The 56,988-nt window shown below is 71.4% G+C and carries 47 protein-coding genes, 1 tRNA gene and 1 pseudogene; 19 read left to right on the top strand and 30 right to left on the bottom strand.

Annotated features, from left to right (window positions below; all coding sequences use genetic code 11):
• Nucleotides 1–160: 160 nt before the first annotated feature.
• Complete coding sequence (locus ACFYYR_RS16345; RefSeq protein ID WP_388852822.1) at nucleotides 161–550, top strand: hypothetical protein; 390 nt, start codon at nucleotides 161–163, stop codon at nucleotides 548–550.
• A 224-nt stretch (nucleotides 551–774) separates the two neighbouring features.
• Here the strand turns inward: ACFYYR_RS16345 and ACFYYR_RS16340 are convergent.
• Nucleotides 775–847, bottom strand: a tRNA-Thr gene (locus ACFYYR_RS16340).
• A 219-nt stretch (nucleotides 848–1,066) separates the two neighbouring features.
• Between ACFYYR_RS16340 and ACFYYR_RS16335 the strand changes: the two genes are divergently transcribed.
• The 3 genes from ACFYYR_RS16335 to ACFYYR_RS16325 all read left to right on the top strand — a co-directional run bounded on the left by ACFYYR_RS16335 (nucleotide 1,067) and on the right by ACFYYR_RS16325 (nucleotide 3,674).
• Complete coding sequence (locus ACFYYR_RS16335; RefSeq protein ID WP_388853533.1) at nucleotides 1,067–2,203, top strand: ABC transporter ATP-binding protein; 1,137 nt, start codon at nucleotides 1,067–1,069, stop codon at nucleotides 2,201–2,203.
• A 218-nt stretch (nucleotides 2,204–2,421) separates the two neighbouring features.
• On the top strand, nucleotides 2,422–2,844 hold the full coding sequence (locus ACFYYR_RS16330; protein WP_388852819.1) for a hypothetical protein: 423 nt from the start codon (nucleotides 2,422–2,424) through the stop codon (nucleotides 2,842–2,844).
• Between the two features lie 65 nt (nucleotides 2,845–2,909).
• Nucleotides 2,910–3,674: an NDP-sugar synthase gene (locus ACFYYR_RS16325; RefSeq protein ID WP_388852816.1), complete on the top strand. Its 765-nt coding sequence runs from the start codon at nucleotides 2,910–2,912 to the stop codon at nucleotides 3,672–3,674.
• 189 nt (nucleotides 3,675–3,863) lie between these two features.
• Here ACFYYR_RS16325 and ACFYYR_RS16320 read toward each other — a convergent pair whose 3' ends face one another.
• From ACFYYR_RS16320 to ACFYYR_RS16290, 7 genes are all read right to left on the bottom strand, one after another.
• Nucleotides 3,864–5,465 carry a DoxX family membrane protein gene (locus ACFYYR_RS16320; RefSeq protein ID WP_388852813.1) on the bottom strand — a complete coding sequence of 534 codons (1,602 nt, stop codon included), beginning with the start codon at nucleotides 5,463–5,465 and terminating at the stop codon, nucleotides 3,864–3,866.
• 82 nt (nucleotides 5,466–5,547) lie between these two features.
• Nucleotides 5,548–6,504 (bottom strand): 23S rRNA (guanosine(2251)-2'-O)-methyltransferase RlmB, encoded by a 957-nt coding sequence (rlmB, locus tag ACFYYR_RS16315; protein ID WP_388852810.1) that lies wholly within the window; start codon nucleotides 6,502–6,504, stop codon nucleotides 5,548–5,550.
• A 115-nt stretch (nucleotides 6,505–6,619) separates the two neighbouring features.
• On the bottom strand, nucleotides 6,620–8,014 hold the full coding sequence (gene cysS / locus ACFYYR_RS16310) for a cysteine--tRNA ligase (RefSeq protein ID WP_388852808.1): 1,395 nt from the start codon (nucleotides 8,012–8,014) through the stop codon (nucleotides 6,620–6,622).
• Between the two features lie 132 nt (nucleotides 8,015–8,146).
• On the bottom strand, nucleotides 8,147–8,551 hold the full coding sequence (locus ACFYYR_RS16305) for a PPOX class F420-dependent oxidoreductase (RefSeq protein WP_388852805.1): 405 nt from the start codon (nucleotides 8,549–8,551) through the stop codon (nucleotides 8,147–8,149).
• 293 nt (nucleotides 8,552–8,844) lie between these two features.
• A complete protein-coding gene (gene ispF / locus ACFYYR_RS16300) occupies nucleotides 8,845–9,372 on the bottom strand; it encodes a 2-C-methyl-D-erythritol 2,4-cyclodiphosphate synthase (RefSeq protein ID WP_388852802.1) in 528 nt (175 codons plus the stop codon).
• Nucleotides 9,359–10,123: a 2-C-methyl-D-erythritol 4-phosphate cytidylyltransferase gene (gene ispD / locus ACFYYR_RS16295; protein ID WP_388853530.1), complete on the bottom strand. Its 765-nt coding sequence runs from the start codon at nucleotides 10,121–10,123 to the stop codon at nucleotides 9,359–9,361. The genes ispF and ispD overlap by 14 nt, the downstream gene beginning before the upstream one ends.
• Before the next feature lie 526 nt (nucleotides 10,124–10,649).
• Nucleotides 10,650–11,132: a CarD family transcriptional regulator gene (locus tag ACFYYR_RS16290; RefSeq protein WP_003953493.1), complete on the bottom strand. Its 483-nt coding sequence runs from the start codon at nucleotides 11,130–11,132 to the stop codon at nucleotides 10,650–10,652.
• 702 nt (nucleotides 11,133–11,834) lie between these two features.
• On the opposite strand from ACFYYR_RS16290, the gene ACFYYR_RS16285 reads away from it, so the two are divergent.
• Nucleotides 11,835–12,521, top strand: coding sequence for a DUF461 domain-containing protein (locus tag ACFYYR_RS16285; protein WP_388852798.1), 687 nt, complete (start codon nucleotides 11,835–11,837; stop codon nucleotides 12,519–12,521).
• A 226-nt stretch (nucleotides 12,522–12,747) separates the two neighbouring features.
• Here ACFYYR_RS16285 and ACFYYR_RS16280 read toward each other — a convergent pair whose 3' ends face one another.
• Nucleotides 12,748–13,428 carry a response regulator transcription factor gene (locus tag ACFYYR_RS16280; RefSeq protein ID WP_351512291.1) on the bottom strand — a complete coding sequence of 227 codons (681 nt, stop codon included), beginning with the start codon at nucleotides 13,426–13,428 and terminating at the stop codon, nucleotides 12,748–12,750.
• Nucleotides 13,425–14,726, bottom strand: a complete 1,302-nt coding sequence (locus tag ACFYYR_RS16275) for a sensor histidine kinase (protein ID WP_388852795.1) — start codon at nucleotides 14,724–14,726, stop codon at nucleotides 13,425–13,427. Before ACFYYR_RS16275 ends, ACFYYR_RS16280 begins: the two co-directional genes overlap by 4 nt.
• Nucleotides 14,727–15,004: 278 nt before the next feature.
• Here ACFYYR_RS16275 and phoU point away from each other — a divergent pair, with 278 nt between their 5' ends.
• The 3 genes from phoU (at nucleotide 15,005) to ACFYYR_RS16260 (ending at nucleotide 17,825) form a co-directional block, all read left to right on the top strand.
• Entirely contained in the window at nucleotides 15,005–15,682 is a 678-nt protein-coding gene (phoU, locus tag ACFYYR_RS16270) for a phosphate signaling complex protein PhoU (protein WP_351512287.1), read from the top strand.
• Nucleotides 15,683–16,682: 1,000 nt separating this feature from the next.
• Nucleotides 16,683–17,078 carry a hypothetical protein gene (locus ACFYYR_RS16265; protein WP_388852792.1) on the top strand — a complete coding sequence of 132 codons (396 nt, stop codon included), beginning with the start codon at nucleotides 16,683–16,685 and terminating at the stop codon, nucleotides 17,076–17,078.
• Nucleotides 17,079–17,195: 117 nt separating this feature from the next.
• On the top strand, nucleotides 17,196–17,825 hold the full coding sequence (locus ACFYYR_RS16260) for a VanZ family protein (RefSeq protein WP_388852789.1): 630 nt from the start codon (nucleotides 17,196–17,198) through the stop codon (nucleotides 17,823–17,825).
• 104 nt (nucleotides 17,826–17,929) lie between these two features.
• On the opposite strand, the gene ACFYYR_RS16255 is transcribed toward ACFYYR_RS16260, so the two are convergent.
• Nucleotides 17,930–18,301, bottom strand: coding sequence for a GIY-YIG nuclease family protein (locus ACFYYR_RS16255; protein WP_388852786.1), 372 nt, complete (start codon nucleotides 18,299–18,301; stop codon nucleotides 17,930–17,932).
• 964 nt (nucleotides 18,302–19,265) lie between these two features.
• On the opposite strand from ACFYYR_RS16255, the gene ACFYYR_RS16250 reads away from it, so the two are divergent.
• Together ACFYYR_RS16250 and ACFYYR_RS16245 are read left to right on the top strand one after the other, a co-directional pair.
• Nucleotides 19,266–20,744 (top strand): RNA-directed DNA polymerase, encoded by a 1,479-nt coding sequence (locus tag ACFYYR_RS16250; protein WP_388852783.1) that lies wholly within the window; start codon nucleotides 19,266–19,268, stop codon nucleotides 20,742–20,744.
• Nucleotides 20,745–20,756: 12 nt separating this feature from the next.
• Nucleotides 20,757–21,545, top strand: a complete 789-nt coding sequence (locus ACFYYR_RS16245) for a hypothetical protein (protein ID WP_388852780.1) — start codon at nucleotides 20,757–20,759, stop codon at nucleotides 21,543–21,545.
• Between the two features lie 345 nt (nucleotides 21,546–21,890).
• Here the strand turns inward: ACFYYR_RS16245 and ACFYYR_RS16240 are convergent.
• From ACFYYR_RS16240 to ACFYYR_RS16230, 3 genes and pseudogenes are all read right to left on the bottom strand, one after another.
• A pseudogene (locus tag ACFYYR_RS16240) lies at nucleotides 21,891–22,276 on the bottom strand (hypothetical protein).
• Nucleotides 22,270–22,698, bottom strand: coding sequence for an ATP-binding protein (locus ACFYYR_RS16235; protein ID WP_388852777.1), 429 nt, complete (start codon nucleotides 22,696–22,698; stop codon nucleotides 22,270–22,272). Before ACFYYR_RS16235 ends, ACFYYR_RS16240 begins: the two are co-directional and overlap by 7 nt.
• A 46-nt stretch (nucleotides 22,699–22,744) precedes the next feature.
• Nucleotides 22,745–23,152 (bottom strand): NUDIX hydrolase, encoded by a 408-nt coding sequence (locus tag ACFYYR_RS16230; protein ID WP_388853527.1) that lies wholly within the window; start codon nucleotides 23,150–23,152, stop codon nucleotides 22,745–22,747.
• A gap of 107 nt (nucleotides 23,153–23,259) precedes the next feature.
• Between ACFYYR_RS16230 and ACFYYR_RS16225 the strand changes: the two genes are divergently transcribed.
• Entirely contained in the window at nucleotides 23,260–24,045 is a 786-nt protein-coding gene (locus tag ACFYYR_RS16225; RefSeq protein WP_388852774.1) for a GntR family transcriptional regulator, read from the top strand.
• 128 nt (nucleotides 24,046–24,173) lie between these two features.
• Entirely contained in the window at nucleotides 24,174–26,327 is a 2,154-nt protein-coding gene (locus ACFYYR_RS16220) for a hypothetical protein (RefSeq protein ID WP_388852771.1), read from the top strand.
• A gap of 479 nt (nucleotides 26,328–26,806) precedes the next feature.
• Here the strand turns inward: ACFYYR_RS16220 and ACFYYR_RS16215 are convergent, their stop codons facing one another.
• Nucleotides 26,807–27,568 carry a phosphoglyceromutase gene (locus ACFYYR_RS16215; protein WP_388852768.1) on the bottom strand — a complete coding sequence of 254 codons (762 nt, stop codon included), beginning with the start codon at nucleotides 27,566–27,568 and terminating at the stop codon, nucleotides 26,807–26,809.
• Between the two features lie 177 nt (nucleotides 27,569–27,745).
• On the opposite strand from ACFYYR_RS16215, the gene ACFYYR_RS16210 reads away from it, so the two are divergent.
• Entirely contained in the window at nucleotides 27,746–29,053 is a 1,308-nt protein-coding gene (locus ACFYYR_RS16210) for an MDR family MFS transporter (protein WP_388852765.1), read from the top strand.
• 1 nt (nucleotide 29,054) lies between these two features.
• On the opposite strand, the gene ACFYYR_RS16205 is transcribed toward ACFYYR_RS16210, so the two are convergent.
• Entirely contained in the window at nucleotides 29,055–29,573 is a 519-nt protein-coding gene (locus tag ACFYYR_RS16205) for a YbjN domain-containing protein (protein WP_388852762.1), read from the bottom strand.
• Entirely contained in the window at nucleotides 29,566–30,945 is a 1,380-nt protein-coding gene (gene mshA / locus ACFYYR_RS16200; protein WP_388852759.1) for a D-inositol-3-phosphate glycosyltransferase, read from the bottom strand. The genes ACFYYR_RS16205 and mshA overlap by 8 nt, the downstream gene beginning before the upstream one ends.
• A gap of 311 nt (nucleotides 30,946–31,256) precedes the next feature.
• On the opposite strand from mshA, the gene ACFYYR_RS16195 reads away from it, so the two are divergent.
• Nucleotides 31,257–32,060, top strand: a complete 804-nt coding sequence (locus ACFYYR_RS16195) for a class I SAM-dependent methyltransferase (RefSeq protein WP_388852756.1) — start codon at nucleotides 31,257–31,259, stop codon at nucleotides 32,058–32,060.
• On the opposite strand, the gene ACFYYR_RS16190 is transcribed toward ACFYYR_RS16195, so the two are convergent.
• The 8 genes from ACFYYR_RS16190 to mshD all read right to left on the bottom strand — a co-directional run bounded on the left by ACFYYR_RS16190 (nucleotide 32,023) and on the right by mshD (nucleotide 42,830).
• On the bottom strand, nucleotides 32,023–33,219 hold the full coding sequence (locus tag ACFYYR_RS16190; protein ID WP_388852753.1) for a hypothetical protein: 1,197 nt from the start codon (nucleotides 33,217–33,219) through the stop codon (nucleotides 32,023–32,025). The genes ACFYYR_RS16195 and ACFYYR_RS16190 overlap by 38 nt on opposite strands.
• The gene (locus ACFYYR_RS16185) at nucleotides 33,216–33,713 is read right to left on the bottom strand and encodes a hypothetical protein (RefSeq protein ID WP_388852750.1); all 498 of its coding nucleotides are present in this window, start codon (nucleotides 33,711–33,713) and stop codon (nucleotides 33,216–33,218) included. The genes ACFYYR_RS16190 and ACFYYR_RS16185 overlap by 4 nt, the downstream gene beginning before the upstream one ends.
• A gap of 76 nt (nucleotides 33,714–33,789) precedes the next feature.
• Nucleotides 33,790–35,058 carry a hypothetical protein gene (locus ACFYYR_RS16180; protein WP_388852747.1) on the bottom strand — a complete coding sequence of 423 codons (1,269 nt, stop codon included), beginning with the start codon at nucleotides 35,056–35,058 and terminating at the stop codon, nucleotides 33,790–33,792.
• Complete coding sequence (locus tag ACFYYR_RS16175; RefSeq protein WP_388852745.1) at nucleotides 35,055–35,969, bottom strand: hypothetical protein; 915 nt, start codon at nucleotides 35,967–35,969, stop codon at nucleotides 35,055–35,057. The genes ACFYYR_RS16180 and ACFYYR_RS16175 overlap by 4 nt, the downstream gene beginning before the upstream one ends.
• A gap of 371 nt (nucleotides 35,970–36,340) precedes the next feature.
• Nucleotides 36,341–36,739 carry an NUDIX hydrolase gene (locus ACFYYR_RS16170; protein ID WP_388853524.1) on the bottom strand — a complete coding sequence of 133 codons (399 nt, stop codon included), beginning with the start codon at nucleotides 36,737–36,739 and terminating at the stop codon, nucleotides 36,341–36,343.
• Nucleotides 36,740–36,945: 206 nt separating this feature from the next.
• Nucleotides 36,946–38,517 carry a CHAD domain-containing protein gene (locus ACFYYR_RS16165; RefSeq protein ID WP_388852742.1) on the bottom strand — a complete coding sequence of 524 codons (1,572 nt, stop codon included), beginning with the start codon at nucleotides 38,515–38,517 and terminating at the stop codon, nucleotides 36,946–36,948.
• Between the two features lie 361 nt (nucleotides 38,518–38,878).
• The gene (locus ACFYYR_RS16160) at nucleotides 38,879–41,233 is read right to left on the bottom strand and encodes an RNA degradosome polyphosphate kinase (RefSeq protein WP_388852739.1); all 2,355 of its coding nucleotides are present in this window, start codon (nucleotides 41,231–41,233) and stop codon (nucleotides 38,879–38,881) included.
• A gap of 658 nt (nucleotides 41,234–41,891) precedes the next feature.
• Nucleotides 41,892–42,830: a mycothiol synthase gene (gene mshD, locus ACFYYR_RS16155; RefSeq protein ID WP_388852736.1), complete on the bottom strand. Its 939-nt coding sequence runs from the start codon at nucleotides 42,828–42,830 to the stop codon at nucleotides 41,892–41,894.
• Nucleotides 42,831–43,212: 382 nt separating this feature from the next.
• On the opposite strand from mshD, the gene ACFYYR_RS16150 reads away from it, so the two are divergent.
• A complete protein-coding gene (locus ACFYYR_RS16150; protein WP_388852733.1) occupies nucleotides 43,213–45,024 on the top strand; it encodes a bifunctional metallophosphatase/5'-nucleotidase in 1,812 nt (603 codons plus the stop codon).
• A gap of 479 nt (nucleotides 45,025–45,503) precedes the next feature.
• Nucleotides 45,504–46,859, top strand: a complete 1,356-nt coding sequence (locus ACFYYR_RS16145; protein ID WP_388852730.1) for a DUF2993 domain-containing protein — start codon at nucleotides 45,504–45,506, stop codon at nucleotides 46,857–46,859.
• A gap of 135 nt (nucleotides 46,860–46,994) precedes the next feature.
• Here the strand turns inward: ACFYYR_RS16145 and ACFYYR_RS16140 are convergent, their stop codons facing one another.
• From ACFYYR_RS16140 to ACFYYR_RS16120, 5 genes are all read right to left on the bottom strand, one after another.
• Nucleotides 46,995–48,521 (bottom strand): sensor histidine kinase, encoded by a 1,527-nt coding sequence (locus ACFYYR_RS16140; RefSeq protein ID WP_388853521.1) that lies wholly within the window; start codon nucleotides 48,519–48,521, stop codon nucleotides 46,995–46,997.
• Nucleotides 48,521–49,249, bottom strand: a complete 729-nt coding sequence (locus tag ACFYYR_RS16135; protein ID WP_388852727.1) for a response regulator transcription factor — start codon at nucleotides 49,247–49,249, stop codon at nucleotides 48,521–48,523. The genes ACFYYR_RS16140 and ACFYYR_RS16135 overlap by 1 nt, the downstream gene beginning before the upstream one ends.
• Nucleotides 49,250–49,451: 202 nt before the next feature.
• Nucleotides 49,452–50,543: a S1C family serine protease gene (locus tag ACFYYR_RS16130; protein WP_388852724.1), complete on the bottom strand. Its 1,092-nt coding sequence runs from the start codon at nucleotides 50,541–50,543 to the stop codon at nucleotides 49,452–49,454.
• A gap of 289 nt (nucleotides 50,544–50,832) precedes the next feature.
• Nucleotides 50,833–51,855 (bottom strand): LacI family DNA-binding transcriptional regulator, encoded by a 1,023-nt coding sequence (locus ACFYYR_RS16125; RefSeq protein ID WP_388852721.1) that lies wholly within the window; start codon nucleotides 51,853–51,855, stop codon nucleotides 50,833–50,835.
• A 24-nt stretch (nucleotides 51,856–51,879) separates the two neighbouring features.
• Nucleotides 51,880–52,692: a winged-helix domain-containing protein gene (locus ACFYYR_RS16120; RefSeq protein ID WP_388852718.1), complete on the bottom strand. Its 813-nt coding sequence runs from the start codon at nucleotides 52,690–52,692 to the stop codon at nucleotides 51,880–51,882.
• 284 nt (nucleotides 52,693–52,976) lie between these two features.
• On the opposite strand from ACFYYR_RS16120, the gene ACFYYR_RS16115 reads away from it, so the two are divergent.
• From ACFYYR_RS16115 to ACFYYR_RS16105, 3 genes are all read left to right on the top strand, one after another.
• The gene (locus ACFYYR_RS16115) at nucleotides 52,977–54,125 is read left to right on the top strand and encodes an alpha/beta fold hydrolase (RefSeq protein WP_388852715.1); all 1,149 of its coding nucleotides are present in this window, start codon (nucleotides 52,977–52,979) and stop codon (nucleotides 54,123–54,125) included.
• A gap of 413 nt (nucleotides 54,126–54,538) precedes the next feature.
• A complete protein-coding gene (locus ACFYYR_RS16110; RefSeq protein ID WP_388852712.1) occupies nucleotides 54,539–54,868 on the top strand; it encodes a MoaD/ThiS family protein in 330 nt (109 codons plus the stop codon).
• Between the two features lie 10 nt (nucleotides 54,869–54,878).
• A complete protein-coding gene (locus ACFYYR_RS16105; RefSeq protein ID WP_388852709.1) occupies nucleotides 54,879–56,774 on the top strand; it encodes a hypothetical protein in 1,896 nt (631 codons plus the stop codon).
• Nucleotides 56,775–56,988 lie beyond the last annotated feature (214 nt).

The raw sequence follows: 56,988 nt of genomic DNA, 5'->3' as shown, positions 1-56,988 counted from the left end.
CCGGGGCTTCGCCGGGGTTCCGCTTCGGAGGGAACCGCCGGAACGAGCGGGCAGTGCACGCTGTGCCAACTGGGGTGTGCACGCAGCGCTAACGACTTCGAGCCAACCGGCCGCGAACATGTCGCTTGCACAAGGCACATGCACATGCACAAGGAGAAACATGAGGAAGTCAAAGGCGCTGCGCAGGACCGCCGTGCTCGGTCTCACCGCCGCCGCCCTCGGTCTCGGCGCGTTGAACGCACCTTTCGCTGCCGCCGAAACGTACTGGACGGCGGACGGTGAGGGCTCGTGGGTCGAGTACAGGTCCTCTGGTGACCAGTTCTGGGTCCACGACTCGCAGGCGGACGGCTACTCCGCCGCAGTCCAGTACCAGTTCGAAGATCAGAAGATCGTTACCCTGGTCAACGATCGGGGTGTGAACACCTCCAAGCACTTCGTGCGGGACTTCCCCGAAATCGGGAACATCCAGTTCCGCGCCTGCAGGCACAAGACCAGCACCGGCAAGGTCTCCGGCTGCGGCAAATGGGTCCACGCCGACACCAGCAGCTGATCCTCCCCGCACCCTTCGGGATCCCGCACCTCACACACGGATCCGTCCCGTTCCGCTCCCGTTGACCTGCCTGGCTGCGCTGCGCGCCGGGGCGGCGTCAGCACCATGGATCGGCTGCTCGAACGCCGCATTGATCGTGGCCGACCGCCCACGTCGATGTCAGCTGCAGATGCAGAACGCCCCGAACCGATCATGGTCCGGGGCGTTTCCCTGCTCGGGCTCTGAGCCGACTGTCGGGTTCGAACCGACGACCTTCGCTTTACAAGAGCGGTGCTCTACCAGCTGAGCTAAGTCGGCGCCGCGCACTGGTGACCCGCGCGCGGAGGCGGCTCCACTCTACACAGGGCGCTCAGCTTCCGGCATCAGGCGATCCCGGGCTGTGCAACTCGATCCAGGCCTGTCCAACTACTGACAAACCTCGACCCTCGGGGTAGCGTCCTGGCAACCCACTCTCAGTGGACTACTCCTTTACTCGGATCGTCCGGCACGTTCCTGCCGGTGAAGGGACACATCACCATGGCTACGGTCACCTACGACCAGGCAACCCGGATCTACCCGGGCACCGACAAGCCCGCCGTCGACAAGCTCGACATCCAGATCGAGGACGGCGAATTCCTCGTCCTCGTCGGCCCCTCCGGCTGCGGCAAGTCCACCTCCCTGCGGATGCTCGCGGGCCTGGAGGACGTCAACGACGGAGCAATCCGCATCGGCGACCGCGACGTCACCCACCTCCCTCCGAAGGACCGGGACATCGCCATGGTGTTCCAGAACTACGCGCTGTATCCGCACATGACCGTCGCCGAAAACATGGGCTTCGCCCTCAAGATCGCCGGCGTCAACAAGGCCGAGATCCGGCAGAAGGTCGAGGACGCGGCCCGGATCCTGGACCTCACCGAGTACCTCGGCCGCAAGCCCAAGGCCCTCTCCGGCGGCCAGCGCCAGCGCGTCGCGATGGGCCGCGCGATCGTCCGCGAGCCGCAGGTCTTCCTGATGGACGAGCCGCTGTCCAACCTGGACGCCAAGCTCCGCGTCCAGACCCGCACCCAGATCGCCGGCCTGCAGCGCCGCCTCGGCATCACCACCGTCTACGTCACCCACGACCAGGTCGAGGCCATGACCATGGGCGACCGGGTCGCGGTCCTCAAGGACGGCCTGCTCCAGCAGATCGACTCGCCGCGCAGGATGTACGACCGCCCGGCCAACCTCTTCGTCGCGGGCTTCATCGGCTCCCCCGCCATGAACCTCGTCGAGGTGCCGATCACCGACGGCGGCGTGAAGTTCGGCAACAGCGTCGTCCCGGTCTCCCGCGAGGCGCTGTCCGCCGCCTCCGACAAGGGCGACCGCACCGTCACCGTCGGCGTCCGCCCCGAGCACTTCGACGTGGTCGAGCAGAACGGCGACACCGCCCGCGCCCTCTCCAAGGAGGCCGCGGACGCCCCGGTCGGCCTGGCCATCACCGTCAACGTCGTCGAGGAGCTCGGCGCCGACGGCTACGTCTACGGCACCGCCGACGTCGGCGGCGAGCGGAAGGACCTGGTCGTCCGGGTCGGCGGCCGGCAGGTGCCGGAGAAGGGCGCCGTGGTCCACGTCGTGCCGCACCCCGGCGAGACGCACGTCTTCTCCACGTCCTCCGGCGAGCGCCTCGGCGACTGACCGGCCCGGCGCCGTACACCCACCCCGGGTGTACGGCGCCGTCGCCGTGGGCAGCGTCAGGGCATCCGCCCGGCCAGTGCCCACCACCTCCGAGATCACCACACTTCTGACGTTTCGATCCTGTACGTCAACACGCTGAGCGGACCGGCTCGGCAGTTCGTCACTCAAGAGGGTGACTAAATGCCGTCGAATCATCACTCCTCGCTACGATCGCGTGCGTGAATCACGCAGCCCGCCGCATCGGCAGAACCCTCGCCTTCGTCCTCCCCGTCGTCCTGGTGCTCTCCGGGACGCTCGCGGTCACCAGCGTCCCGTGGTCGGGATCCGGTACGGACTCCCGGATGCTCACGGCGTCCGCGGAGAAGGCCTCCACGCACGCCACGTCCCGCGCCCCGCAGGACGTGCTCCGCGACCGGCTCCTCGCGGAACTCCAGGAGAAGGACCCGGGCATCGCCCTCACCCACCTCCAGGAGGAGACCAACGCCCGCCCGTCGCTCGCCAAGCACTGCGCCTCCATCGCCCGCGCCCTGGGCCGGGCCGCGGTCGCCAAGTACGGCGGCGCCGCCCACCGCGCGCAGGAGTTCTCCCGCCCCGTCTGTGACACCTCCTTCGCCTACGGCGTCTCCCAGGAGGCCCCCTGACCTTTTGCCGCGAATGTCCGGACAGCACCTAGGGTGCACCTATGACCGGTGACCACCGTGGGAATGTGAACGAGGACGTGAGCGCGGCTGCGCGCAGCGACGCGGACACCGACGTGTATCCCACACAAGCCGTGATCCTGGCCGGCGGCCAGGGGTCACGGCTTCGTCCGTACACCGACGACCGGCCCAAGCCGATGGTCGAGATCCCCGGAACCGGGACCCCGATCATCGGCCATCAACTGGCCTGGCTGGCCGAGGAGGGCGTCACCGACGCCGTGGTCTCCTGCGGACACCTCGCCGCCGTCCTCCAGGACTGGCTGCGGTCCGCCGCCGACCGGCTCCCGCTGCGCGTCACCACGGTGGTCGAGAAGGAGCCGCTGGGCCGGGGCGGCGGCCTCAAGTACGCCGCCGCCTCCCTCCCCCACCCCGAACGCCCCTGGTACGCCACCAACGGGGATGTCTGGACGCGCTTCTCGCTGCGCGAGATGGCCGCCTTCCACCACGAGCGCGGCGCGGACGCCACGGTGGCGCTGGCCCGGCCGCGGATGCCCTGGGGAGCGGTGGAGACCGACGAGTTCGGCCACGTGCTGGACTTCATCGAGGCCCCGCTGTCGCCGTATCACATCAACGCGGGGGTGTACGTGCTCTCCGCCGCGTTCACCGGCCTGCTGCCGCTGCGCGGCGACCACGAGCGCACCACCTTCCCGCGGCTGGCCCGCGAACGGCGCCTGGCGGGCTTCCCGCTCCCCCACGGCGCCTACTGGCGCGCGATCGACACGGTCAAGGACCTCTCCGAGGCAGCCGACGAACTCGCCTCCCACACCGGCTGATTCGCCCGGGCCGCCCCACCTCTGCCGAGTGCTGTCGGGCGTACGGCCCGCCTTCGCCCGCCCGCCCCACGACACCGACACCCGCCGGGCCCCACACAGAGCGCCGCCCCACGACATGAGCCGTGGGGCGGCGTTCTGGCCCGCGGGACCGGGGGGAGGCGTAGGCGGGGGCCCGTACGGGGTCCCGGGTCAGCCCAGGATGCCTCCCAGCGCACCGCCGGAGGACGAGTCGCCGCCCGAGCCACCGGAGCCCGAGCCGCCGCCCGTCGCCCCGCCCGGGGTGGCGCCGCCGCCCGTGGACGACGGGCCCGCCGTCTGGCTCGGCGGAGCCGCCGGCGCGGCCGGCTGCTGCGGCGTCTGCACACCGCTGGTGTCCCGGCCGGAGGGGGACTGGCCCAGCTGCTGCCCGGTGCCGACGGTCGCGGTCTCCCGCGCCGTGTCCGGGCCCGTGGACGCCCCCGCGGAGGCGCTCGGGGTGGCGCTGCGGCTGGCCTCGGGCGAACCCGAACCGGCCGACGTCGGGCCCTGGGAGGCCCGCTCGGACTCCGGCTCCTTCGGCATCGGCGAACCGGGGAGGTGGTTGCGCGGAGCGTCCGTCGGCCCCGGCACCGTGGTCATGTCCGTGGACCGCACGGCGCTGCCGAGCATCGAGCCGACCAGCAGGGCCAGCCCGCCGACGACCGTCGCCATGACGGCGCCGCGCCGCAGCACCCGCCGCCGCAGGTCCCAGATGCCGACCCGCGGGCCGAGCCGCCGCCAGGCCTCGCCCGCCAGCCGGGCATCCATCGAGTACACCGGCGCGCCCGCGATGATCAGCGGGCTCCAGGCGGCGAGGTAGATGAAGTCCGGGGCCTCGTAGACCGGCACCGAGCGCCAGCTGACCATCATCAGCAGGGTGGCCGACAGCAGCGCCCCGAACGAGGCGGCCAGCCGCTGCCACAGTCCGAAGACCGTCAGCACGCCGACCACGACCTGGAGGAACGCGACGCTCAGCCCCGAGCCCACCGGGTGCGCCAGGGCGAAGTCGCGCAGCGGCGAGGCGAAGCCCCACGGGTGCAGATGGGTGAGCCAGGTGACCATCGAGCCGCGCCGGCCGCCGTCGAAGTACACGGGGTCGCAGAGCTTCCCCATGCCCGCGGAGATGAGGATCAAGCCGAGGAAGATGCGCAGCGGGAGCAGCACGACGCCGAGGTTCATCCGGCGGCCGGGGTAGTACGCGTGCCGGACCGGGTCCGTCCCCTGGCGTCGGGCGGCGCGCCCCGCGTCGTCGAGCACGGCGAACTCGTCGGTGTCCGGGCCGTCGTCGTAGTCGTCGTACGCACCACGGGCGGGCCGGACTCCGCGCAGCAGTTCCGTCTCGCCGGCCTGGGGGGACCGCGGGCCGATGACGGACGGCGGGGCGTCGTCGAGCCGGACGCGGGGCAGCACCTGGGTCGAGCCCATGTCGGCGCCGCCCCGGTTTCCGGTGCCCGAGGCCCGTACGGCCTGGAGGAGATTGCCTGCCGCGCGGTCGCCCGGTTCGCTGCGCCCGCTCCACACGACGGGTGTCCGGCGCTTCCCTGCCCCGGGCGCTCCGGCGCCCGACCGTGCGGCCGAGCCGACGAGCTGCCGGGCGTGCCCCGGCGTACCGCGGCCTCTGACCGGCGTGGCGAGCTGCACGCGGAAGCTCGCGTGGTTGACGATGACCTGGGACGGGTCGCACGGCACCTTCACCGTGCTCAGCACAGGCTCGTCGTCGAACCCTCGCGAGCGTGCCCCCGTAGGGCGGGGTGTTCTGGTGTCCACACTCATCTAACCGAGTGACGAGCGCATAGGACACTGCCTTGACGCCTCGAACTGTCCGAGGCCCGTCAAGCTCCCCGGGGGAGAGGGGTCACGCCCTGCGACGAGCCGCCTCGTAGAGGACGACGCCCGCGGCGACACCGGCGTTCAGCGACTCCGCGCCGCCCGGCATCGGGATCCGCACCCGGATGTCGCAGGTCTCGCCGACGAGCCGGGACAGGCCCTTGCCCTCGCTGCCGACCACGATCACCACCGGGCCGTCCAGCGCCTCGAGGGCCGTCAGCTCGGTCTCGCCGTCGGCGGCCAGGCCGACCACCGTCATCCCGGCCTTCTGGTAGCTCTCCAGGGCGCGGGTCAGGTTGGTGGCGCGGGCGACCGGGGTCCGGGCCGCGGTGCCCGCCGAGGTCTTCCACGCACCGGCGGTCATCCCGGCGGCGCGGCGCTCCGGCACGACCACGCCGTGGCCGCCGAACGCGGAGACCGAACGGACGACCGCACCCAGGTTCCGCGGGTCGGTCACGCCGTCCAGGGCGACGATCAGCGGGTCCTCGCCGGCGTCGAAGGCGGCCGCGGCCAGGTCCTCCGGGTGGGCGTAGTCGTACGGCGGCACCTGGAGGACGAGGCCCTGGTGGTTCAGGCCGTTCGTCATCCGGTCCAGCTCGGGCTTGGGCGCCTCCATCAGCGCGATGCCGCCGCGGTCGGCGGCGAGCTGCAGCGCCTCGCGCACCCGCTCGTCGTTGTCGATGAACTGCTGGACGTAGAGCGTGTTCGCCGGGACGCCCTCACGCAGCGCCTCGAACACCGGGTTGCGGCCGACGACCAGCTCGTTGGTGCCCTTGGGGCCACCACGGCGCGGCGCCGGACGGCGGGTGGCCGCCTGCTTGGCCTTGGCGTTCGCGGCACGCTGCTTGGCGTGCCCCTTACGGGCCGAGGCCGGCGGGGTCGGGCCCTTGCCCTCCAGGGCACGGCGCCGCTGACCGCCACTGCCGACCTGCATGCCCTTCTTGTTGGACGTGCGGCGGTTCCTGCGCTGGCTGTTGCCGGCCATGGGTCACCTAATTTCTTACTGCTGCTGCAAATCCTGCGTTGCTGCAAACCTGCGTATGTATGGACTCCGGCGCCCCGGGACCCCCGGAGCGCCGGTCAAATCTGCAATTGTGCGATCAGCGCGGGCCGAGCTCCCAGCGCGGGCCGGACGGGGTGTCCTCGATCACCAGGCCGGTCTGCTGGAGCTGGTCACGGATCGCGTCGGCGGTGCCGTAGTCCTTGCGGGCGCGGGCCGCCTGGCGCTGCTCCAGCACCAGCCGCACCAGGGAGTCCACGACGCCGTGGAGGTCGTCGCCGCGGTCGGCGCCGGCCCAGTGCTCGTCGAGCGGGTCGAGACCCAGCACTCCGAGCATCGCACGGACCTCGGCCAGGCGGGCGACGGCCGCTTCCTTGTCGTCGGCGGTGAGTGCGCTGTTCCCCTGCCGCACCGTGGTGTGCACCACGGCCAGCGCCTGCGGGACGCCCAGGTCGTCGTCCATCGCCTCGGCGAAGGCCGGCGGCACCTCGGCCGCGGGCTCCACGGGACCCGCCTTCTCGACGACCCGCTGGACGAAGCCCTCGATCCGCGCGAAGGCCGACTCGGCCTCGCGCAGCGCCTCCTCGCTGTACTCGATCATCGAGCGGTAGTGCGGGGTGCCCAGGTAGTAGCGGAGCACGATGGGGCGCCAGCGCTTGACCATCTCCGAGACGAGCACCGAGTTGCCGAGCGACTTGCTCATCTTCTCGCCGCTCATCGTCACCCAGGCGTTGTGCACCCAGAACGACGCGAACGCGTCACCGAAGGCCTTGGCCTGCGCGATCTCGTTCTCGTGGTGCGGGAAGACGAGGTCCAGCCCGCCGCCGTGGATGTCGAAGGCCTCGCCCAGGTACTTGTGGGCCATGGCCGAGCACTCCAGGTGCCAGCCGGGGCGGCCGCGGCCCCACGGGGTCTCCCAGCTGGGCTCCCCGGGCTTGGCCGCCTTCCACATGGCGAAATCGCGCGGGTCGCGCTTGCCGGTCTCGCCGGCGCCCGACGGCTGCTGGAGGTTCTCCAGCTCCTGGTTGGAGAGCCGCAGGTACTCCGGGAAGGACCGCACGTCGAAGTAGACGTTGCCCTCGGCCGCGTAGGCGTGGCCCCGCTCGATGAGGCCGCGCATCATCTCGATCATCTCGGGGATGTGGCCGGTGGCCCGCGGCTCGTAGGTCGGCGGGAGGCAGCCGAGCACGTCGTAGCCGTAGGTGAAGGCCCGCTCGTTGCGGAAGCCGATCGACCACCACGGCTCGCCGCTCTCCGCGGACTTGGCCAGGATCTTGTCGTCGATGTCCGTGACGTTCCGGACGAAGGTCACGTCGTAGCCGCGGTGGGCGAACCAGCGGCGCATGATGTCGAAGTTGAGGCCCGACCTGATGTGCCCGATGTGCGGGGCGGCCTGCACGGTCGCGCCGCACAGGTAGATCGAGACGCAGCCCGGCCGGAGCGGGGTGAAGTCGCGGATCTGCCGGGCGCTGGTGTCGTACAGGCGAATGGTCACCCCACAAGGGTAGTGCGCCCACGGCAGTGCCCTGCGACCCATGGGGTCACAGGGCACGGAAGCATGACGGCCACGGTACGCCGGACGCCGTACCGCGGGCCGAAAGCTCCAGGTGACGGGAGCCCGCGGGCGTCAGATGCTGCCGACGACCTTGCGCGGGGTGATCCGGACGACAACCCGCTCGGCGTCCTGCCCCGACGCGGGGTTGAACTCGGCGTAGGGCTTGCCGGCGTACTTCATGGACAGCTCGTCGATCAGCTCCTGGCCGCCCTCGGTGGTGAGGGTGGCGCTGCCGCGGATCTCGGCGTACGTGTACGGCGCGTCAGCCGGGTTGACCAGCACGGTGACCCGCGGGTCGCGCCGCAGGTTCTTCTCCTTGCGGCGGCCGACCGTGGTGGAGAACAGCACGTCGTCGCCGTCCCGCTTCACCCAGACGACGGACAGCTGCGGACTGCCGTCGGGCTGGACGGTGCCGACGGTCACGAAGACCGGGCTGTCGATGAGCTTCTTGAGGCCATCGGAGAGTGCGGCTGCCACGGCGGTTCCTTCCGGTGCGGGTGTGCGGATGAAACGGGGTGCCCCGATCCGTACCCAACTCCCCGGCGGGGAGGCGTATTCCTGCGGCCGGGCACCGGTTCGGCGCAGAGCCGGAGAGCGGGCGGGGAAACGGCGGAAGCCGCTCGGAACGGGGCGCACGGCCGGTCGGCGCGCCGGGGGAACGAGGGCGCGCAGTCGGATGGCGCTCCGCGGAACGCGGCGCATGACCGACCGGGGCCGGGGACGTCGCACGGCCCCGGCCCGGCGAGGGGGACGGGCCGTCCCCGGGCGCCTCAGGGGCGCCGGAACACCACGGCCGTGGCCAGCGCGGCGAGCCCCTCGGCGCGGCCGGTCAGCCCCAGGCCGTCCGTGGTGGTGCCGGAGACCGAGACGGGCGCGCCCACCGCGGCGGAGAGCGCCTGCTGCGCCTCGGCCCGGCGCTTCCCGATCTTCGGGCGGACGCCGATCACCTGGACCGCCACATTGCCGATCTCGAAGCCCTCGGCCCGCACGATCCGCGCCGCCTCGGCGAGCAGGGTGACGCCCGAGGCGCCGGACCACTCGGGCCGGTCCGTACCGAAGTGCGCCCCGAGGTCGCCGACTCCGGCGGCGGAGAACAGCGCGTCGCAGGCCGCGTGGGCCGCGACATCGCCGTCGGAGTGCCCGGCGAGCCCGTACTCGGCGCCCTCCCAGAGCAGGCCCGCGCACCACAGCTCACGGCCCTTCTCGAAGGCGTGGACATCGGTGCCGATCCCGACGAGCGGCAGCACGGGCGCCGCGCCGGACGGATCAGGTGCGGCCATCGGATCAGGTGAAGCCATCGGTGGCCCTCCTCCGGGCGAGTACGGCCTCGGCGAGGACGAGGTCCAGCGGCCGGGTGACCTTGAACGCCTCCTCGTGGCCGGGGACGACGACGACCGGAACGCCGAGGCGCTCCACCATCCCGGCATCGTCGGTGGCCCCGTCGCCCTCGCAGTGGATCTTCTCGTGGGCCTCGACGAGCACGGCCCGGTCGAAGCCCTGCGGGGTCTGCACGGCGCGCAGCCGGGCGCGCTCGGGCGTGCCGACGACGGGCTCGGGCTCGCCCGCGGCGGCGGGCTCGACCTGTTTGACGGTGTCCGCGAGCGGCAGCGCCGGGACGACCGCGGGCGCGCCGGACCGCACGGCCGCGGCGACGGCGTCCACCGTGTCGACGGGCACCAGCGGGCGCGCGGCGTCGTGCACCAGGACCACGCCGACGTCGTCGGGGAGCGCGGCGAGGCCGAGGCCCACCGACTCCTGGCGGGTCTCCCCGCCGGGCACGACCACGACGTCGGTGGTCTCCGGCAGGGCGTGGTCGTCGAGGAGGGTGCGGACCTCGGCGGCACCGTCCGGCGGAGCGACCACGACGACCAGCGAAACGGCTCGGGAGCGGGCCATCGCCCGCACGGCGTGCACCAGCATCGGCGTGCCCGCCAGCGCCCGCAGCGCCTTGGGGGCACCGGGTCCGAGACGGACGCCACGACCGGCCGCGGGGATGACCGCGGCGGTACGCGGGAGGTGCGAAGCGGGGGAGTTTGGTTGCGCGTTCAGGTTTGTTTCCTCGGCCGAGTTGGGTATGGCCACAGCGTGCCGGGCGCGATGCCCCGACCGGTCCCTTCCGTGACAACCGGTCGAGCGTGTGCCCGGGCCCGGCACATCCTTCAACGGGCCGGTCTTCCGTGGGCCCGCTCACACCGGATCATCACGTCGGGGGCGTCGGCAACGACGCAGCCACGCAGAAGGACCCGGATTCGCGATGTCCGGTTCCCCGATGCGCGATATCCGGCTCTCCGAAGATTTGGACGCCGAAGATCTGGACGTCCGGTCCCTGCAGAGCTTCCCTGCAGGAGGAGTCCGGCGACCGGCTCCAGCGATGGCCCGACCGATCGCCCCGGGCCCGATCTCTCCGGCGTTCGCCAGGTCCGGTGCGGCACCGGCCGCCCCCCGTACTGCACGGCCCGCAACGCCGACCTGCACCTATGCCGCAGCGCCCGGCGACGGGATCGTCACTCGGGCACCGCGGCTGTTCTGCCGGCACCGGCGCTTGCGCGCGGTCCGCGTCAGGACGATCGGTGCGTCAGGACGCGAGAACCTCGTCGAGCAGCGCCTCGGCCTTGTCCTCGTTGGTGTTCTCCGCGAGCGCGAGCTCGCTCACCAGGATCTGCCGCGCCTTGGCGAGCATGCGCTTCTCACCTGCGGAGAGTCCGCGCTCACGCTCACGGCGCCACAGGTCGCGCACGACCTCCGCAACCTTGATCACGTCGCCGGAGGCGAGCTTCTCGAGATTTGCCTTGTAGCGACGGGACCAGTTGGTCGGCTCTTCGGCATAGGGTGCACGCAGCACCTCGAAGACCCGGTCCAGCCCGTCCTGGCCGACCACATCGCGCACGCCGACGAACTCCGCATTGTCCGCAGGCACACGAACCGTCAGGTCACCCTGGGCAACCTTCAGCACCAAGTAGGTCTTGTCCACGCCTTTGATCTGACGAGTTTCGATGGCCTCGATCAGCGCGGCCCCGTGATGGGGATAGACCACGGTGTCGCCAACCTTGAACGTCATGTGACAGGTACCCCTTCCGTGGCTATCCAGAGTAACACGGGAACGCCCCGTTCTGAATGGCGTTTTCGCAGGTCAGGGCATATCTCGGGGCTTGACAATCACGACCGGAACGTGCTGCGCGGGGTCCCCGGAACCAGGTATTCGCAGGTGGGAGCGGCTGTGGCGGGGAGGCGAAACGCGTACGTTACACGCATCCACGACCCCGGAAGACAGGCCGAACGTCCCGGTTTGCCGGAGTCCAAGCGGCTGACTTCCGCTACTCCGTTCGGAGCCAGGGGATGCGGATCCGGCCGTGATTCGCGAATTGATCACTCCGACCCGTTCGGCGCACTGATCAATTTCTCGCCTTCACGGATTCGGCGCCGATAATCCGCCGAGCCGACTCCCGGAGGATATTCCCCCGTCATCGGCGGCGCGGCCGTGGCGGACGGCCGGGTGACGACCCTGGGCAGCGACCCTGAGTAGCGACCCGTGCGGCGTGGCGACTGTCGTCCGGCCTCTCCCGTCGTGGCTGCTCAGCCGCCCGTGAGGGGCCCGCACCCGGGCGTGGAGCGGCCGCGGCGGGCTCGGGGGCCCGGGCGTGAGCCACGGGGCGCGAAGGGCGCGTGGGGCCCCGGGGGCGGGTCGGGTGCGGGGCCGAAACCACGGCTCGGTAATGTAAGCGCGCTGACACCCCCTTACGTCCAAGGAGATGCCGCCGCCGTGAGCAGCAGCCTTCGACGCGGCGCCCTCGCCGCGACCGCCATCGCGTTCTCGATCGCCTCGCTCGCCGCCTGCGGCGCCGGGAACTCCGCCTCGACGCTCCAGGTCAAGCCGGACAACGCGGCCACCAGCGTCGGTGACGTCCAGCTCCAGAACGTGAACGTCATCACCCAGCCCGACGGTGCGGAGGGTCCGGCCGTCGTGTCGGGCCGGATCTTCAACAACGGCACGAAGCCGCAGACGCTCGAGTCCGTCACCGTCGAGGGCTCGTCCACCCCCGTGAAGCTGCGGCCCGCCAAGGGCAGCGGACCGGTGACGATCCCGGCGGGCGGCTCGCTGATGATCGGCGGCAAGGGCAACGCCTCCGCCGTCATGGCCAAGAGCGGCGAGTCGGTCCGGGACGGCAACGTCCAGCAGGTGTCGTTCGAGTTCAGCCGGACCGGCAAGGTCGAGCTGAAGGCGTTCGTCGTGCCCGCCCACAGCTACTTCAAGGACTTCGGGCCGAGCATCGTGCCGACCCCGTCGTCCTCCGCGAAGCCCTCGGGCACCGCGTCCCCCTCGGGTTCGCCGACCGGCAGCCCGGGCAGCGAGGAGGCCGCCGGCGGGGAGTCCACGGAGGGCGACGAGGCCAACGGCGACACCGCCGGGAGCCCGTCCGCCGAGGAGCACGAGGGCGCCGAGCACTGAGCACTGAGCCGCGCGCCGGACACACCGTCCGGCGTCGGCCGCCCGGCCCGCCGCGTCACGCGTCCGGCGCGTATGCGTCCGGCGCAGCGGCACCCAGGCAGCACGAAGGCCCCGGAGCAGCACTGCTCCGGGGCCTTTCGTCATGGCTGGGGCTTTCCCGTTGAAGGGTTCTCAGCCGGGACCGCGTGGCCGGGTTCTCCGTTTGGGGACTCCCCGCCGGGACGGTTTACGGCTCGAACTTGTAGCCCAGGCCGCGGACCGTGACCAGATAGCGCGGCGCGCCCGGGTCCGGCTCGATCTTGGCCCGCAGCCGCTTCACATGGACGTCCAGGGTCTTGGTGTCACCGACGTAGTCGGCACCCCACACCCGGTCGATCAGCTGCATCCGGGTGAGCACCCGGCCGGCGTTCCGCAGCAGCATCTCCAGCAGGTCGAACTCCTTGAGCGGGAGGTCCACCTTGCCGCCGCCGACGGTGACCACGTGCCGGTCGACGTCCATCCGTACCGGGCCGGCCTCCAGGGCCGCCGGGACGACCTCCTCCGGCTCGCCGCGGCGCCGCAGCACGGCCCGGATCCGGGCCACCAGCTCGCGGGAGGAGAACGGCTTGGTCACGTAGTCGTCGGCTCCTATTTCGAGCCCGACGACCTTGTCGATCTCGCTGTCCTTGGCGGTCACCATGATCACCGGGACGTTGGAGCGGCCGCGCAGCTGGCGGCACACCTCGGTGCCGGGCAGGCCCGGCAGCATCAGGTCGAGCAGCACCAGGTCGGCGCCATTGCGTTCGAACTCGTCCAGCCCTTCGGGCCCGGTTGCCGCGATGGCGACCTCGAAGCCCTCCTTGCGGAGCATGTACGACAATGCGTCGCTGAACGATTCCTCGTCCTCGACGACGAGCACTCGGGTCACGGAAGGACCTCCGGGGCGGGAAGTGGTTCATCGGTGAAGGTCTCGTACGGCCGGTGGTCCTCGTCTTCGAGGTCGTCCGGCTCGATCAGGGTCCGGTCGTGGCGGTCCGTCCGCTCCCGGTCCCTTTCGCGGCCTGCCTCCGGAAGCCGCAGGGTGAACGTGGAGCCCTGTCCCTCAGCGCTCCACACCGTGACCTCCCCGCCGTGCGAGGCGGCCACGTGCTTGACGATGGCGAGGCCGAGGCCGGTCCCGCCGGTGGCGCGCGAGCGCGCCGGGTCGACGCGGTAGAACCGTTCGAAGATCCGGTCCTTGTCGCGGTCGGAGATGCCGATGCCCTGGTCGGTCACAGCGATCTCGATCATTGCCCCCGAGCCGCCGGCCGGGGAGCCGCCGGGCGCGTTGACCCGGCGCCCGGCTATGCCGACGCGGGTGCGGGCCGGGCTGTAGTTGACCGCGTTCTCGACGAGGTTGCCGAGGGCCGCGGCGAGCTGTCCCCGGTTGCCCCACACGTGGAGGCCCGCCGTCCCCCCGGCCGCCATGGTGATCTGCTTGGTGCCGGCCTGGTGGCGGCAGCGGTCGATCGCCTCCGCGACCAGTTCGTCCACCCGCACCGGCTCGGCGTCCTCGAGGGGATCGTCGTTCTGCACCCGGGAGAGGTCGATGAGCTCCTGCACCAGGCTGTTCAGCCGGGTCGCCTCGACCTGCATCCGGCCGGCGAACCGGTCGACCGCCTCCGGGTCGTCCGAGGCGTCCATGACCGCCTCGGAGAGCAGGGAGAGCGCGCCCACCGGGGTCTTGAGTTCGTGGCTGACATTGGCCACGAAATCCCGGCGGACGGCCTCTATGCGGCGGGCCTCGGTGAGGTCCTCGACCAGTAGCAGCACCAGCCGGGAGCCGAGCGGGGCGACTCTGGCGGAGACCGCCAGGCCTTCGCCCCGGCCGGATCCGCGCCGCGGCAGATCCAGCTCGACCTGCCGTATCTCGCCGTCCCGGCGGGTGTCCCGGGCCATCTGGAGCATCGGGTCGACGGCCAGCTTGCCGCCGCGGACCAGGCCCAGGGCATATGCCGCCGAACTGGCCTTGACGACGCTGTCGCCCTCGTCGAGCACGACGGCGGAGGACCGGAGCACGGACAGCACGGTGTCGACCCCCGGGGGCAGCACGGAGTCCGTGTGCAGCGAGCTGCGCGTGGGCTTCGCCTGCTCGCGCTCGCTCCAGCGGAACGCCAGCATGGCTACGACACCGGTTCCGACCCCGGCGATCGCTGCCGCTGCGGCAACCGCCGCGTTCACGTCCATGAGTCCAGATTAAGCGGGTGGCAAGAGCCGCCCACAGCCATCGAAGGGCGCCCCCGGTGAGACGTTGCCGAGAGTTCACCACCAGGATGCGGCCGGTTCACCCCGGACGTACGGGCGTCAGCGGGCCGTCGTCACCCGCCGCCGGGCGGCGGGGCGTACGTTGCCAAGAGTTCACCGTGACGTCGGGGCCGGTTCATCCCGGCGGCTGATGCGGGACGCACTGTCCCCGGAGCGTGGATGCTGGGAGAACCAGCCAGTTCGATGAGATGAGGAAATCGATGCGGGACGCATACCACGAGGAGCTCGACTCGATCGGGGAAGGCCTGGTCGAGATGGGCCGGCTCGTCGGCTCCGCGATCGGCCGCGCCACCACGGCGATTCTCGACGCGGACCTCAAGCTCGCCGAGAGCGTGATCGCCGGGGACGAGAAGGTGGACGATCTCCAGCGCGAACTGGAGGCGCGGGCGATCGCCCTGCTGGCGCGCCAGCAGCCGGTCGCCACCGACCTGCGGATCGTCGTCACCTCGCTGCGGATGAGCGCCGACCTGGAGCGGTCCGGCGACCTCGCCCAGCACGTCGCGAAGCTGGCGCGGCTCCGCTTCCCGGACTCGGCCGTACCGTCCGACCTGCACGCCACGATTCTGGAGATGGGCCAGCTCGCGCAGCGGCTGATGGCCAAGGCCGCCGAGGTGATCATCACCAAGGACGTGGACCTGGCGCTCCAGCTGGAGCAGGACGACGACGCGATGGACCTGCTGCACCGCACGCTCTTCCAGCACCTGATGGACGACCGCTGGAAGCACGGCATCGAGACGGCCGTCGACGTGACGCTGCTCGGCCGCTACTACGAGCGCTTCGCCGACCACGCGGTGTCCGTGGCCAAGCGGGTCGTCTACCTGGTGACCGGCGAGCACGCGGACGAGATCCTGCCGGTGACGCCGGTGGAGGGGGCCTGATTCCTGGCCTCGGACCTGATTGCGGGGCTGATCCCCGGGCTCGGTTGCGGGGCCTGATGGCGAGGCCCGTTTGCGAGGTCTCCGTGCGGGGCCTGATTGCGGGGCCTCGGTGCGGGGCCTGATTGCGGGCCTGATCTTGAGGGCCTGATCTTGAGGGCCTGATCTTGGGGGCCGGGCCGGTCGTGGGGGCTGGTTCCGGTCCTCGTCCCGGGGCTGATCAGGGCCCCGGAGAGAGAGCCCGGGCGAGGGCGGCTGGTCCTCGCCCGGGCTCTCTCCTGCCAACTCCTGCCGACTCCTGCCGCCGTGCCGGCGCCCGTGGCCCGACCAGGGGCGCCCTGCTCGTCGTGCCTGGTGGGGCGGTGTCTGGCGGGGCCAGTGGGGGCCGCTGTGCTTCCGCGCGCCGTTGATGCGCCCGCGGACGGCGGTGTGGAGTGTGCGGCAGGCTCACTGCCTTCGAGGAGGATCCCATGGCCGAATCCATCCGCCCCGTTCCCTCCCGCGAACAGAAGCCGCACGACCGGGCACCACGCCTGGTCGAGGTACCGGTGCCCGTCCTGGGCTCCTGCGGCTGCGGCCCCGGCTGCAGCTGCGGTTGTCAGAGTGGCGGTGCCTGCCAGTGCGGCGGGTCCTGCGGCTGACCCGTACGACCTGAGCTCCACCGATCCGCGGTTCCACCGACTCCTTTTCAGCGCGACTCCACCGGGCCTGCTCCCTTCTCCGGTGGACCACCGAGCACAGAGGGCCCGGCCGGGCAGACCCCGGCCGGGTCTGTGCGTTGTGAGGCCCACGTCGACGCCAGGCGTCCGCGTTCGGACGCCTGGGTCCACGTTCACCGTGCGGTGCGGAGCCGCTCGGACATTCGGGTGATGCCGGGGCGGAATCCGGAGCACTCCCGGAGGGGCCCGGACAGGATGCCGAGTGCACGGGACGCTCGACCGCGTCCGCTGCGTCATGGCCGGTCCCGGGCCTCACCAAGTCCCGGGCCTCACCAAGGGGGACCATGAACCTCAGGCATTCACTCGGCATCTCGGTGGCGGTTGCCGCCTTATTGGGCACCACCCTGGCGACCGCCCCTCCGGCAAGCGCGACCCCTGCCGGTTGCGGAGACCTCAGCAACGGACAGCTCTGCGTCAGGGGACGCACCGGCACCTCGGGCACCTTCCGGTTCTCCACCTTGTACTGGCGGAGCGGAGCGCGGGGTGAGATCACGGTCAAGCTCGGTTCGCAGCGGAAGACCGACCGCATCATTGCGTTCCCACTGTGGTTCGGCTCGAAGAAGACCCGTAACGGCTACGCGAAACTGAGCAAGCGACACCACATCTCCCGGCACGAGTGCGTCCGCGGAGTGATGGAGTACAAGCGCGACATCTATTTCACGAAGTGGCGCTGCCCCTGATCCCTGAAGGGCCGACTGATCCCTGAAGGGCCGCCGGACGATCCGGCATCCGCCGCGGCCCGAGGGAACACTCGGGCCGCGGCGGATCAGGCGGGTGGCGTCGATCTGGAGAGCTCCATGTGGCAAGTCGTTCTGTACATCAACCCCGCGACCGTCGCGCTGTTCGTCGCGGCGGTCGTGGCGCTGTCGGCGACTGCGGCGTGGTGGCACCACCGCTCGGACGGCTGCGCGGCGAACCGGGGAGTCAAGGGAGTCAATGCGATGCTCGCGGCCTGGACCGTCCTGGTCCTGGCCGCGACGATCATGCCGACTCAACCGCTCGGCACCGGGGGCCATGACATCTTCTGGACGCCCGGTGAGGGCCTCTGGACGCCCACCGGCGAAGGCGGCGCCGCACTCTTCGCGGAGGAACGGGACATGATCGTCCGTCTCCAGATCGCCAACGCCGCCATGTTCGTCCCCCTGGCGTCGCTGCTGACCTTCTCCGCACCGGGACGATCGGCGGGCAGAGTCGTCGCGCTGTGCCTGCTGCTGAGCACCGCGATCGAGACGATCCAGTTCGTGATGGCTGCCGGCCGGACCGTGGACGTCGACGACCTGCTGTTCAACACGGTCGGCGCCGTGCTCGGCGTCGCGGCGGCCAGGGGGGCGCTGTACGCGGTGGGAAGGTTGAGCCCGTCGGGGGTGCGGCGCGGGCCGTCTCCGCGTCTGCGCAGCGCCGAGATGAGCGGCACCGAGAAGCAGTAGCGCCGAGAGAGCGACGCCCGAAGAGAGCGGTCGTTGACCACCGTTGCGCGGCCTCGGACGGCCCACGGCCGGCCCGGACAACGGCTCGGAAACTGTTCGACGGCCTACAAGCTGATGGGCAATTCCCGTGCCTGCTGGCGCGCTTGGGCCCGTAGCTCCTTCAGGCGACTGTGAAACGCGTTGTGGCGGTTTTGGTCGAGGTTCATCGGGAGGTCGAGCTGAGAGATGAGCTGCGACTCCAGCTCCCAGGGTTCGCTCTGCTCGATCCAGCACACCCGCGCATTGTCCGCCATCCACTGACTCAGGGTGGCTTCGCCAGCCTTGCCGAAGGTCATCCGCTTGCCGCTGCCCACGCGGCGCAGCTCAAGTCCGAGCAGACATCCGAGGGTGAGCCGCAGCGTCGAGCCGGCCGCGTTGCCCCGGTAGTGGTAGCGCACCCGCTTGCGCAGGTTCTGCGTGCTGGTCCGGTTCGCCATGTTCCGCGGGGCTATCCCGACGTAGAGCAGACGCCCAGCGCCCAGGTCTGGGTGCAGCGGCTGTATGAAGTGCCACCCGTAGACCCCTGCGGCCGCCGGGACAGGGCTCGGACGCGCCAAGACCTCCTGCGCCGACCACAACCGATCGGGACGGACGAGAGCGGTAGCTTCCACGAAGCCTCCAGGCGTGACACGGCTGATCGTCGCAGGCTACTGGTCGACGCTGACAGAACATCCCTGGACTGTGGTGGCGTGGTCTCGAAGCCGGGGTTGGTCGCTGCTGTGATCCCCGTTGTTCTCTCACCTCGCCTTCGGCGCACCTCGGACCGCACCTGACGGTCCAGGTCCCAGCGCAGCAACAAGCCCCCCACCCGCGGGAAAACCGCAGGCAGGGGGCTCAGAGCGGGGGGCTACTTCTTCTTGCCCTGGGTCTTGCCGGGGATCTTGGTGAGCTGTTTTTTGCAGGTCAGGGGCGGTGGGATCGTGTGCCTGGTGGTCGTCGTTGGTCGTCATCGGCCGCTGTTGAGCGGCCTCGGACGGCCCAGAGACGGCCCAGCTCCGGCCCGCTCGACTGACGGCCGGCACCTTCGATGGCCCCGTCTGAACCTGAGCCAACGACAGCCCGCCACGACGGTGAGTCCGCCGACCACCCAGGCGCGCGTGTGCCTCGTTGCGCCCCACTGGCCTCAGCCACGTTCTCTGAGCGTGGAGTAATGCTGAGCTGCGGCGTGAGCGAGTCGAGGCTTGGTAGGCAGTTCGGCGACTTCCCGATGTTCCCCGTGGTTCCCCGCACGATCTGGCAAGCGTCTGGCACGCGGCTTATCACCGACGCCAGCAACTCGCCGCCCCTTGACCTCAGGAAGCCAGGCAGGCGCACTCAACTGAGACTGTCACTCAGCTCCCTCTTCTATTACGCTATGTGTTCGCGCGTCGGTGGCGCCGGCTAGGGGGAGCAACAAGAGACATGAACCGCCGCCCATTCTTTGCTTATCTCGATGAGGCGTGGACTCGCCTGTTTCATGGACGAGGACGGTCAGAGATACCCGACATCATCAATTGGGCAGACATAAATGCCTCCTGGTTTGATGTTCGCAAAAATGTTGTAACCGCACTCCGAAGCGGCCAAGTCGGCCCCGACTATGTCGAGGTTCTAGATCTCCCCAAAAATACCGTCGCCGTTCGGCCGATTGCCCGCCTGACAGCCCATGATCGTCTCGTTTACGATACGCTCGTCTTCTCCATTGCCGAGCTAGTTGAGGCGCAGCTTCGCGAGAGCGTTTACAGCGCAAGATGGGGCGACAACGGCAAGTCTTTCTGGTCGCCTGTCAACTCGTGGGTTTCCATGCAAAAACACGGTGTGCGGTTGGTGACGGAAACTCCGTTTCAGCTGGCCCGGACCGATGTCGTTTCATTTTACGAGCATATCGACATCGATACGCTGGCAATTGATATCCAATCCACGGGCGCATCCCCTCGGGTGACCGAGAGCCTAATTACCTATCTCCGAATGTTCCAGTCTTCGAGCCATGCTTGGGGAATACCGCAGGGGCCAGACTCTTCAGCAATTTTGGCCAATCTTTATCTCCTGCCCGTGGATGAGTTCGTTCACAGGTCGGATTTCGAGTACCTGCGCTACTCGGACGACATGATGATATTCGACACAGAGAGGGAGTCTCTCCGGAGCGCCCTGCTTGAAATAAATGCCATTCTGCGCTCGCGTCGCCTCTCTATGTCTATGACTAAAACCAGCATCCATGACGAGGAGAACGCACGTTCGCAACTTGAGGACCTAGAAAAGGACGCGATCAACTATGGGCTAAAGATCGGTGAAATCGGAGCCGACGAAAGGCTCTATAAACTATTTCTCGAAGCAATCACAGGGAAGCAGTTAGATCGAGATGTTAAGTTCGCCCTCTTCCGCATGGGAAACTTGAAAGATGATCGCGCCCTCCCCTGGGCCCTGCGGCACCTCAAGGAGAGCCACCATTTGGTGGTCGAGATAATCAGATACCTTGAGTGCTTCCCTGAGCGCTTGCATGCAGTCACCAGGGCCTACGTATCCACGATGCGGCAAGCCGCCGATCACAAGTACGACAGCCTAGAACAGCGCATACTCCAGGCCGCTACGCGCCAGAGAATCAACTCACCCGACATCCGAGATGCAGCCTGGACGATACTTCAGAACAAGAATAAGTCGAGCCTCCCTCGCGAATTTGCTGCTCGATACCTCGGAAGGGTAAGTACGATTGCTGACGGGCAGCTCCTGCGCCGTGAGTTCGAGCACGAATCCGATGTAAATGTTCGACGTGCGCTGCTTGTCGCGATGTACGAAGCCCGTTCAGTCTCCCGCCCGCTACTTGAGAGACTGGCGCAATCCAATTCCAGACTTGTGTGGGTGAGTCGTTACCTCCTCGGCGATCCCGTAGTGCCCCTACCTCGCTAGGAGAATTCCTTGTTGCGGCTTACTGTCTACGCACTCCTGGCGATTTCATCAGGAGTAGCCAGCTTTTTTATCACTAACTCAACCGTCGTCAATATGACGGCTGGCCTCAGTGTCGGTCTGTTTGTGCCAGTGGTTGACGAGATAGCACAGAACTGGGGGAGTGTTAGGCACCTTTGGTATTCACTGCGCTATCGCAACCGTTCCATTCGCGTCTCAACCTCGTACCTGTTCAAAATCTACGTTGACGGAAAGTACCTACTGATCCGAGGATCGCGGTACCGCACTCAGTTCCAGCCGGTGGGCGGGGTGCATAAGGTTTCGCCTCGGGGGAACGCAACGCTTTCTGCCATGGGGGTCACGGACGATGACTTGATCCCTCTTGATTCCGTGAGCTATAACGATCTACGCGTACGAGTTCCAGGAAAGAAGATATTTCAGTTTTTCCGATGGTTCGAATCTCGACAAGGTCGCGAGGATTCCCCTTGGCGAGAGTTCCAAGAAGAGTTGCTTGCCACTGGAATTATACCGCTAGACAAATTCCCGAATATTATGCATAATTATCTCGGGCGAGAGGTAGATCGGATTCGCTACAGTCCGTGGGCTGAATCGCTGGAGATTCTAGTGGCGGACGTTTATGAGCTTGTGCCGAATCAAGAGCAAGAGGACGCACTGCGTCAGCTGGCTGCCACTGGCCATCCGGACATCGTGTGGGTCTCCTCGCAGCAGATCAAACGTCGCGGTGCCATCGCGGGACAGCCTCAGGCCATTGAGATCTCGGCGCACAGTCAACGGATCCTGTGACGACATCGGCGGAGCGGGTTGGGGGTGGCGCTGCTTTGGCGCGAGTGATCATGGCCCCGTAAGCTTCCGGCGCGTCGGGCAGTCTGTGGACCTGCCCGGTAAAGCACGACGTTGAGACCATGATGTTCGAGACTCGCGCCAAAGTGGCTCCGTAAAGCCGTGGAGCCGACCGCCCCAGCCACGACGTACCCCTTTTCTGGCGTCAGGCGGCTGATTGCTGTGAGCGCGGCACGGGGCGCCGGCTGGGCTGGAGCGGGGCGGGGACCGGAGCGCAGACCCGACCGGGGCCGGGCCGCGCGTGGCAAGCGGAGCGAACCGCCTTGAACTGATAGAGGAAGGTGCAGCTCAGTCTGTGAAGTGGAGCTTGAAGCCGTGTGTGCAGGCTGGGAGTTCGGCGCCCTGCCGATGCGCGAGTGGCAGGAAGATCACTGGGCGGATGGTCCAGGTGATGCGGGTGGCGGCGTGGGTGATGGTCACCGTGGACGGTTGCTGGCGCAGTAGGGCGCGCCTCGTTTCGTTGCGGCCGTGGTAGAGCCACGCCCATGCCTCGTCCGAGGTGTCGGAGTCGAGAGCCGGGGAGATGGTGCGGAGGGCGACGGCTACCCATCTGTCCGCCTGGGGTGCCGAGTACGCGTCGAAGGAGACGTGAAAGGGCGGCCTCTCCGCCGGTTCCCCGAGGCGTTCCGTCCAGCACTCGCACCAGTAGCCGCGGGGGGCCTGTCGATCAGCACGGGTGGGCTCCCGGTCGGGTGTCCGTGAAGAGTTCCGCGGTGATCGTGTGGCCGCGCCGCGTGCTGCGAACTACGACTCGGTGGGCCAGCGCGCTGACCATGCCGAGCCCCCGGCCGTGTTCCGCTTCCTGGTTCCGGTGCTCGATCTTCGGTGCCTCACCCGTGCCTCCATCGTCCGTGACGGACAGGGCGATCACCCGAGGGGAGACCGCGAGGGCCAGATGGAAGCTGCCGGATGCCCGGCCGCTGACGGTGTGGAGGATTGCGTTCGCGCTCAGCTCGCTGACGATCAGCTCGGCGTCCTCCGCTAACGGCGAGCCTCGCAGGATGTCGCGGGTCCAGCGGCGGGCTCTGCTGACCTCTTCCGGAAATCCTGGGCAACTGAGCCCCCAGACCCTGGGTTGACTCATATACTCGTGCATACAAGTTCCTTCGTTCAGGTAGGCCGCCATGTGCAGCGGGTTCGTTCTAGACGAGTCGTACGCCGTCGTGGGCGCGGATGGCCGGCGGGGACGCCGCGTCGAGTGCGTCCAGGACGCGGATCGCGTATGCCTCGTCGGCGAGTTCGCTCACTTCTTCGCGGGTGGCCCAGCGCAGTGCGCGGGTCTCGTCCCCCGTGGTGGGAGTGCCGTCGGCCGCCTGGCAGCGGAAGACGAGGGAGACGATCAGGCCCGCCATGTTCTTGTAGACGCCGGTCAGGGTCGCGGGAAGCGCGATCTTGATGCCGGTTTCTTCGAGGACTTCGCGTTGCAGGGCCTCGGGGAGGGTTTCCTCGCGTTCGAGGACTCCGCCCGGGGGTTCCCAGTGGCCGTTGTCGCGGCGCTTGATCAGGAGGGCCCGGCCGTGGTTGTCGACGATGACCCCGGCAACGCTCACGGAGTGCGGGCGTTCTGTGCTCACGTTCCTCGGCCCTCTCGGCTGGCTAGGCTCCACACCGTAGCAACACCACTCACCCACTCGTCTAGATATCTAAAGGAGTACGCGTGGCGTCTCTACCGAGCGTTCTCGACGGCCTCGACCCGACCAGTGACCGTGCGGTCTTCCGGCAGATCGCCGACCAGTTGCGCGAGGCCATCGGCCGTGGGCGATTCAAGGAGGGCGAGAAGCTGCCCTCCGAAGCCGAACTGGTGGAGCACTACGGCGTTTCCCGGATGACCGTCCGGAACTCCTTCTCCGTCCTCCAAGGTGAGGGCCTGGTGCACGCCGAGCACGGCAAGGGCGTCTTCGTCCGGCCCCGGCCGCCCGTGCGGCGGCTCGCCTCCGACCGGTTCGCCCGGCGCCATCGCGAGGAGGGGAAGTCCGCGTTCATGGTGGAGGCCGATGCCGCCGGCGGCCATCCGCAGGTCGACAGCCTGGAGGTCAAGGAGGAGAAGGCGAGCCAGGACACGTCCACGCGGCTCGGTTCCGTGCGGCGCGTGCTCGCCCGGCGTCGCCGCTATCTGCTCGACGGGCGGCCGGTCGAGTTCGCCACGTCGTACCTTCCGCTCGACATCGCCCGCGGTACGCCGATCGCGGACCCCAACCCCGGACCCGGCGGCATCTACGCCCGCCTCGAGGAGCTGGGTCACCGGCTCGACCACTTCGAGGAGGAGATCCGGGCCCGGATGCCCTCCCCATCCGAGGTCAGGACGTTGCAGCTGGCCCCTGGTGTGCCGGTGATCCACCTGGTCCGTACCGCCTTCGACACCGCGGGGCGGGCCGTGGAGGTATGCGACACGGTCATGGCGGCGGACGCGTATGTCCTCTCCTACCGGCTTCCGGCGGACTGATCCGCGGTGCGCGAGGCGAGGTCTTCGTGGCTCGCCACCTCGCCTTCGGCGCACCTCGGACCGCACCTGACGGTCCAGGTGCCAGCGCAGCAACGAGCCCCCACCCGCCGAGCACGCAGGTCAGGGGCATGTTCACCGAACTCGCCGTGACGTCAGAAGGGCCCGCAACCGACGAAGCCGCAGTTCCCCCTACCGCCCCCAGTAGCACAGGCCATGGGTTGAACCGCGGCGCTCCAGCAAAACTCGCCGTCAGCCGCATCCCTGTTCAGGCAGACTATTCGAGCGACGATGAGTTAGAAGGACAGCAGCCGAGCAGGTCGCGGCTGATCGATCTATTCAGGGGGGGGCAGCGCCTGATGGATAGCGTTCCCAGCGATGAACGAGCGGCAGGGCCCGTTGATTTCTCTTACAATCAAGAGCGAATTGACATTATTCGTGAATGGGTAACGCGAGCACATGACACCGCTACAAGTCATCACGAAATCGCCAGTAGCATTTTCAGTGAGCCTGGGCAAGAGGACCCGAAAATTCAAGCCGAGATCAGGGAGGTCGCTTCAACCTTCTATTATCGCTTCGACCTGGAGCGGGGTCCCGGATCGAAGCCAGGTGCGACCCTTGAACCTCTTAGCGAAACCGGAGAGGCACATTTCTGGCCGCGTCCTATTAGAGCGGCTGGACCGGAAACTCTGAAGCTATGGAACAAGCTCCTAGCCGAATGCATCCAACCTGAAATTCAAGGGCTTCTGGCAGACCTACTATTCTGTGCTCGATATCCCAAGCCTCACATCTATGCACGCCGGGCCGTGGAAGCCTACGTAGCTGCACAGAACGGAGAATTCAGCCAGCTCAATAAGGGCACGATGCTGGTGCGGGCCTGGTCAATTCTGCGTCCCCTCGGATTGAGGGATCTTGAACCTTCAGTCGAACAAGCCATGATAAGTCTCACCGAGAGCACGTTGAGAGCCGACGCATCGGCTCCTGGCGTCGCACTCCCGATTCTTCGATGCCTCCTAGAAGGTCGACTCAAGGAGAAGAAGGGGGCAAAGCAGGCAGGCGTACCCACCGAGGCGGTTGATTTCCTTTTTTCCGCACTCGACCGATACAAGGCAGACCACCTTTCCATGCAACTCGCCTACATGGCACGTGACTGCCTGAACGACAACGAGCTGATAGATCTCGCACTGCGAAAAGCCGCATCAAATCTACTCGAAGCGGCCGAGCAGGCAACAGAAGGACACGCGAAGACTCACTGGCTGCAACAAGCTGCTAAATTCGCGCGGAAGTTCCACCTGGAAGATATCCATCGCGAATGCGTGAGACAACTGCAAGCGATCGATCCTTCAACGTTTCAATGGATGACCATCAGGACTGCCTCAACGATACGCCCGAGCGATGTTGAATCCTACCTGCGAGTTTTCGATCAGCCTCATCTTACCGACGCGCTTATTCGATTTTTCGCTACCCCATCCCCCACCGGATCGCGCAAGGAAAACGAAAAGACAGCTAAGCGCGTTATCGAGAACTCGCTAACTCACAAGATAATGGGTACGGCGACTTACGGCGCGCACGGCCTGCCGCAAAAGTCCTATGGCACGGAGAGTGAAAAGCTGCAATATCAAATCAACAGCGTCGAGACCATAGGTATGGGAATGCAGGGGCGCATTCTTTCGGCAGCCTTGGATCGGATAGCGGGTACGCACGTGATCCCCCAGACCGGGGATCTTGCCGCGTGGCTCGTGGAACGGTATGGGTCAGATCCTGGACTTTGCACGTCACTCGCAGAGAGCCTACTGCTCTACTGGGGACGCGACTACATTTCTTGCGCCCAATCGGCCATGCCGAGAATTGAAGCTGCTGTCCGATCGCTTCTACTGCTGCTCGATGAACCAATCTATCGAGTCGAAGAGGATAAGTCACTAGGGCAATTCCCAGGCCTGGGCACCATGCTTCCGCTACTTGACAAGTATGGTTTCGACCCTGACTGGTCTTCCTTCATACGCGCTCTACTCTTGACACCGGGACGCAACCTTCGCAACCTTGGGGCGCATGGATTCCTGCAAGGCGTTGACAAGCAAACGGCCGCACTAGTAATCCGCGCTCTGGCCGTGGTGGCACTGCTGGCACCGGAGGAATCGAGCAGAAAGGCATGTGATCCTCAGGCAATCAAGGAATCTCTGTCTTTCCCCACAGGGCGGAAGCATCTTGGCTTCTTTGATCGCCTACTTGTCAAGGTTTCGTCACAATTGAACGCAATACTCTCCGTGCGCTTGGGACGACCGTGACGTTGAGGAGCCGAAGGCCGCACCTGGTCAGGGCTTCGCAGCTGGCATCTCATCTTCGAACCCAAAGCCGCACCTATGAGACGCTGAGCATCCAACCAAAGACGTCTGGCCTTTGTTCACCGCCTCCTCTCGCGGACGGTGCAGGTACTGCTGAAGCCCTTTGTTGTTGGTCCACGCGTCCAGCCGAAGCCATTGGGCGCCCGCTGGAAAGGCTGGTTCCCCCGCCCAATCAAGGGACCGGCCCTCTAGGTCCTGCCCCGTGTACGTTCGCGCCACGGTCAGTTGTTGCTAAACAAGAAGGCTCTCGCAACTGACTTTCCGTCCTGGCGAGGGGCGTTGAAGGAGCACATCAAGCGGTTCCCGCCTGTGGAGATCAAGCGCCCCTTGATGCGAGTTCCTGAGGTTCAAGAGAGGTTCCACCGCACGAAAATGCCTCCCGCCCACGCCGTATGCGCAGGTGGGAGGCATGATCACAAGCGCTACTTCTTCTTGCCCTGGTTCTTCACGGCCTCGATCGCGGCCTTCGCCGCGTCCGGGTCCAGGTACGTGCCGCCCGGCTTCACGGGGCGGAAGTCGGCGTCCAGCTCGTAGGCGAGCGGGATGCCGGTGGGGATGTTCAGGCCGGAGATGTCCTCGTCGGAGATGCCGTCGAGGTGCTTGACCAGGGCGCGCAGGCTGTTGCCGTGGGCGGCGACCAGGACCGTGCGGCCGGTGAGGAGGTCCGGGACGATGCCGTCGTACCAGTACGGCAGCATGCGGACGACGACGTCCTGGAGGCACTCGGTGCGCGGGCGGAGCTCCGGCGGGATCGTGGCGTAGCGGGGGTCGTCGCTCTGCGACCACTCGGTGCCGTCCTCCAGCACGGGCGGCGGGGTGTCGTACGAGCGGCGCCAGAGCATGAACTGCTCCTCGCCGAACTCGGCCAGGGTCTGCGCCTTGTCCTTGCCCTGGAGCGCGCCGTAGTGCCGCTCGTTCAGGCGCCAGGAGCGGTGGACCGGGATCCAGAGCCGGTCGGCCGACTCCAGGGCGAGCTGCGCGGTGCGGATCGCGCGCTTCTGGAGGGAGGTGTGGACGATGTCGGGGAGCAGGCCGGCGTCCTTGAGCAGCTCACCGCCGCGGACCGCCTCCTTCTCGCCCTTCTCGGTCAGGTTCACGTCCACCCAGCCGGTGAACAGGTTCTTCGCGTTCCACTCGCTCTCGCCGTGGCGGAGGAGGATCAGCTTGTACGGTGCGTCGGCCATGGCGCCGAGCCTAATCGACGGGATTCGGACGCAGTACGACCGCCCGACTGGTGGACCGGGAGGGCCCTGGAGTACGGGGCCGTCGGCGTGCGGGGCCGAAAATCCATGGCGGTTTCCGCCCCATGATCCGTAAGCTGCGTTCGGGGTATTGACCACTTACGGAGCCGGGGGGCCTGCTTGTCCGTCGCCAGTCTGAAGCGTGCCGCGACGGAGAGTGTCTCGGGTCTGCCCCGGGCCTTCTGGTGGCTGTGGACCGCCACGCTGGTCAACCGGCTGGGCGCCTTTGTCGCCACCTTCCTTGCCATGTATCTGACAGTCGATCGGGGCTACTCGGCCTCGTACGCGGGGCTGGTCGCGGCGCTGCACGGGCTCGGTGGCGCGGTCTCGTCCCTCGTCGGTGGCGTGCTCGCCGACCGGCTGGGCCGGCGGCCCACCCTGCTGGTCTCGCAGATCGGCACCGCCTGCTCGGTGGCCCTGCTCGGCTTCATGGAACATCCGGCCGCGATCGCCGCCGTGGCCTGTCTCGTCGGCGTGACCAGCAACGCCTCCCGGCCGGCGACGCAGGCGATGATGGCCGACATCGTCGCCCCCGAGGACCGGGTGCGGGCCTTCTCCCTCAACTACTGGGCGATCAATCTCGGGTTCGCGGTGTCGTCCTCCGCGGCCGGACTGCTCGCCGCCCACGGCTATCTGCTGCTCTTCCTGGGCGAGGCGACGATGACGGCGGCCTGCGCGGTCGTCGTCTTCGTGAAGCTCCCGGAGACCCGTCCGGAACGGGGCAGGGGCGACGGCTCGACGGCGGCGGAGGCCGAGATCGGGCTGGGCTCGGTGCTGCGCGACTACCGGTTCATGGGCGTCGTCGGGCTGTCGTTCCTGATCGCGACCGTGTTCCAGCAGGCCTTCGTCGCCCTCCCCGTCACGATGGGCGCGCAGGGCTTCTCCAGCAGCGACTACGGCCTGGTGGCGGCCGTGAACGGCGTGCTGATCGTGGTCCTGCAGATTCCGGTGACCCGCTTCATCGAGCACCGCGACCCGGCCCGCCTGCTGATTCTCGCCTCCCTGCTCATCGGGTACGGCTTCGGGCTGACGGCCTTCGCGGGGTCCGTCGCGCTGTACACGCTGGCCGTCTGCGTCTGGACGCTCGGCGAGGTCATCAACGCTCCGACGCAGATGGGGCTGGTCGTCCGGCTCTCCCCCACCCATGGGCGTGGCCGCTACCAGGGCATGGTCGTCCTGTCGTGGTCGACCGCCGCTCTGGTGGCGCCGCTGGTGAGCGGCTTCGTCATCGACCGCTTCGGTCCCGACACGCTGTGGTACGCGAGCGCGGTCGTGGGGACGGTGGCCGCCGTCGGCTACGGCCTGCTGATGCGGCGCCTGCCGGACGACCGGCCCGCCCTTCTCGTAACGGAGGAGAAGGGGGAGCCGGAGAAGAAGGGCGCGGAGTCGCTGGAGGCCGGGGAACGGCAGGCGGCCGGGGAGCGGTAGCTCAGTCCGACGGGCGCTGCTCACCCGTCAGATGGGTGAACGCCTCCAGGTTCCGGGTGGACTCCCCGCGGGCCGTGCGCCACGCGTACTCCTTGCGGATCGCCGTGGCGAAGCCCATCTCCAGCAGGGTGTTGAAGCTGCCGTCCGCGTGCTCCAGCACCGTGCCGAGGAGGCGGTCCAGTTCGTCAGCGCTGACCGAGGCCAGCGGCAGCTTGCCCACCAGGTAGATGTCGCCGAGCCGGTCGATCGCGTAACTCACGCCGTAGAGGCGGGTGTTGCGCTCCAGCAGCCAGCGGTGCACGGCGGCCTCGTTCTCGTCCGGGTGCCGGACGACGAAGGCGTTGACCGACAGCGAGTGCCGGCCGATCACCAGGGAGCAGGTCGTCGACAGCTTCCGGGTGCCGGGCAGCTTCACGACGTACGTGCCGTCGCTCGGGTTCTCCCACTCGAGTTCCGCCTCGGTGAGGGTCCGCTCGACGGTCTTCCGGGCGTCCAGTTCAGCGTGAGCAGCGTCAGCCATGCAGTGAGCGTAGACGACGCCGTTCCTGCATCGCCGCCGTGTACACCTCGGCGGTCGACGCCGCGGACGCGTCCCAGCCGAAGGCCTGGGCGTGCCGGGCGGCGGCCGCCCCCATCCGGTCCGCGAGGGACGGGTCGTCGCTGAAGCGGCGCAGCGCCCGCGCGTAGTCGCGCGGGTCGTGGCCGTCGACGAGGAAGCCGCTCTCCCCGTCCCGGACCGCGACCGGCAGGCCGCCGACCGACGCGGCGACGACCGGGGTGCCACAGGCCTGCGCCTCGATGGCGACCAGGCCGAAGGACTCGCTGTAGGAGGGCATGACCAGCACGGACGCCGCCCGGAACCAGTCCGCGAGCTGCTCCTGGCCGACGGGCGGCCGGAACCGGACCACATCGCAGATGCCCAGCCGGGCCGCCAGTTTCTGCAGCCCCTCGGGCTTGGCGAGGCCGCTGCCGCTCGGTCCGCCGACGATCGGCACCACCAGGCGTTCCCGCAGCTGCGGCTGCTCCTCCAGCAGGGCGGCGACCGCGCGGAGCAGGACGTCGGGGGCCTTGAGCGGCTGTATCCGGCCGGCGAAGAGGGGGATCAGCGCGTCCTGCGGCAGCCCCAGGCGGGCGCGGGCGGCGGCCCGGCTCTCGGTGACACCGGTGGGGTCGGGCCGGAAGCGCTCCAGGTTCACCCCGGGGTGGACGACGGCGACCTTGCCGGCCGCCGCGTCGTAGTGGCGGACGAGCTCGTCGGCCTCCTCGGCGGTGTTCGCCACCAGCCGGTCGGCCGCGCGGACTATCTGGGTCTCGCCGATCACCCGGGCCGGCGGCTCGGGGGTGTCGCCCGCGGCGAGCGCGGCGTTCTTGACCTTCGCCATGGTGTGCATGGCGTGCACCAGGGGGACGCCCCAGCGCTCGGCGGCGAGCCAGCCGACGTGGCCGGAGAGCCAGTAGTGGGAGTGGACGAGGTCGTAGTGGCCGGGGCGGTGGCCCGCCCACGCCTGCATCACGCCGTGGGTGAAGGCGCAGAGCTGGGCGGGCAGGTCCTCCTTGGCCAGGCCCTCGTAGGGGCCGGCGTCCACGTGCCGGACAAGCACCCCGGGGGCCAGCTCGACCGAGGGCGGGAGCGTGCCGGTGGTCGCCCGGGTGAAGATCTCGACCTCGATGTTGATCGCGGCCAGGCGCCGGGCGAGCTCGACGATGTAGACGTTCATGCCGCCGGCGTCCCCGGTGCCGGGCTGGTGCAGCGGCGAGGTGTGCACGCTGAGCATGGCGACCCGGCGCGGGCGCCGCGGCGCGGTGCCGGGCAGCCTCAGCCGGGGCGGAGTCACCAGCGGGCCATGGGAACGGCCACGGAGCGCACCGAGACGGGACACGTACTGGCTCACCTCGCGAGACCTCCTTAGGCGGGAGCGGACCTCCCCATCGAACGTGTAACCAGCGGAACGCCTCGTACCATTTCCGCTTTGCCAAAACGTGACGCTCGATGCCTCCGTGGGCCGGAGGAAGGGGCCGGTCCGGGCGGCGGGGAGTGGACCATTCCCGGACCAGGGTTCCACGGCCACCGGGCGTCACGGCGTCACGGCGTCTCGGGCACGGGCCCGGGCAGTACGGGGCGAGGCGCGGTACGGGCCGGGACGGCCGGGGGCGCAGCACCGGGCGGTACGGGCTTCCGGGTGGCACCGCCTACCCTCTCCTCATGGCCGTCCGCATCCCCTCGCCCCGCCCTGTGGGGACCGTGACCCGCGGCACGACCAACCCCAATCGTCTGCGGCGCATGGACCGCTGGATCGCCGCGGTCCACGGCGGAGCCGTGCGCCGGGACCGGGACGGGGTCGCCGTCGACCTCGGCTACGGCGCCGCCCCGTGGACCGCCGTCGAGCTGCTCGGGCGGCTGCGGACCGTGCGGCCGGACGCCCGGGTGGTGGGCATCGAGATCGACCCGGTCCGGGTCGAGGCCGCCCGCCGTTACGAACGCGACGGGCTCGCCTTCGCCCACGGCGGCTTCGAGGTGCCGCTCCCCGGCGGGCGCCGGCCGGTGCTGATCCGGGCCGCCAACGTGCTGCGGCAGTACGACGAGGCCGAGGTCCACGCCGTCTGGGAACGGCTGCGGGCCCGGCTGGCGCCCGGCGGCCTGCTCGTGGAGGGGACCTGCGACGAGATCGGGCGGCGGCACGTCTGGGTCGCCCTCGGCCCCGAGGGCCCGCGCACGGTGACGTTCGCGACCCGGCTGGGCTCCCTGTCCCGCCCCTCCGACCTGGCGGAACGGCTGCCCAAGGCGCTCATCCACCGGAACGTGCCGGGCGAGCCCGTCCATGCGTTCCTCAGGGACTTCGACCGCGCGTGGGCGGCCGCCGCGCCGTTCGCCTCCCTCGGGGCGCGGCAGCGGTGGATCGGCGCCGTGCGGGCCCTGCGCCGGGACTGGCCGGTCGCCGACGGGCCCGGGCGATGGCGGCAGGGGGAGGTCACCGTCCGCTGGGACGCCCTGGCTCCGCGGGGCTGACCGCAGCTCCACGGGACTGACCGGGGCGCACGGACAGCCCCGGCCCGGTCGGCTCCCCCTGGCCGGCCGACGGGACGGCGCCTTCGCGGCGCCAGTGCGCACGGCTGGCCCGGGCCGCCGTGAGCCGTTCGTCGTCCGGCGCGGCCGCGCTCTCCCAGTCGGCGACCACGGCATCGAGCAGTGCGGCGGCGCCCGGCGCGTCCCCCGCCTCGCCCACCACCGATCCGTGGGCGTGCCGGTAGGTGAGGACCTCCCGGTCCGTCGGGGAGAGCTCCCGGACGCCGTCGGCGACGATGCCCGCGAAGAGGCGTACGGCCTGTTCCATCCGTTCGGGCCTGACCACGGCACCCTGCAGGGCGAGCCGGCGCGTCCGCAGGGCGAACCGGGCCCGCGCCGCGAGGCCGTCCCTGGTCCGTCCCGTCCCGTGCGCGGGGTTGCGGGTCAGTGCCAGGTCGTGGCTGAACCCCACCGTCCGCTGCGCCGGCGCCGGACAGCGGTCGGCGGACGTGGGCAGGGTGACCGCGAGCCGGCGGTGGAGCGTGCCGAGGTCGAGGTGTTCCGGGCCGTCGGGGATGCCGTCCCCGAGCAGCTCCAGCAGCGCGCCGGTGAAGCCGGTGAACTCCGCGGCCTCCCCGTACCGCGCCTTCTTCGTCCGGGTCGTCGCGGTCAGCAGATGCACATCGGCGGCGGCCGGGGCGTCGAAGGCCCGGGCGGCGAAACAGCAGTCGAGCACCGCGACCTTGTGGCGGGCCGCGGACTGGGACATCGCGGCGAAGACGTCCTGCACGGGAAGCGAGGTGCGGGCCGCCCTGCCCGGCTCGTCCACCGAGCCGGGGAGGGCCAGGCACAGCCGGTCCCCCTCCGCGAGCAGTCCGTGGCCGGCGTAGTAGAAGAGGCACAGGTCCGTCCGGCCGCCGCCGGCCGGCGGGAACAGATCGAGCACGTCCGTGGCGGTCTGCGGGTCGACTCGCAGCCGCACGGCGTCCGGGTCGAGGTGTCCCGCGGGGCCGGTGAGGGCGTCCGCGAGGGCCCGGACGCCGGCCGCCGCCTGCGGAATCGGGTGCAGGCCGCTGGGTGTCACCTGGGTGGCGGTGCCGACGAGCACGGCGGACGAGCGCCGGGGGCGGGGCAGTTGTACGACCCATCCGCCGTCGTTCACGCGCCCGGGCCGCGGCCGTCGCCGGTCCGCCCGCCGTCGGCCCCGGTGCCGCCGACTCGCGCGTCACCGGCCTGCATGTCACCGGCCTGCATGTCACCGGTCGGCGTGCTGCCGTCGGTGGCGCCTCCGCCCCGGCCGTCGGCGTTCACAAAGCGCTCCAGTTCCTCCCGGACGGCTGCCGCGTCCGCCGGGCTGCCCGCGGAGACCCGCAGTTCCGCGCCGTCCGGCCGGACGGCGCGGAAGCTGACGCGCCGGCTCTTCGTACGCTCCGCCAGCCACATGGCGACGGCGCCGACCCCGGCGCTGAGCAGCGGCTCCGCCGCGCCGAGCAGTTCCGTGGCCTGGGCGAGGGCGCCCTGTTCGCCGCGGGCGGGCGGTGCCATCCGGAGCCGGACGGCGCCGCTCAGGTCCTCGTCGTCGTTCAGCCAGTCGGCCAGGTTGCGGGCGAGGGTGTCCGCCTCGGCGGAGCCTCCGTCGAATGCGAAGGTGAGCACGGTTGCTGGGCCTTTCCGGTCGAGTTCGGTCGGTCCTGTACGGTTCGCGGCGCTCTCGTCCTCTGCCGCCACGTCGTCACAGGCCCGGGAAGTGCGGATCCGCCTGCGGGGCGGCCGGGGCCGGTCCTCCGCCCCGGGGTCCGCCCTGGGCCGCCCGTCGGCTCGCGGTGTCGAACAGCGGGGGCCGGCCGGGGGTTTCGTACGGGAACCGGAACGCGGTGCCGGCCTCCGGCAGATCCACCAGATCGCTCAGCACCCGCTCCACCGGTCCCAGCCGGCCCGGCGGCGCGCCCTGCCCATAGGTCTCCTCCAGCCAGGCGCGGCCCAGCGTGGAGACGCTGTGCCAGGCGGTCCGCCGCTCGCCCTCCGGCGGCACGCGGACCACCGCGGCCTCGGCGGCCGTCGCCGCCCCGGCCCCCGGTTGGGTGGACACCGTGGCCGCGACCGTCTCCGCCAGGTGCAGCGGCACGGGCCCCGCGGCGGCGACCGCGATCCGCATCCGGAAGACGCGGCCCCCGTAGCGCCGGGCCGCGTCCTGGTACAGCGGCGCGGCCCGGATCGCGAACGGGTCCGCGGGCACCGGCTGCTGGTACACCGGGTTCGGTGTGCCGGCGACCGCGAGGCGGCCGTACTCCTGGGCGAGATAGCCGAGCCGGGCCGGCAGTCCCTCTCCGGGGGCGGACGGTTCCAGACAGACGCCGATCACGCACGGCCGGTCCTGGCGGGCCAGTTCGTCCCAGACCGGTTCCCAGGAAACGGCCTGTCCGGCCAGCGGGAACACCATGACGCCCACCCGGAACCGGGCGTCGTGGCGGGTCGACGGCGCCCAGGCCAGCCGCTTGCGGACCTCGGCCAGGCCGCCGTCCCCCGGACCGCTGTCCCCACCGGCACCGGCACCGGGTCCGGCTCCGGCTCCGCGTCCGGGTCCGATTCCGGTCCCACCACCGGCTCCGAAAGGTGCGAGCGCGTGCCGCACCCCCGCCGCGTCGAGCCCGACGGCCCGCACATGCCGGGGTACGGAGAGCAGGCGCGGACGCAGGGCGCGGGCGGCGGTCTCCGCGCTCTGCCGGTCCCGGTCGTGGACCTGGCCGAGCAGGGCGCAGGAGACCCGGCCGGTGTCCGGCTCGTTCCAGTAGCGGATCTCGAACCGGTGCCGCCCGTCGGGGACCCACCGCTCGGCGAGCCAGGTCCGTTCCCGGACCGCCGCCTCGGCCGTGCGCCGCTCCTCGGGCAGACCGGCGAAGCCGCCGTGCTCCGACAGGGCCGCCTCGGGTTCGAGCCGGGCGCCCACCCAGGCCCAACTGCCCTGCGCACCCGAGGAGACCAGCACACCGTCGTCGGTCATACCGTGCCGGGACCTCCGGCCTGCGGCGGGACACCGGGGCGCGGCGGCATGGGCGGAACGGGGACCGGCGGGGGCGCCGGGGCGGCGGGCACGTCCTCGTCGACGACCGGCGGCAGCCCCTGCGGGAAGCCGTAGGAGTCGGGCACGTCGATGCCCTCGATCGCCACGAACAGGCCCTCGCGGCAGGCCAGGTGCACGGCCTCCCGCATCGCCTGCGGCCGGTCGGCGCGCATCATCTGCTTCTCGGGCGTGTTCTGCCCCAGCACGCCGCGGAACAGGTCCCCGACGAACTGCACGAACAGCGCGGCCCCGCGGCGCGAACGCCACATCGTCCAGCCGAGGTAGAGGCTCGACCCGTAGCCGAACACGGAGACGTACGCCGTGTACGGGCCGTCGTCCAGGACCAGCCGGTGGCTGATGCTCTCCGCGCCCCGCCCGCCGGTCCTGATCCGGCGCTCCTGGACGGCCAGCGGGCTGCGCCGGAGCCGCAGCGTGCCGCGGATCTGGCTGTAGACCGACGTCGCCCGGTCCTCGCGGTCGGCGAGGAGGACCCGCCAGGCGCCCAGCGGCTCCCGGACCCGGGACGCCAGCAGGACCAGCCAGAAGGCCGCGGTGGAGGCGATGAACGCGAACATCAGCCAGGCCGCGCCCGCGTCGGCGTCGCTGGAGCTCTCCCCGTAACCGCTGCCGTACCCCGAGGACGAGCCGAGGTCGGCCATCAGGGAGATCAGCCCGATGAAGGCCGGGACCATGGCGACGAGGACCGAGGCGAAGAAGGCCCGCAGCACCAGGAAGAGAATGAACCGGCCGCTGACGCCCTCCGCGAGGGACAGCTCCATGTCTCCATGGCGCAAGGTCTTGTCGAGGTACGCGGCGTTGCCGTCGCCTCCGCGCCACCCCGGTAACTGCATCCCGTCGCCTGTGATCACCGCTGCCCCCCAGAGGTCTCGCGTTGGTGCCAAGGTGCGACAGAATGCCACGTCAGCGGCCCAAGTGCACTGCCTGTGACGGAACTTGACACCAAGTTTCCCCGACCCGGCCGTCCCCTTTCCCCAGCCCGGATGCCTCCTCCGGCGCACCCGCACCGCCCCACTCACCGGGGAAGACCGATACCCGATCGAATTGAAGGCATCGGCGACCGAGTTGACGGTGAAATCGACCGGATTGATTGCGGAGTTGGAGCGGTTGATGACGGCGGGTGGGCGCCGCTCGGGACGGGAGATGCAGGCGGCGGCCGGCCCGTCCGCGACGATGCCTGACGCACCACCCCGCGCCGGTGGGCTCAGGCCGTGTGGAGCACGTCGCGGAAGGCGTCGACCAGTTCCCGGTCGCGTTCGTGCGTGAGGCGGAGCCGGGCCGCGTCCGGGGGCAGCCAGAGGAGGCGGTCGACCTCGGGGTTCGGCACGAACTGCCCGTCGGTGGCCTCGGCGGCCCAGTAGTGGACCAGCTTGGGGCGGTCGTTGGCCAGATAGTGGGCGGTGGGGAGCGGCGGTCCGGGTGCGCAGGCGTATCCGGTCTCCTCCAGCACCTCGCGCAGCGCGCCCCGCAGCGGTTCCTCGCCTCGCTTGAGCTTGCCCTTGGGGTGCGACCAGTCGTCGTACTTCGGACGGTGGACCAGCGCGATCTCGACCTCCCCGGCCCGCGGGGAACGCCGCCAGAGCACGCACCCCGCCGCCAGCACGGTCCTGCCGACCTCGGGATACCGCCCGGCCGAGGGCTCGCCCGTGGAGGGCCCGGCCGTGGAGGGCCCGGCCGTGGGCGCCCCGCCGGCGGACGACGCGCCGGTGGACGACGCGCCGGTCGAGGAACCGCCGGTGCCGCCCGGGCGGCTGGTGTCCGGGTGGCCGGTGTCCGGGCCGCCGGTGTCCGGGGGGTCGTCGTCGCGGTTCACCGGGTGGTCACCGCCCATCGCTGCCAGAGCCGGCCGAAGGCGAACCGGGCCGCCTCCACGTCGTGCCGCTGATCGGCGTGGAGCACGCCCAGGGCGTACGCCGTGGCGGGTGCGATCCGCGGGGTGCGGGCGGCCGCCGCCGCTGCCGCCGCCGCCTCGGCCGCGTCGCGGTGCCGCTCCAGGGCCTGCGCCGCACCGGAGAGCCGCACGCTGAACGGCGGCTCGTCTCCCCCGCCGAGCACCGGCCGCGGCTCCGCCGACTCCATGACCTCCTCGGCGTACCGGCACAGCCGCAGCAGCAGCCGGACCTGGTGCCAGGGAGCGTCCTGCTGCTCCGCCGCCGGGGGTGCGTCGGCCGCCGCCGTGGCGGCGAGCCCGTGCACCAGGGCCTCCGCGTTGTACGGGTGCCCGGCCCGGTACAGCGGCAGGGCGTCCACCGCGTCCGCCAGCCGCCGGTGCACGTGGTCGGCGAGCGGCCGCAGCGCCTCCTCCGGGGAACCGGCGGCGGCGACCGTGTCGAGCGGCGCCTCCGAGGCCAGTACGGCCACGCCATCGGCGACCGCGTGGAACCGTGACGAGCCCAGGACCTGCAGTGCCTGCGAGTGCGCCCGGGTCCGGGCGAGCGTGAGCTGCCGGTCCAGCAGGGCGGCGGCGCGGGCGGCGCCCACCGTCAGCGCGCCGGGAGCGGCGGCCGTGGCCTGGGCGGTGTTCCGCTGCTGGGCCCTCCGCTGCCCACCGGCGGCCCCGCCCTTCCCGGCCGTCCCGGACGCCCTGGCCGTCCCGGCCGTACCGACGGTCCCGGACGGCCCGGCAGTCGTCACGGATCCGGGCGCCCGCTGCGCCACGACCTGCTCCGCGCGCTCCCCGGTTCCGTGCTCCCCGTTCCCGTTCGTCCCGGGCCCCGCTCCGGGGGCCCTGCCGTTCCCCGGGTCCGCCGCCCCGTACCCGGTGGGCCCGGTGGGCAGCAGGTCCCCGGGGGCGGGCAGTTCGGCCTCGCCGAGCGCGAGCGGCCGGGCCGCCGGGCCGTCACCGCCGTACGCGGCCGGGGCGCCGCCGAAAGGCTGTCCGCCGTCGAAAGGCTGTCCGCCGTCGTGGAGCCGGCCACCGTCGTGGGCCGGTCCGCCGGGACCGCCCGTGCCCGTCAGGTCGTACCACTCGGTGGCGCCCCGGCCGTCCTCTCCGGCCCCGGCCGCCGCCACGGGGGACGGTTCCGCGCCGGAGAGCCGGTGCAGGGCCGCGCGGAGCCGGAGCAGCCGGGCGGCGTAGGCGTGTTCGCGGGCCAGCGTGCCGGCCACCCAGGCGAGTTCCGCGCGCAGCGGGTCCGACCAGGCCGTGTCCGTCAGCGGGCGGAAGGTGTGCAGGGCGCCGCTGATCCGCCGCGCGGACCGGCGCAGCCGGCGCCCCGCCTCGACGGCCTCCTCCGCGTCGGAACCGCTCTCCCGCTGCAACCGCAGGCTGCGCAGGAACTCGGTCGCGTGCGCGTGCAGGTACCCGGCCAGCACCTCGCCCGCGGTCGGGGCCGGGGGCGCGCCCCGGACCGGCCTGCCGCCCGTGCTCTCCGCCACCATCACACGCACCCCTCGTGCCGGTTCCTCCCCGCCGTCCGCGGCCGGACGGCCGCGCTCGCCGGATTCCCGGCGGTCCCGGCCGTGACGCTGCCGCCACTCCCCGTCCCGCCCGTCCTCGTCCCCGCGGCCCCCGCCGTGGCGGTCCCCACGTCTCCCAGGGCTGCGGTCCCCGGGGCGGCGGTCCCCGCCCCTGCGCACCCCGTCGCGTTCGTCGTCGCGGCGCTCCCGGCCGGGGTGTTCGGCCCTCCGGCCCACGAGGGCCGACCCGTCCGCGGCACGGGCCGTAACCTCCCGCTCCGGACCGGTCCCCTGAACGCTGTCGCCGTGCACACGGTCGCCGTCACCGGCTCCACCGGCGGATTCATGATGTCGCTGGGCCACGCCGGCGCCTCCGGGCGTCGATGAGCATTTCCTGGACGTTGGGCAGCCGCTGCCCCTCGGCGTCCGTCGCGTGCCGCGTCCAGTTGCCGTCCGGGCCGAGGTGCCAGGACGCGGTCGCGTCCGACATACCGGTCTCCAGCAGCCGGGTCAGGGTGGCCCGGTGGGCCGTGTCGCTCACCCGGACCAGCGCCTCGATCCGGCGGTCCAGGTTGCGGTGCATCATGTCGGCGCTGCCGAGCCAGACTTCGGGCTCCCCGCTGTTGCCGAAGGTGAAGACCCGCGAGTGCTCCAGGAACCGCCCGAGAACGCTGCGCACCCGGATGTTCTCCGACAGCCCCTCGACCCCGGGCCGCAGCGCGCAGATCCCGCGCACCCAGACGTCCACCGGCACCCCGGCCTGCGACGCCCGGTACAGCGCGTCGATGACGGCCTCGTCCACCATGGAGTTGACCTTCATCCGGATGTACGCGGGCCGTCCGGCACGGCAGTGCGCGGCCTCCTTGTTGATCCGCTGTATGAGGCCGTCGCGCAGCGACTTGGGGGCGACGAGCAGCCGCCGGTAGTTCTCCCGCCGGGAGTAGCCGGACAGCCGGTTGAAGAGGTCCGAGAGGTCCGCGCCGACCTGCGGATCCGCGGTGAGCAGCCCCAGGTCCTCGTAGAGCCGCGCCGTCTTCGGGTGGTAGTTGCCGGTGCCGACGTGGCTGTAGCGGCGCAGTGTGTCGCCCTCCTGCCGGACCACCAGCGACAGCTTGCAGTGCGTCTTCAGCCCGACCAGGCCGTAGACGACATGGCAGCCCGACTCCTCCAGCTTGCGGGCCCACTTGATGTTGGCCTGCTCGTCGAAGCGTGCCTTGATCTCGACGAGGACCAGCACCTGCTTGCCGGACTCCGCGGCGTCTATCAGCGCGTTCACGATCGGCGAGTCACCCGAGGTGCGGTAGAGCGTCTGCTTGATCGCCAGCACGTCGGGGTCGTCGGCGGCCTGCTCCAGGAAGGCCTGCACGGAGGTGGAGAACGAGTCGTACGGGTGGTGCAGCAGCACGTCCCGCTCGCGCAGCGCGGCGAAGATGTCCGGGGCCTGCGCCGACTCGACCTCGGCGAGGTCGCGGTGGGTGCCCGCGACGAACTTCGGGTACTTCAGCTCGGGCCGGTCCAGCTTCGCTATGCCGAACAGGCCGGTCAGGTCCAGCGGGCCCGGCAGCGGGTGGACTTCGGCCTCGGAGATCTTCAGCTCCCGGACCAGCCGGTCCAGGACCTCCGGGGCCATCGACTCCTCGACCTCCAGCCGCACCGGCGGGCCGAAGCGGCGCCGCATGAGCTCCTTCTCCAGCGCCTTGAGGAGGTTCTCCGCGTCGTCCTCCTCGACCTCCAGGTCCTCGTTGCGGGTGACCCGGAACATGTGGTGGGCGAGCACCTCCATCCCCGGGAAGAGCTCCTCCAGATGCGCCGCGATCACGTCCTCCAGCGGCACGTACCGCTGCGGGGAGGCCTCCAGGAAGCGGGAGAGCAGCGGCGGCACCTTGACCCGGGCGAAGTGCTCGTACCCGCTGACCGGGTTCCGCACCACGACGGCCAGGTTCAGGGAGAGCCCGGAGATGTACGGGAACGGGTGCGCGGGGTCCACGGCCAGCGGGGTGAGCACCGGGAAGATCTGCTGGCGGAACAGGGTGAACAGCCGCGCCTGCTCCTTCTCGGTCAGATCCGGCCAGCGGATCATCTGGATGCCCTGCTCGGCGAGCTCCGGCAGGACGTCCTGCTGGAAGCAGGCGGCGTGCCGGGCCATGAGCTCGCGGGAGCGGTTCCAGATGAGGTCCAGCACCTCCCGGGGCTGGAGCCCGGAGGCGGACCGGGTGGCGACCCCGGTGGCGATCCGGCGCTTCAGACCGGCCACCCGGACCATGAAGAACTCGTCCAGGTTGCTGGCGAAGATCGCCAGGAAGTTGGCGCGCTCCAGCAGCGGGGTGGCGGGGTCCTCGGCGAGTTCCAGCACCCGCTCGTTGAACGCCAGCCAGCTGCGCTCGCGGTCCAGGAACCGTCCCTGGGGCAGCTCGCCGTCCCGGTCCTCGTAGCCGTCCTCGTAGCCGTCGAGGTCGGCGTCGAGATCCGGTTCCAGGTCGGAGTAGGCCGCGGCCGCCACGGTGTGGGTGCGGTGCGCGGCGATGGAGCCGACCGAGGGCTGGACGTGCTGGGCCGGAGCCGGAACGCTGGAGTCGCTGCTCATGTCCTCATTGTTCCGCGCCCACGCGTGTTCGGGCGCGTCGGAAGGGGGCGGGGACAGCGGCGGAGGAGCGGCACGGAGCCGTCTCGTGGGGGATTTCGGCACAGCGGGCTGCATTCAGTGATGCTCGCAAGCAACGTTGAATCGCCGGTAACGCGCACATGGCGGCCAGGCAAGCGGGTCCCTTCCCAGGGGTGGACGCGGCCCGGCTCCCGGGGGCCGTGCCCAGTGCCCGGCGGGGCGCGAGGGCCCCGGGCGGGGTGTGAAGCCGCCGTCACGGAGTGCGGCCACAGCCGTCCTCCGCGACGTACCGCATCCGGGCTTCCCACCGGTGCCACGGGGGCGGCAGGGGCTCCGGAGCCCGCCGGGGTCCGGGGGCTGCGGGGGTCCGCCGGGGTCCTGGAGCCACCGGAGCACGCCGGTGGCCGCCGGGGCCGGGGTGACGCCCGAGGAAGCCGGGCACCGGGGGGGCCGCCGCACGTCTTCCGCCACCAGGCTGCCCAGCCCGGCGGCCGGTCACGCATGGCGGATTCTCCTCCCGGTCAGGGGCTCCCGACGTCGCAGGGGCCGGAGGGGGGGGAGTGGGGAGCTTCGGCGGTGCCCGGTACCGGGGTCCGATGCTCTGGCCATGGGTTTCCGGGACTACTCCATCCGGGTACCGGGAGCGCCGCCGGGGCCTCGTACGGCGGCCGGGAGGGCCGGTCCGGCGCGGGCCGCCCACGGGCGGCGGCCCGGCCGTACCCGGTGCCCGTCCTGATCAGCTCTCCACCCCGGATCAGCTCTCCGTCCGGTACATCAGATCCGTCTCGTGGGTGACGAACCCGAGCCGTTCGTAGACCGTGACGGCCGCGGTGTTGTCCGCGTCCACGTACAGCATCGCGGTCGGCAGCGCCGACGCCGCCAGGTGCCGCAGCCCGATCGCCGTGAGTGCCTTCCCGAGGCCGCCGCCCTGCGCGCCGGGCACGACCCCGACCACGTAGACCTCACCGAGCTGTTCGGCGGCGTGCACCTTGGTCCAGTGGAACCCGACGATCCGGCCCTCCTTCTCCGCCAGGAAGAAGCCCTGCGGGTCGAACCACGCCTCCGCCATGCGGTCGTCGAGGTCCCGCTGGGTGAGGGAGCCCTGCTCGGGGTGGTGGGCGAAGGCCGCCGCGTTCGCCGCCAGCCACGCGGCGTCGTCCTGCCCCGGCCGGAAGGTCCGAACGGTCACGCCCTCCGGCAGCACCGGGTCGGCGAGCGAGAGATCGGCCAGCGGGCGGCGCATCTGCCGCAGTTCCCGGAACAGCGACATGCCCAGCACCTGCGCCAGGTGCCGCGCCGCCGGGTGCCCGCCGTGCGCCCACATCCGCAGCCGCTTCCCCGAGGCGTCCAGCAGCGCGCAGCCCAGCGCCCGGCCGTGGCCGCGCCCCCGGTGCCCGGGGTGCACGACCAGTTCGGCGGCCGGCGCCTCCACCGGATCCGTCTCCTCCAACTGGGCGTAGCCGGCGAGCGTCCGGCCGCCGTCGCCCTCGTCCGCGTACAGCAGCAGATGCCGGACGCCCTCGCGGCGGCCGCCCCGCAGCTGCAGCCGGCCCTGCTCCGAAACGGCGGGCTGCCCGTCGATCCGGGCCGCCTCCTCCAGCAGCTCCGAGACCGTCTGCGCCGCCTCGGGCGCCACCTCGTCCAGAATCTCGATCTTCCGCACCGCGCCCGTCCCGTTCACCACGTTGCTCATGTCCTGAGCCTACGACCCGCCGGTTCCGGGGGAGCCCTGCCGCCACCGGGAGACATCGCGCTCCCCGTCTTCGGCGACGACCACCCGACCGCCGACGGGACCTGCGTCCGCCCGTCCGCCGCTGTGACCCCGGGGGCTCGTCCGGCGGCCTGCCGGCCCCGTCGACGTCCGCGGCCGGCCGGGCGCAGGCGGCCCCGGAGCTCCGGGCCGGCCGCCCGCTCACCTCGCCCGTCCGCCCGAGGTTTCCGGCCACACCGTCGCAACCTGCTCGTTACCGCCGGAGTCCTGACACGCTACGCGCGTTGACCATAAGCTGCCGCTCGACTCGACCACGCCGGCGAATTCCGCTGTCGCAGAACTCGCTGTCCACAAAGGGGAACTCATGTCAGCGACACCTCAACGGCGCCGCACGGCCCGCCGTCTGACGATCGGTGCGGCGGTGCTCGCGGCCACGGCCGGGGCGCTGTCCGTCGCCGTTCCGGCCGGGGCCGACAGCAACCGGCACGGCCGCGGTCACGGACACGGCCGCACCGTCGATGTGCAGCTGCTCTCCTTCAACGACTTCCACGGGAACCTCGAACCGCCCGCCGGCTCCTCCGGCCAGGTCACCCAGCAGAACCCGGACGGCACCACCCAGAAGATCGACGCGGGCGGCGCCGAGTACCTGGCCTCCTCGCTGCGCACCGCGCGGAAGGGCCACCCGTACAGCGTCACCGCCGCCGCCGGCGACATGATCGGCGCCAGCCCGCTGGTCTCCGGCCTCTTCCACGACGAGCCGACCGTCGAGGCGATGAACAAGCTCGGCCTCGACGTGACCAGCGTCGGCAACCACGAGTTCGACGAGGGGCGGACCGAACTCACCCGCATGCAGAGGGGCGGCTGCCACCCCAAGGAGGGCTGCTTCGAGAAGGGCAAGGTCTTCCGGGGGGCGGACTTCCCCTACCTGGCCGCCAATGTGACGGACGAGAAGACGCGCAAGCCGATCCTCAAGCCGTACACGGTCTGGAAGCACCGCGGGGTGAAGATCGGCTTCATCGGGCTGACCCTGGAGGGCACCCCGGACGTCGTCTCCGCGGGCGGCATCAAGGGCCTGAAGTTCCACGACGAGATCAGGACCGTCAACAAGTACGCCAAGGAGCTGAACCGGCGCGGGGTGAAGTCCATCGTCGCGCTCATCCACGAGGGCGGGGCCCCCGCGAGCGGCTCGTACAACTACAACTGCGACAGCCCCGGCCAGGGCGACGGCATCTCCGGCCCCATCGTGGACATCGCCAAGGGCATCACCCCGAAGGTCGACGCGCTGGTCACCGGCCACACCCACCAGGCGTACGTGTGCACGGTCCCCGACCCGGCGGGCAAGCCGCGGATGGTCACCTCGGCCTCCTCGTTCGGCAAGCTCTACACCGACACCACGCTCACCTACGACCGCCGCACCCATGACATCGTGCGGACCAGGGTCGCGTCGGCCAACCACGTGGTGCGCCGGGACCAGCCCAAGGCCGCCGACATGACCGCGCTCATCCAGCGCTGGAACAAGCTGGCCGCGCCGGTCGCCGGCAAGCCGGTCGGATACATCTCCGGCGACATCCCCGGCCGTGGGGCCGGCACGTACGAGTCGCCGCTCGGCGACGTCATCGGCGACGCCCAGCTGGAGGCCATGGCCCCGGCCGGCAAGGGCGGTGCGCAGCTCGCCCTGATGAACCCGGGCGGCATCCGCTCCGACCTGGTGCAGAAGGCGTCGGGCAGCGAGGGCGACGGCGTGGTCACCTACGGCGAGGCGTTCACCGTGCAGCCGTTCACCAACATGATGACGGCGGTCGACCTGACGGGCGCCCAGCTGATCACCGCGCTCCAGCAGCAGGTGAGCGGGCCGAACGAGGCCTCGCCGAAGATCCTCCAGGTCTCGAAGGGCTTCACCTACACCCTGGACATGACGAAGACCGGCGCCGCCCGCATCGACAAGGACTCGGTGAAGCTCAACGGCACGGCGATCGACCCGTCGAAGACCTACCGGGTCGCGATGAACGAGTTCCTCTCCGGCGGCGGTGACGGCTTCACGGCGTTCAAGGAGGGCCGCAACAAGTTCGTGGGCCAGTCCGATCTCGACGCGCTCACCGCGTACTTCGCCGCACACTCGTCCGCGGCGCAGCCGCTGGCGCCGCCGAAGGCGGACCGGATCACTGTCGTGAAGTAGTCCGCGCGAAGGGTGAACCGACTCTCCGTACAAGGGAGTCACGTCACCGGGCGGTGCGCCGGACACCGGTACGGCCCGGCGGGACACGATCCCGCCGGGCCGTCGTGCGTGCGCGCCCCGCCCGCGGTCCGGCCCCTCCTCCGTCACCGCCGCGAGTGACCAACTGCGGTCCTCCGGACGGCCGTATACGGCTGAACGCGGCCGGTCACCGGCGGCCCGGCGGACCCGTCCGGAGCCTCCCCTCCGCTCCCCGCCCCGGCCCGCGGTGGCTGCCGGACCCGTTCCGACCTGCCCGGAAACACTCCGGAGGGCACGGGAGTCCGTTGTCCCCGGGCACGGCACCCGCGCCCCGCCGGACGTGAAATCCCTCGCATTAACCGAGGTTTAACGCCTGAACTTGCATTCGAGGGTGCGGTTCGTGATCGGATATACCGATGCGACCCCCCACACGACCTCCCGAGTCAGAACCGAGGCCGTCGGTGCGCAACCCGTACGAGGACCTCGCAGCGCTCGCCGACCCCGAAGAGGACTACGGCGACAGCTCACGGCATCGGCGCCTCGAGGACGACGTCCTGGGGCTGGGGCTTCGCGCGGACGACGAGCAGGCCGACGAGGAGTGGACGCGGCCCGACCACCGCCGGGGCAGACGGCGCCGCGGCCGGTTCGCCGCCCTTCCGCTCGCTCTCAAGGGCGTGGTGGCCGTGGTGGTGGCCATGGCGTTCCTGGTCGTCGCCGACCGCTGGGCCGTTCTCTACGCCGAGCAGAAGACGCAGGAGAAGCTGAAGGAATCGCTGCATCTGGCCACCGAGCCGGATGTGACCGTGCACGGCTTCCCCTTCCTGACGCAGATGGCCGACAAGCGGCTGGACAAGGTCGACATCGCCATCCCCGATGTCGCCGCCGACCGCGTCTCGCTGGCGCGGGTCGAGGCGTCCGCCTCCGACGTGCAGCTCCAGGGCAGCCTGCCCACCTCCATCAAGGGGGCGGTCGTCGGCCGGATGCAGGGCAGCGTGCTGCTGTCGTTCGACGACCTGAACCGGGAGCTCGGCTCCTCGCAGGTGCGGTTCACCGAGATGGGGCGCAGCTCCGTCCGGGCCGAGGGCAGCCTGCCGGTCGCGGGCCACGACCTGCGCATGAAGGCCGAGGCGCACATCCGCCGGGTGGGCGGCCGCGGGATCGCCACCGACATCAGCGGCATGCAGCTCAACATCGCCGACATCGCCGTGTTCCGCCCGGGGAAGGGCGAGGGCGAGGGGCTGCGGCTGACGCGCAAGGGCGCCGAGGAAGTGCGCCGCAACCTGGCCCAGGCGAAGGCCCTGCTCTCCGTCCCGTCGCTGGCCGAGCGGCTCGGCGTGCCGGACTCGGCGATCGACCGGACGGTGCGCAGCGAGGAGGAGCTGCACCGGGTCACCGGGGCGCCGCGCTTCGTCAAGCAGGTGATGAAGCTCAACCTCGTCGACGTCCTCGTCGACCACCCGTGGCTGCTGAAGAAGATCGGCATCGACCCGGGGCTGGCCTCCGGGCTGACCGAGCTGACGAAGCCGGACCTGTCGAACCGGTTCTCCCTCTCCTTCCAGCTCCCGAAGGTGCCCGGATACGTACGCCTCCAGAACATCTCGGTGGAGCGCGAAGGCATCCGTGCCGACCTCTCGGGGATGGACATGCCGCTCGGCGACGCCGAGAAGAAGGACGTGGAGAAGAAGGAGCCGGCGAAGAAGGGCGCGGAGAAGAAGGGCGAGAAGTCCGAGCCGTCCGGGAAGAACGCCCAGGGCAAGAACGCCCAGGGCGGGAAGAACGAGAAGTCGCAGAAGCCGGAGGGCGGCAAGGAGCACTGAGGGCCCGCCCCTCCGGCGCCGCCGCACCACCCGCTGTCCGAGCCCCGCTCAGGCCTCCGCGCCGGGCGGGGCTCGTCGTTTCCGCGGCTACGTCCGCGGGGGCACGAGGACCCCCGAGCCGGAACGCCCGCAGGGCTACGGCGCCGTCTCCGGCGGAGGCGCGCTCGACCCCGGCAGGGCGAGACGGGCCAGCGTGCCGCCGCCCGGTGCCGCCTCCAGCGTCACCGTGCCGCCCGCCTGCTGCACCGTGCGGGCCACGATCGACAGCCCGAGCCCCGACCCGGGCAGGCTCCGCGCCGAGGTGGAGCGCCAGAACCGTTCGAAGACGTGCGGGAGTTCGTCGGCCGGGATCCCCGGGCCGTGGTCCCGCACCGTCAGCGCCCCGCCCCGGAGCCGGACCTCGATCGCGCCGGCCCCCTCGGCCGGAACGCCCGCCTGCCCCGTACCGGCCGCCGGGGCCGCACTCCCCGCCCGGCCGGCTCCGCCGCCCCCGGACAGTGGCTCGGCCGGGCCCCCGGCACCGCCCTCCGCCCCGCCGCCGGAGAACTTGACCGCGTTGTCCAGCAGGTTCACCACGGCCCGCTCCAGGGCGGCGGGCTCGCCCCGCACGTACCAGGGGTCCAGCTCGGTGGTGACGGTCAGGCCGGAGCCGCGGAGCCGGGCCCGTTCCACCGCCCGGCCGGTGATCTCGTGCAGCGCCACGACCTCCAGCGGCCCGCTGCCCGCCACCGCGTCCGGCCGGGACAGCTCCTGGAGGTCCCCGATCAGCGCCCCCAACTCGACGACCTGCGCCTTCACCGAGGACAGCAGCTCGCGCCGGTCCGCCTCCGGCAGCGCCCGGCCGGTCTCCGCACTGCGCACCAGCAGCTCGATGTTGGTGCGCAGCGAGGTGAGCGGGGTCCGCAGCTCGTGCCCCGCGTCGGCGATCAACTGCTGCTGCCGGTCCCGCGAGGAGGCCAGCGCCGCGGTCATCGCGTTGAAGGACTGCGACAGCCGGGCGATCTCGTCCTCGCCCTCGACCGGGATCCGTACCGCCAGGTCCTCGGTGCGGGCCACGTGCTCCACCGCTCCGGTCAGCCGGTCCACCGGCTTGAGCCCGGCCCGCGCGATCCACAGGCCCGCCGTGGCGGCCCCGACCACCCCGACCCCCGCGACCGCGGCGAGCAGCAGGGCCAGGGTGTTCAGCGCGCCGTCGATCTCGCTCAGCGGCCGGGACACGGAGACGGCGCTGCCCACCTGGGTCTGCTGGGTCAGCACCCGTACGGGCTCGCCGCTGTCGGTGACGCCGTCGTGCAGCGCCTCCTCCCGCAGCCCGGCGGCGACCTCCTCGTCCACCCGCTCGACCTCGACGGGCTGGGAGTTGATCCCCACGCACCGGTGGCCGTCGGCCAGCACCAGCTGCCCGCTCGCGATGCCCGGCAGGACCTCCTTGTTGGTGTTCGGCTCGGTGTCCCGGCAGTTCCGGAGCAGCTGGCCGACGAAGCCGGGCGGGATGCTGGTGTTGTGGAGGCTGTTGTCGAGTTCCGCGCGCAGCTGGTTCCGCGTCAGGAACCAGCAGGCGAAGGCCGACACCGCGACCGCCACCGCCACCGCGACCGCCGTCAGCAGCGCCAGCCGGGAGCGCAGTCGCAGCCGGTGGATCCGGCGCAGGGAGGCCGGGATCACTCGCCGCCGCCGTCCCCGCGCAGCACGTACCCGACGCCGCGCACCGTGTGCACCAGCCGCGGCTCGCCGCCCGCCTCGGTCTTGCGGCGCAGATACATCACGTACACGTCCAGCGAGTTGGAGCTCGGCTCGAAGTCGAAGCCCCAGACGGCCTTGAGGATCTGCTCCCGGGTGAGGACCTGCCGCGGGTGCGCGAGGAACATCTCCAGCAGCGTGTACTCGGTGCGGGTCAGCTCGACCACCCGCCCGCGCCGGGTGACCTCCCGGGTGCCGAGGTCCATCCGCAGGTCGCCGAAGACCAGCGCCCGCTCCTCCGGCTCCGGGCCGCCGCCGGCGGACGCGTACGAGCTGCGGCGCAGCAGGGCCCGGATGCGGGCCAGCAGCTCGTCCAGCTCGAACGGTTTGACCAGGTAGTCGTCGGCACCCGCGTCGAGCCCGGTGACCCGGTCCCCGACGGTGTCGCGCGCGGTCAGCATGAGGATCGGCACGGTCAGGCCCGCGGCGCGCAGCCGGCGGGCGGCGGTGAGCCCGTCCATCCGCGGCATGAGCACATCCAGCACCACCAGGTCGGGCTGGTACGCGTCGACCTTCTCCAGCGCGTCGAGGCCGTCGACGGCCTGCGCGGTGCCGTAGCCCTCGAAGGCCAGGCTGCGCTGGAGCGCCTCGCGGACGGCGGGTTCGTCGTCGACGATCAGGATGCGGTGGTCGCCTTCGGCGGGGCTCATCGGTGCCTACCTGGGGAGGGGAGCGGCGGATCGGTTCGGTGGGGGTGGGTGCGGTGCGGACCTTCCGGGTACGGGCCGGGGTGCGCGGGTCCGGCGCCGCCGCACCAGCCTCGCACGCGGACGCCGGAGCCGGTCGCCCGACGGGCGGGCCCGTTCACCCGCGCCCTCGGCCTCAGCTCCGTCCCTGTCCCTGTCCCGAGCCTCAGTTCCCGTCCCGCAGGTCGTCGAGGATCCCGCGCACGTCGTTGACCGGGATCGCGAAGCCGAGTCCGATGCTGCCGGCCGCCCCCGAGGCCGCGCCGCCGCCGGAACTGGGCGTGTACATGGCCGAGTTGATCCCGATGATCCGCCCCTCCATGTCGACCAGCGCGCCGCCGGAGTTGCCCGGGTTGAGCGAGGCATCGGTCTGCAGCGCCTTGTAGGTGGTGGTGGACGAGCCCACCTCGCCGTTGTACTGGCCGCCCCCGAAGGAGAACGGCCAGCGGTCGCCGTCCCCGGGCGAGCGCTGCCCGTCGTCCTTCTGCACGGTCACGTCCCGGTCGAGCGCGGAGACGATGCCGCTGGTCACCGTGCCGGTGAGCCCTTCCGGGGAGCCGATGGCGACCACCTGGTCCCCGACCTTCACCGCGTCCGAGTTCCCCAGCGTCGCCGCCTTGAGCCCGCTGACGCCCTCCGCCTTCACCAGGGCCATGTCGAGGTCGGGATCGGTGCCGACGACCTTCGCGGTGGCCGTGCGGCCGTCGTGGAAGGTCACGGTGACCGACGAAGCGCCGGAGATCACATGGTTGTTGGTGAGGATCTCGCCGTCCGCGGTGGTGATGACACCGGAGCCGGTGGACTTCCCGCCCGGCGAGGAGGCGGTGATCTCCACGACGCTCGGGGCGACGGCGGAGGCGACCCCCGCCACCGTGCCCTTCGTCGTCACCGCCGCGGTGGTCCCGGCGACCGCGTTCCCGCCGCCGGCCGCTCCCCCGGTGGCGTGCTCCACGAGGAGGGCCGTCCCGCCGCCGACCGCGGCCGCCGCGAGGGCGACGGCGGCGAGGAGCGCCACCGGCCGGCGGGCGCGCCGCCGGTGCCCGCCGGGCGGCCCGGCCTCCGGAACCGCCCCGGGCGCGCCGCCTCCCGCGCCGCCCCACCCGCCCGGACGGGCGCCCGCACCTCCCCCACCGGGTGCGGGCGGCAGCGTCGGCCCCTGGGCGGGCGCTGCCGGAAACCGGGGGTCGAGCGGCGGGCGGGACGCGGAAGCGCCCTGGTCCGGGCCCTGGGGAGCAGGAAACGCACGGGTGTCGGTCATGTCATGTACGGTCCGCCCGCAGCATGAGAACCGTCTGAACGATCCGTGAGAAGCCCGATAGAACTCGGTATGCCCGACATAAGGACGGGCCCCGAACCGGGCTCTCGGTCACTCGGGGGCCGAGCCTTCGTCGGGTTCACGCTCCCTCACGAGCCCGTGCCGAAGGGCGCGCTCCCTCACCGCCCAGGGCACGAACCCGCACCGGCGCCCCGCTCCGGAGCCGGCCCCGCCGGGGCGCCCGCCCCTGGGGAACGCCGGACGCGCTCCGCACGCCACCGCACCGCGGACGTCAGCCGCAGCCGCACGACCTCCGGATCACCAGCGCCGACGGGAACTGCTTCAGCCGCTCCCGCCGCGAACCGGCCACCCGCAGCCCGTCGTCCAGCACCAGGTCCACGGCCGCGCGGGCCATCGCCGGGCGGTCGGAGGCCACGGTGGTGAGCGGCGGGTCGGTCAGCGCGGCTTCCTTCACATCGTCGAAGCCGGCCACCGCCAGCTCGCCCGGTACGTCGATCCGCAGCTCCCGCGCCGCACGGAGCACCCCGATGGCCTGGTCGTCCGTGGCGCACAGGATCGCGGGAGGCCGGTACGGGCCCGCGAGCAGCCCGAGCGCCACCCGGTAGGCGTCGTAGCGGTTGTACGGCGCCTGGAACAGGCGCCCCTCCACCGAGCGGCCGGACTCCCGCATGGCCCGCCGCCAGCCCTCGATGTGGTCGGTCACCGGGTCGCCCGTGGTCGGGGTCTCCTCCACGCCGCCGAGGCAGGCCACGTACGCGTGCCCGTGCTCCAGCAGATGGCGGGTGGCGAGCTGCGCGCCGCCCACGTCGTCCGTGACCACCGCGACGTCGTCGATCGCGTCGGGCCGCCGGTGCAGCAGGACCACGCGCGCGTCCCAGGCGTCGATCTCCGCGGCGGCGTGCTCGCTGGGGCCCTGGCTGACCAGGATCAGCCCGGAGACCCGCATGCCGAGGAACGCCCGCAGATAGTGCACCTCGCGCTCGTCGAGGTAGTCGGAGTTCCCGACCAGGACCATCTTTCCGCGCTCGGCCGCCGCCCGCTCCACCGCGTGCGCCATCTCCGCGAAGAACGGCTGCCGCGCGTCCGGGACGATCATCCCTATGAGATCGGTCCGGCGGCTCGCCATGGCCTGCGCGACCCGGTCCGGCCGGTAGCCGAGCTCCTTGATCGCTGCGAGGACACGCTCGCGCGTGGCCGGGGCGACCGGCCGGGGTCCATTGTTGATGACGTAGCTGACCACAGCGGTCGACGTCCCCGCCAGCCTTGCCACATCATCACGCGTCACCTTGGCCACGCGCGGCAGTCTACGCGGGGTGACTCAGCTCTCGGCCGGTCCTGCGGAACCGGCCTTCACACTCTCCCGGACATTCCCGCGTCCCGGCGCGCCGCCCGTGCCCTCGGCCGGCCGCGCGGCGTCGGACGCGGCCTTGTTCTTGGCCTCCTCCGCGGCACGCTCCACCTTCTCCGGCACCACGAAGCGGTAGCCGACGTTCCGGACGGTGCCGATCAGCGACTCGTGCTCCGGACCGAGCTTGGCCCGCAGCCGCCGCACATGGACGTCAACCGTCCGCGTGCCGCCGAAGTAGTCGTAGCCCCACACCTCCTGGAGCAGCTGCGCCCGCGTGAACACCCGGCCCGGGTGCTGCGCGAGGTACTTCAGCAGCTCGAATTCCTTGAAGGTCAGGTCCAGCACCCGCCCCTTGAGCTTGGCGCTGTAGGTGGCCTCGTCGACCGAGAGGTCACCGGTGCGGATCTCCATCGGGCTGTCGTCGGTGGTGATCTGCTGGCGGCCCATGGCGAGCCGCAGCCGCGCCTCGACCTCGGCCGGGCCGGCCGTGTCGAGCAGGACGTCGTCGATTCCCCAGTCGGCGGTGACGGCGGCGAGCCCGCCCTCCGTCACGACCAGCACCAGCGGGCAGCCGGGGCCGGTGGAGCGCAGCAGCTGGCAGAGCGAACGGACCTGGGGGAGGTCGCGCCGCCCGTCGATCAGGATGACGTCGGCACCGGGGGTGTCGACGAGGGCCGGGCCCTCGGCGGGGGCCACCCGTACGCCGTGAAGCAGCAGGCCGAGCGCGGGCAGCACCTCCGTGGAGGGCTGGAGGGCATTCGTGAGGAGCAGCAGCGAGCTCATCGAATGCTCCCTTCGGTCAGGGAATCCGCAAGGTCGCGGAAAAAGAAGCCGTATGTCCGGATGGTACGGTCCTGCACGCTTCGCTCGCCCATTACGTCGGATCCTCCTCGGTCCCTGCGACGGGGCACCCCGGGCGTTCGAGCACGGGGGGAGTTGGCGGCACTGCTTCGTACGGTCCTGCTCCCTGGAGCCCGTCCGCGCCGCGCCGCGCGGGCGGGCTCCTGAAAGCACGAAAGGACCCGGGGGCGTCGCTGCCCGGATCCTCTCCCAGCAGAATAGCCCACATGAGCTCCGGTTCCGAGGCCGCCCGGTCACGTTCCCGTGTTCCCTCGATCACCTCGCGTATCCCCGGCGGCCGGCCCGCGGACCCGTTCCGGACCTGGCTGCGGACCGATGACGGGGTGCGGATCGAGGCCGCCCGTACCCCGTTCACCGGGCCGCTCACCGGGGCCGGGCCTCCCGCCGACGACGGTCCGGCGGAGGGCACGACCGGCTCCGCAGGGCAGGGCTCCGCAGCCCTCTCCGACCGCCCGGCGATCGTCGTCGCGCACGGCTTCACCGGGGCCCTGGACCGGCCGGCCGTCCGGCGGGCGGCGCGGGCGCTCGCCCGGCACGCGACGGTGATCACGTTCTCGTTCCGGGGGCACGGACGGTCCGGCGGCCGGTCCACGCTCGGCGACCGCGAGGTGCTCGACCTGGCCGCGGCGGTGCGCTGGGCCCGGTCGCTGGGCCACACCCGGGTGGCGACCGTGGGCTTCTCGATGGGCGGCTCGGTGGTCCTGCGGCACGCCGCCCTGTACGGCCCGCACGGCCTCGGACGGGCGGCGGCCGGCGGCCCCGGACCGGGCTCCGACGACCCCGGACCGGCCGCCGCGGCCCGCCCGGACGGCCTGCCCCGGGCGCCGCTGCACGAGCCTTCGAACGGGCCGCTGAACGGGCGCGTGAACAGGCCCGTGAACGAGCCCCTGAACGAGCCCCTGAACGAGCCCCTGAACGGATTTCCGCACGAGAGGCGCACGGATGCGCACGCCGATGCGGTCGTCTCGGTGAGCGCCCCCGCGCGCTGGTACTACCGCGGCACCGCGCCCATGCGACGGCTGCACTGGGTCGTCACCCGCCCGGCGGGCCGGCTGGTCGGGCGCCTCGGGCTGCGCACCCGGATCCACCCCGAGGACTGGAACCCCGAGCCGCTCTCCCCGGTCGGCGCGGTACCGCACATCGCCCCGGTCCCGCTGCTCATCGTCCACGGCGACCGGGACCCCTACTTCCCGCTGGACCACCCGCACGCGCTGGCCGGGGCCGCGAACGGCGCGGCGGAGCTGTGGATCGAACCGGGCCTCGGCCATGCGGAGAACGCGGCCGACGACGCCCTGCTGGCCCGCATCGGCGCCTGGACGCAGCGGGCCCGGCCGGTGCGTCCAGGGGCCGGCTGACGGGGCGGCCCGCCCGGGGGCCGGCGCCGGGGGCGGGGCGGTCCGAAGGAACGACGGCGCGGCACGGACGGGACGTCGGGGAGCGCGGCGGGACGCCCCCGACCATCCCCGTCCCCGGCGCCGGGGACGGGGCGGGGCGCCGGGGGACGGCCGGCAGCGACCGGGCCGGACCGGCGGAGGGTCACCGGGGCGCGGAGCCGCACCGGGCGACGACCGACAGGGCACGGGCCCCACCGCGAGACGACCGACAGGCCACGGGCCGCACCCGCGGCGGACCCGTTGCCCCCGGTTGCGCCGAACGGCTGACGCCTGCCGTCCGGCACCCGCGATCGACGCCTGCCGTCCGGTACCCGCCATCATGGAGGGCGGCGCCCGCGAGGGACGCCGTCGACGGAACGAGGACAGGAGTCCCCATGGGCGCAGCCCAGGCCGCACCGGACGGGAACGCGGCCGTGGCCACCAGCGGTTCGGACGGAGCGCGCCGGCCGCACGGCACCATCCGGTACTGGGCCGCCGCCAAGGCCGCCGCCGGAACCGGTGCGGAGAGCTACGGCGCGGCGACCCTCGCCGAGGCGCTCGAGGCGGCCCGGCAGCGGCACGCCGGGAACCCGGAGTTCGCGCGGGTCCTGCTCCGCTGCTCGTTCCTGGTGGACGGCGACCCGGTGGGGACCCGGGGCCACGAGACGGTGACACTGACCGAGGGCGGCACGGTCGAAGTGCTCCCGCCGTTCGCAGGAGGATGAGCTCCACGCCATGAGCGACAAGCCGCACAGCCCGTACGAGCCGCCGAGCCCGCACGAGCCGCCGTACGACCCCCAGGACCCGCGCGGGCCGTACGAGCCGCGCCACGCCTACTACGACCCGTACGGGACGCCCCGGGACCCGCAGGCCGCGCATCAGCAGCCGCCCCGGGCCCAGCACCCGCAGCAGCCCCAGGGCACTCAGCCGTCCCAGGCGGGGCCGCACCACGGCACGCACTCCGGGTACGCCGGGCAGTCCGGGCACACTCCGTACCCGGCGCAGCCGCAGGGCCCGTACACCCCGCAGGCACCGCAGGCCTCACAGCCCACGCAGGCCCCCCAGCCCACGCAGAGCCTGCATCAGCAGACCCCGCAGCAGGGCGCGTACCCGACGCACGGCGGGCAGGGCGGGCAGGGCCGGCACAGCCGTCCCGGTCAGCACGGCGTCCCGCAGGCACCGCAGGCCCCTCAAGGCCGGCACGCCCAGCAAGCCCCGCACTCCCCACAGACCCCGCACGCCCCGCAGGCGCCGGGCAGTCGGCAGGCGCCGGGCGGTCGGCAGGGCCCGTACGGCCATCCCGGCCGGCCCGCGCCGCAGAGCCCGCCGCCCCCGCCGGGGCAGCACGGGCAGCACGGGCAGCACGGCCCGCAGGGCGCGTACGGCTCGCGGCCGCAGGGCTCGCCGCCGCACGCGCCGGCGGCGGGTGCCGCCTGGCAGCAGTCGCCGCAGCCGTCCCACGGCTCGGCGGGCTGGTCGGCCGGAAGCGCCGGCGAGGCTCCGCCCACCCAGGTCTGGCAGGGGCTGACGCACCAGGAGGCCGGGACCGGCGACTCCCCGTACCAGCAGTCGCCACCGGGTTCCGCGGCCGCGGAGACCGCGTATCTGCCCGTCACGGGACCGGCCCCGGGCCCGGGGCCGCTGCCGCCGGAGCAGCCCACCGGACCGACGGGCGCCGGTCACCGCGGAGCTCCGCGTACCGGCCCGGTGCCGCAGTCGCCGGCCCCCGGCGGGCACCCGGCCGGCGGCCGGAGCCGCCAGGACGGGCCGCACACCCCGGGCAGGAGCGGCTCCGACGCGGCGGATGACGCCCGTCGCCCCGCGGACGGGCCGCGCGGCGCCGTACGGACCGTGGACACCCCGGGGCTCACCCCGGCGCAGCGGGCCCGCGCGGCGGGCGCGTCACCGATCATTCCGCCCGGCATGGAGTCCGCCCTGCTGACGGCCGGTCTCGCCGCGCTCATCGCGCTGACCGGGGCGCTGGCCCGCCCGGCGCTGGCGTTCGCCGTCGTGCTGCTGCAGGCCGGGACCGCGGCCGGCTGGTACCGGCTGAACGGCATGTGGCCCGCCCGCCAGGGCATCGCGCTCGCCTTCGCCGGCGGCCTGGCCACGGACATCGCGCTGCTGGCGACCGAGCGCGGGGACGCCCCCACGGTGGCGCTCGGGACGCTCGGCGTCTGGTGCCTGCTGGTGCTGGTCCTCCAGCTCCGCAACGGGAGTTCGGCGGACGAGCGGCTGTACGCACTGACGGCCGGGGTGGCGTCCTCGGCGTTCACCGTGCTCGCCGCGGGCCATCTCGCCGCCTCCGCCGTGTCCGGCGACGCGGTCGTGGTGGGGGCCGTCGCGGTGGCCGTCGCCGTGGTGGCCCGTGCGCTGCCGCTGCCGTCGCGGGTCGCCCCGGCCGTCGCCCTGGCCGCGGCCACAGGAGCCGGAGCCGGCGCCGGAGCCCTGACGGGCCTCGGGGCGGGCGGGGCGCTGCTCGGTGCGGCGGCCGGAGCGTGTGCGCTCATCGGCCTGCGGGTCGCGAGCTACGACTACCCGTCCCGGTTCGTGCACCTGACCGCCGGCGTGGCACTGCCGCTGACGCTCGCCGCGCCCGCCGTCTACGTGCTCGGCCGCGCCCTCGGCTGAACCGCACCGACAGCCGGAACCACGCCGTCGGGCGGACGCCACCGCGCGCGTTCCGGGCCCGGGCCCGTTCGATGTGTGCGGGCCCGGGCCACACCCATCGAGCGCTCCGGAGCCGGCCCGTCCGCTCGGCCGCCGGGCGATCCGGGGGGGGACTGCTGACGTTCCGGGTGTTCCGGGTGGACTGCTCCCGCAATCTGGTGATCGGCCACGATCG

The organism is Streptomyces sp. NPDC001922 (assembly GCF_042891165.1).
Classification (GTDB): Bacteria; Actinomycetota; Actinomycetes; order Streptomycetales; family Streptomycetaceae; genus Streptomyces.
This window is presented reverse-complemented; position numbering and strand designations above follow the sequence as displayed.

Coding starts and splice junctions, on each gene's coding strand:
- ACFYYR_RS16345 (WP_388852822.1), top strand. CDS start 161: ATGAGGAAGTCAAAGGCGCTGCGCAGGACCGCCGTGCTCGGTCTCACC.
- ACFYYR_RS16335 (WP_388853533.1), top strand. CDS start 1,067: ATGGCTACGGTCACCTACGACCAGGCAACCCGGATCTACCCGGGCACC.
- ACFYYR_RS16320 (WP_388852813.1), bottom strand. CDS start 5,465: ATGAGTGTGGACACCAGAACACCCCGCCCTACGGGGGCACGCTCGCGA.
- rlmB (WP_388852810.1), bottom strand. CDS start 6,504: ATGGCCGGCAACAGCCAGCGCAGGAACCGCCGCACGTCCAACAAGAAG.
- ispF (WP_388852802.1), bottom strand. CDS start 9,372: ATGGCTTCACCTGATCCGATGGCCGCACCTGATCCGTCCGGCGCGGCG.
- ACFYYR_RS16290 (WP_003953493.1), bottom strand. CDS start 11,132: ATGACGTTCAAGGTTGGCGACACCGTGGTCTATCCCCATCACGGGGCC.
- ACFYYR_RS16275 (WP_388852795.1), bottom strand. CDS start 14,726: ATGGACGTGAACGCGGCGGTTGCCGCAGCGGCAGCGATCGCCGGGGTC.
- phoU (WP_351512287.1), top strand. CDS start 15,005: ATGCGGGACGCATACCACGAGGAGCTCGACTCGATCGGGGAAGGCCTG.
- ACFYYR_RS16265 (WP_388852792.1), top strand. CDS start 16,683: ATGAACCTCAGGCATTCACTCGGCATCTCGGTGGCGGTTGCCGCCTTA.
- ACFYYR_RS16260 (WP_388852789.1), top strand. CDS start 17,196: ATGTGGCAAGTCGTTCTGTACATCAACCCCGCGACCGTCGCGCTGTTC.
- ACFYYR_RS16255 (WP_388852786.1), bottom strand. CDS start 18,301: ATGGCGAACCGGACCAGCACGCAGAACCTGCGCAAGCGGGTGCGCTAC.
- ACFYYR_RS16250 (WP_388852783.1), top strand. CDS start 19,266: ATGAACCGCCGCCCATTCTTTGCTTATCTCGATGAGGCGTGGACTCGC.
- ACFYYR_RS16235 (WP_388852777.1), bottom strand. CDS start 22,698: ATGCACGAGTATATGAGTCAACCCAGGGTCTGGGGGCTCAGTTGCCCA.
- ACFYYR_RS16220 (WP_388852771.1), top strand. CDS start 24,174: ATGTTCACCGAACTCGCCGTGACGTCAGAAGGGCCCGCAACCGACGAA.
- ACFYYR_RS16215 (WP_388852768.1), bottom strand. CDS start 27,568: ATGGCCGACGCACCGTACAAGCTGATCCTCCTCCGCCACGGCGAGAGC.
- ACFYYR_RS16205 (WP_388852762.1), bottom strand. CDS start 29,573: ATGGCTGACGCTGCTCACGCTGAACTGGACGCCCGGAAGACCGTCGAG.
- ACFYYR_RS16195 (WP_388852756.1), top strand. CDS start 31,257: ATGGCCGTCCGCATCCCCTCGCCCCGCCCTGTGGGGACCGTGACCCGC.
- ACFYYR_RS16180 (WP_388852747.1), bottom strand. CDS start 35,058: ATGACCGACGACGGTGTGCTGGTCTCCTCGGGTGCGCAGGGCAGTTGG.
- ACFYYR_RS16175 (WP_388852745.1), bottom strand. CDS start 35,969: ATGCAGTTACCGGGGTGGCGCGGAGGCGACGGCAACGCCGCGTACCTC.
- ACFYYR_RS16165 (WP_388852742.1), bottom strand. CDS start 38,517: ATGGTGGCGGAGAGCACGGGCGGCAGGCCGGTCCGGGGCGCGCCCCCG.
- ACFYYR_RS16160 (WP_388852739.1), bottom strand. CDS start 41,233: ATGCAGCCCGCTGTGCCGAAATCCCCCACGAGACGGCTCCGTGCCGCT.
- mshD (WP_388852736.1), bottom strand. CDS start 42,830: ATGAGCAACGTGGTGAACGGGACGGGCGCGGTGCGGAAGATCGAGATT.
- ACFYYR_RS16150 (WP_388852733.1), top strand. CDS start 43,213: ATGTCAGCGACACCTCAACGGCGCCGCACGGCCCGCCGTCTGACGATC.
- ACFYYR_RS16135 (WP_388852727.1), bottom strand. CDS start 49,249: ATGAGCCCCGCCGAAGGCGACCACCGCATCCTGATCGTCGACGACGAA.
- ACFYYR_RS16130 (WP_388852724.1), bottom strand. CDS start 50,543: ATGACCGACACCCGTGCGTTTCCTGCTCCCCAGGGCCCGGACCAGGGC.
- ACFYYR_RS16120 (WP_388852718.1), bottom strand. CDS start 52,692: ATGAGCTCGCTGCTGCTCCTCACGAATGCCCTCCAGCCCTCCACGGAG.
- ACFYYR_RS16115 (WP_388852715.1), top strand. CDS start 52,977: ATGAGCTCCGGTTCCGAGGCCGCCCGGTCACGTTCCCGTGTTCCCTCG.
- ACFYYR_RS16110 (WP_388852712.1), top strand. CDS start 54,539: ATGGGCGCAGCCCAGGCCGCACCGGACGGGAACGCGGCCGTGGCCACC.
- ACFYYR_RS16105 (WP_388852709.1), top strand. CDS start 54,879: ATGAGCGACAAGCCGCACAGCCCGTACGAGCCGCCGAGCCCGCACGAG.